Annotated in this window: 71 protein-coding genes and 2 other annotated features (2 of these 73 running past the window's edge); of the genes, 69 read left to right on the plus strand and 2 right to left on the minus strand. The window is 47.9% G+C overall.

Translation table 11 applies throughout. From position 1 onward, the window contains the following. From FO446_RS01200 to pssA, 8 genes are all read left to right on the plus strand, one after another. Positions 1–224, plus strand: partial view of an HAD hydrolase-like protein gene (locus tag FO446_RS01200; RefSeq protein WP_221869268.1) — the 3' end only. It extends 463 nt beyond the left edge of the window; 224 of the gene's 687 nt are visible here — the last part of the coding sequence; its start codon lies off the left edge, out of view; it ends in the stop codon at positions 222–224. A 187-nt stretch (positions 225–411) separates the two neighbouring features. Beyond that, positions 412–876: a CtsR family transcriptional regulator gene (locus FO446_RS01205; RefSeq protein WP_048035636.1), complete on the plus strand. Its 465-nt coding sequence runs from the start codon at positions 412–414 to the stop codon at positions 874–876. Between the two features lie 16 nt (positions 877–892). Then, positions 893–1,411, plus strand: a complete 519-nt coding sequence (locus FO446_RS01210; RefSeq protein ID WP_012683955.1) for a protein-arginine kinase activator protein McsA — start codon at positions 893–895, stop codon at positions 1,409–1,411. A 19-nt stretch (positions 1,412–1,430) separates the two neighbouring features. Then, positions 1,431–2,504, plus strand: a complete 1,074-nt coding sequence (locus FO446_RS01215) for a protein-arginine kinase McsB (RefSeq protein WP_232774669.1) — start codon at positions 1,431–1,433, stop codon at positions 2,502–2,504. 60 nt (positions 2,505–2,564) lie between these two features. After that, positions 2,565–5,015, plus strand: a complete 2,451-nt coding sequence (locus FO446_RS01220; protein WP_016742864.1) for an ATP-dependent Clp protease ATP-binding subunit — start codon at positions 2,565–2,567, stop codon at positions 5,013–5,015. Between the two features lie 105 nt (positions 5,016–5,120). Further along, positions 5,121–6,488 carry a DNA repair protein RadA gene (gene radA / locus FO446_RS01225; RefSeq protein ID WP_088910268.1) on the plus strand — a complete coding sequence of 456 codons (1,368 nt, stop codon included), beginning with the start codon at positions 5,121–5,123 and terminating at the stop codon, positions 6,486–6,488. An 8-nt stretch (positions 6,489–6,496) separates the two neighbouring features. After that, positions 6,497–7,573, plus strand: a complete 1,077-nt coding sequence (gene disA, locus FO446_RS01230) for a DNA integrity scanning diadenylate cyclase DisA (RefSeq protein WP_221869267.1) — start codon at positions 6,497–6,499, stop codon at positions 7,571–7,573. A gap of 114 nt (positions 7,574–7,687) precedes the next feature. Next, positions 7,688–8,416: a CDP-diacylglycerol--serine O-phosphatidyltransferase gene (gene pssA, locus FO446_RS01235; RefSeq protein ID WP_173612314.1), complete on the plus strand. Its 729-nt coding sequence runs from the start codon at positions 7,688–7,690 to the stop codon at positions 8,414–8,416. A gap of 95 nt (positions 8,417–8,511) precedes the next feature. On the opposite strand, the gene FO446_RS01240 is transcribed toward pssA, so the two are convergent. Next, the gene (locus FO446_RS01240; RefSeq protein ID WP_173612315.1) at positions 8,512–8,907 is read right to left on the minus strand and encodes a DUF1573 domain-containing protein; all 396 of its coding nucleotides are present in this window, start codon (positions 8,905–8,907) and stop codon (positions 8,512–8,514) included. Positions 8,908–9,193: 286 nt separating this feature from the next. On the opposite strand from FO446_RS01240, the gene FO446_RS01245 reads away from it, so the two are divergent. The 26 genes from FO446_RS01245 (at position 9,194) to FO446_RS01370 (ending at position 35,890) form a co-directional block, all read left to right on the plus strand. Continuing rightward, positions 9,194–10,282: a PIN/TRAM domain-containing protein gene (locus tag FO446_RS01245; RefSeq protein ID WP_173612316.1), complete on the plus strand. Its 1,089-nt coding sequence runs from the start codon at positions 9,194–9,196 to the stop codon at positions 10,280–10,282. A 27-nt stretch (positions 10,283–10,309) separates the two neighbouring features. After that, positions 10,310–10,996, plus strand: a complete 687-nt coding sequence (ispD, locus tag FO446_RS01250; RefSeq protein ID WP_232774670.1) for a 2-C-methyl-D-erythritol 4-phosphate cytidylyltransferase — start codon at positions 10,310–10,312, stop codon at positions 10,994–10,996. 3 nt (positions 10,997–10,999) lie between these two features. Then, entirely contained in the window at positions 11,000–11,473 is a 474-nt protein-coding gene (ispF, locus tag FO446_RS01255) for a 2-C-methyl-D-erythritol 2,4-cyclodiphosphate synthase (RefSeq protein ID WP_232774671.1), read from the plus strand. Positions 11,474–11,560: 87 nt separating this feature from the next. Next, positions 11,561–13,027: a glutamate--tRNA ligase gene (gltX, locus tag FO446_RS01260; RefSeq protein ID WP_173612319.1), complete on the plus strand. Its 1,467-nt coding sequence runs from the start codon at positions 11,561–11,563 to the stop codon at positions 13,025–13,027. Positions 13,028–13,054: 27 nt separating this feature from the next. Continuing rightward, positions 13,055–13,314: a binding site (T-box leader), on the plus strand. 89 nt (positions 13,315–13,403) lie between these two features. Next, complete coding sequence (cysE, locus tag FO446_RS01265; protein ID WP_064202937.1) at positions 13,404–14,069, plus strand: serine O-acetyltransferase; 666 nt, start codon at positions 13,404–13,406, stop codon at positions 14,067–14,069. Beyond that, complete coding sequence (gene cysS / locus FO446_RS01270; RefSeq protein ID WP_173612320.1) at positions 14,050–15,456, plus strand: cysteine--tRNA ligase; 1,407 nt, start codon at positions 14,050–14,052, stop codon at positions 15,454–15,456. The genes cysE and cysS overlap by 20 nt, the downstream gene beginning before the upstream one ends. Positions 15,457–15,473: 17 nt before the next feature. After that, positions 15,474–15,878, plus strand: a complete 405-nt coding sequence (locus FO446_RS01275) for a Mini-ribonuclease 3 (protein WP_007716204.1) — start codon at positions 15,474–15,476, stop codon at positions 15,876–15,878. A 1-nt stretch (position 15,879) separates the two neighbouring features. Then, positions 15,880–16,635: a 23S rRNA (guanosine(2251)-2'-O)-methyltransferase RlmB gene (gene rlmB / locus FO446_RS01280; protein WP_173612321.1), complete on the plus strand. Its 756-nt coding sequence runs from the start codon at positions 15,880–15,882 to the stop codon at positions 16,633–16,635. A 1-nt stretch (position 16,636) separates the two neighbouring features. Continuing rightward, entirely contained in the window at positions 16,637–17,161 is a 525-nt protein-coding gene (locus FO446_RS01285) for an NYN domain-containing protein (RefSeq protein WP_047074734.1), read from the plus strand. Positions 17,162–17,244: 83 nt separating this feature from the next. Further along, positions 17,245–17,895 (plus strand): RNA polymerase sporulation sigma factor SigH, encoded by a 651-nt coding sequence (gene sigH / locus FO446_RS01290; protein WP_005828894.1) that lies wholly within the window; start codon positions 17,245–17,247, stop codon positions 17,893–17,895. 237 nt (positions 17,896–18,132) lie between these two features. Beyond that, positions 18,133–18,282: a 50S ribosomal protein L33 gene (rpmG, locus tag FO446_RS01295; protein ID WP_003392018.1), complete on the plus strand. Its 150-nt coding sequence runs from the start codon at positions 18,133–18,135 to the stop codon at positions 18,280–18,282. After that, positions 18,282–18,530 carry a preprotein translocase subunit SecE gene (gene secE, locus FO446_RS01300; RefSeq protein ID WP_012683970.1) on the plus strand — a complete coding sequence of 83 codons (249 nt, stop codon included), beginning with the start codon at positions 18,282–18,284 and terminating at the stop codon, positions 18,528–18,530. Before rpmG ends, secE begins: the two co-directional genes overlap by 1 nt. A gap of 45 nt (positions 18,531–18,575) precedes the next feature. Further along, positions 18,576–19,112 carry a transcription termination/antitermination protein NusG gene (gene nusG, locus FO446_RS01305; protein WP_173612344.1) on the plus strand — a complete coding sequence of 179 codons (537 nt, stop codon included), beginning with the start codon at positions 18,576–18,578 and terminating at the stop codon, positions 19,110–19,112. A gap of 186 nt (positions 19,113–19,298) precedes the next feature. Beyond that, complete coding sequence (rplK, locus tag FO446_RS01310) at positions 19,299–19,724, plus strand: 50S ribosomal protein L11 (protein WP_005828886.1); 426 nt, start codon at positions 19,299–19,301, stop codon at positions 19,722–19,724. 89 nt (positions 19,725–19,813) lie between these two features. Then, positions 19,814–20,497, plus strand: coding sequence for a 50S ribosomal protein L1 (gene rplA / locus FO446_RS01315; protein ID WP_016742853.1), 684 nt, complete (start codon positions 19,814–19,816; stop codon positions 20,495–20,497). A gap of 42 nt (positions 20,498–20,539) precedes the next feature. Further along, positions 20,540–20,702, plus strand: a sequence feature (ribosomal protein L10 leader region). 25 nt (positions 20,703–20,727) lie between these two features. Then, complete coding sequence (rplJ, locus tag FO446_RS01320; RefSeq protein WP_173612322.1) at positions 20,728–21,243, plus strand: 50S ribosomal protein L10; 516 nt, start codon at positions 20,728–20,730, stop codon at positions 21,241–21,243. Between the two features lie 55 nt (positions 21,244–21,298). After that, the gene (gene rplL / locus FO446_RS01325; RefSeq protein WP_007716218.1) at positions 21,299–21,661 is read left to right on the plus strand and encodes a 50S ribosomal protein L7/L12; all 363 of its coding nucleotides are present in this window, start codon (positions 21,299–21,301) and stop codon (positions 21,659–21,661) included. A 102-nt stretch (positions 21,662–21,763) separates the two neighbouring features. After that, positions 21,764–22,360, plus strand: a complete 597-nt coding sequence (locus tag FO446_RS01330) for a class I SAM-dependent methyltransferase (RefSeq protein ID WP_173612323.1) — start codon at positions 21,764–21,766, stop codon at positions 22,358–22,360. A 309-nt stretch (positions 22,361–22,669) separates the two neighbouring features. Then, positions 22,670–26,209, plus strand: coding sequence for a DNA-directed RNA polymerase subunit beta (rpoB, locus tag FO446_RS01335; RefSeq protein ID WP_173612324.1), 3,540 nt, complete (start codon positions 22,670–22,672; stop codon positions 26,207–26,209). 29 nt (positions 26,210–26,238) lie between these two features. Then, a complete protein-coding gene (rpoC, locus tag FO446_RS01340; RefSeq protein ID WP_173612325.1) occupies positions 26,239–29,865 on the plus strand; it encodes a DNA-directed RNA polymerase subunit beta' in 3,627 nt (1,208 codons plus the stop codon). 137 nt (positions 29,866–30,002) lie between these two features. Then, positions 30,003–30,257, plus strand: a complete 255-nt coding sequence (locus tag FO446_RS01345; RefSeq protein WP_173612326.1) for a 50S ribosomal protein L7ae-like protein — start codon at positions 30,003–30,005, stop codon at positions 30,255–30,257. 123 nt (positions 30,258–30,380) lie between these two features. Further along, a complete protein-coding gene (gene rpsL, locus FO446_RS01350) occupies positions 30,381–30,815 on the plus strand; it encodes a 30S ribosomal protein S12 (RefSeq protein WP_012683978.1) in 435 nt (144 codons plus the stop codon). Between the two features lie 56 nt (positions 30,816–30,871). After that, positions 30,872–31,342 carry a 30S ribosomal protein S7 gene (gene rpsG, locus FO446_RS01355; RefSeq protein WP_007716226.1) on the plus strand — a complete coding sequence of 157 codons (471 nt, stop codon included), beginning with the start codon at positions 30,872–30,874 and terminating at the stop codon, positions 31,340–31,342. 69 nt (positions 31,343–31,411) lie between these two features. After that, a complete protein-coding gene (fusA, locus tag FO446_RS01360; RefSeq protein ID WP_088910283.1) occupies positions 31,412–33,490 on the plus strand; it encodes an elongation factor G in 2,079 nt (692 codons plus the stop codon). 120 nt (positions 33,491–33,610) lie between these two features. Then, positions 33,611–34,801: an elongation factor Tu gene (gene tuf / locus FO446_RS01365; RefSeq protein ID WP_012683980.1), complete on the plus strand. Its 1,191-nt coding sequence runs from the start codon at positions 33,611–33,613 to the stop codon at positions 34,799–34,801. Positions 34,802–34,954: 153 nt separating this feature from the next. Then, positions 34,955–35,890, plus strand: a complete 936-nt coding sequence (locus FO446_RS01370) for a DMT family transporter (RefSeq protein WP_173612327.1) — start codon at positions 34,955–34,957, stop codon at positions 35,888–35,890. Positions 35,891–35,916: 26 nt separating this feature from the next. On the opposite strand, the gene FO446_RS01375 is transcribed toward FO446_RS01370, so the two are convergent. Next, complete coding sequence (locus FO446_RS01375) at positions 35,917–36,303, minus strand: globin domain-containing protein (RefSeq protein WP_173612328.1); 387 nt, start codon at positions 36,301–36,303, stop codon at positions 35,917–35,919. A 356-nt stretch (positions 36,304–36,659) separates the two neighbouring features. Between FO446_RS01375 and rpsJ the strand changes: the two genes are divergently transcribed. From rpsJ to rplM, 35 genes are all read left to right on the plus strand, one after another. Then, a complete protein-coding gene (gene rpsJ / locus FO446_RS01380) occupies positions 36,660–36,968 on the plus strand; it encodes a 30S ribosomal protein S10 (protein WP_005828858.1) in 309 nt (102 codons plus the stop codon). Positions 36,969–37,118: 150 nt separating this feature from the next. Beyond that, the gene (rplC, locus tag FO446_RS01385) at positions 37,119–37,748 is read left to right on the plus strand and encodes a 50S ribosomal protein L3 (RefSeq protein ID WP_012683983.1); all 630 of its coding nucleotides are present in this window, start codon (positions 37,119–37,121) and stop codon (positions 37,746–37,748) included. A 20-nt stretch (positions 37,749–37,768) separates the two neighbouring features. Beyond that, positions 37,769–38,392 carry a 50S ribosomal protein L4 gene (rplD, locus tag FO446_RS01390; RefSeq protein ID WP_016742844.1) on the plus strand — a complete coding sequence of 208 codons (624 nt, stop codon included), beginning with the start codon at positions 37,769–37,771 and terminating at the stop codon, positions 38,390–38,392. Continuing rightward, on the plus strand, positions 38,392–38,682 hold the full coding sequence (rplW, locus tag FO446_RS01395; RefSeq protein WP_007716243.1) for a 50S ribosomal protein L23: 291 nt from the start codon (positions 38,392–38,394) through the stop codon (positions 38,680–38,682). Before rplD ends, rplW begins: the two co-directional genes overlap by 1 nt. Before the next feature lie 32 nt (positions 38,683–38,714). Further along, positions 38,715–39,545 (plus strand): 50S ribosomal protein L2, encoded by an 831-nt coding sequence (rplB, locus tag FO446_RS01400; protein WP_012683985.1) that lies wholly within the window; start codon positions 38,715–38,717, stop codon positions 39,543–39,545. 49 nt (positions 39,546–39,594) lie between these two features. Beyond that, entirely contained in the window at positions 39,595–39,876 is a 282-nt protein-coding gene (gene rpsS, locus FO446_RS01405; RefSeq protein WP_007716246.1) for a 30S ribosomal protein S19, read from the plus strand. Positions 39,877–39,905: 29 nt separating this feature from the next. Then, a complete protein-coding gene (rplV, locus tag FO446_RS01410) occupies positions 39,906–40,238 on the plus strand; it encodes a 50S ribosomal protein L22 (RefSeq protein ID WP_047074707.1) in 333 nt (110 codons plus the stop codon). 13 nt (positions 40,239–40,251) lie between these two features. Then, entirely contained in the window at positions 40,252–40,914 is a 663-nt protein-coding gene (gene rpsC / locus FO446_RS01415; RefSeq protein WP_012683987.1) for a 30S ribosomal protein S3, read from the plus strand. A 2-nt stretch (positions 40,915–40,916) separates the two neighbouring features. Then, positions 40,917–41,351 carry a 50S ribosomal protein L16 gene (rplP, locus tag FO446_RS01420; RefSeq protein WP_007716249.1) on the plus strand — a complete coding sequence of 145 codons (435 nt, stop codon included), beginning with the start codon at positions 40,917–40,919 and terminating at the stop codon, positions 41,349–41,351. Beyond that, entirely contained in the window at positions 41,341–41,538 is a 198-nt protein-coding gene (gene rpmC, locus FO446_RS01425) for a 50S ribosomal protein L29 (protein WP_012683988.1), read from the plus strand. Before rplP ends, rpmC begins: the two co-directional genes overlap by 11 nt. 22 nt (positions 41,539–41,560) lie before the next feature. Beyond that, entirely contained in the window at positions 41,561–41,827 is a 267-nt protein-coding gene (gene rpsQ, locus FO446_RS01430) for a 30S ribosomal protein S17 (RefSeq protein ID WP_012683989.1), read from the plus strand. A 41-nt stretch (positions 41,828–41,868) separates the two neighbouring features. Then, on the plus strand, positions 41,869–42,237 hold the full coding sequence (rplN, locus tag FO446_RS01435; protein ID WP_012683990.1) for a 50S ribosomal protein L14: 369 nt from the start codon (positions 41,869–41,871) through the stop codon (positions 42,235–42,237). 49 nt (positions 42,238–42,286) lie between these two features. Next, positions 42,287–42,601, plus strand: a complete 315-nt coding sequence (rplX, locus tag FO446_RS01440; protein ID WP_007716253.1) for a 50S ribosomal protein L24 — start codon at positions 42,287–42,289, stop codon at positions 42,599–42,601. 26 nt (positions 42,602–42,627) lie between these two features. Continuing rightward, the gene (gene rplE / locus FO446_RS01445) at positions 42,628–43,170 is read left to right on the plus strand and encodes a 50S ribosomal protein L5 (protein ID WP_047074703.1); all 543 of its coding nucleotides are present in this window, start codon (positions 42,628–42,630) and stop codon (positions 43,168–43,170) included. Positions 43,171–43,194: 24 nt separating this feature from the next. Continuing rightward, positions 43,195–43,380, plus strand: a complete 186-nt coding sequence (locus tag FO446_RS01450; protein ID WP_007716256.1) for a type Z 30S ribosomal protein S14 — start codon at positions 43,195–43,197, stop codon at positions 43,378–43,380. A 27-nt stretch (positions 43,381–43,407) separates the two neighbouring features. Further along, positions 43,408–43,806, plus strand: coding sequence for a 30S ribosomal protein S8 (gene rpsH, locus FO446_RS01455; RefSeq protein WP_012683992.1), 399 nt, complete (start codon positions 43,408–43,410; stop codon positions 43,804–43,806). 35 nt (positions 43,807–43,841) lie between these two features. Next, positions 43,842–44,378, plus strand: a complete 537-nt coding sequence (gene rplF, locus FO446_RS01460; protein ID WP_173612329.1) for a 50S ribosomal protein L6 — start codon at positions 43,842–43,844, stop codon at positions 44,376–44,378. 32 nt (positions 44,379–44,410) lie between these two features. Then, positions 44,411–44,773 (plus strand): 50S ribosomal protein L18, encoded by a 363-nt coding sequence (rplR, locus tag FO446_RS01465; protein ID WP_017247053.1) that lies wholly within the window; start codon positions 44,411–44,413, stop codon positions 44,771–44,773. 18 nt (positions 44,774–44,791) lie between these two features. Next, entirely contained in the window at positions 44,792–45,289 is a 498-nt protein-coding gene (gene rpsE / locus FO446_RS01470) for a 30S ribosomal protein S5 (RefSeq protein ID WP_007716268.1), read from the plus strand. Positions 45,290–45,305: 16 nt separating this feature from the next. Further along, complete coding sequence (rpmD, locus tag FO446_RS01475) at positions 45,306–45,491, plus strand: 50S ribosomal protein L30 (RefSeq protein WP_012683995.1); 186 nt, start codon at positions 45,306–45,308, stop codon at positions 45,489–45,491. Positions 45,492–45,524: 33 nt separating this feature from the next. Continuing rightward, positions 45,525–45,965: a 50S ribosomal protein L15 gene (gene rplO / locus FO446_RS01480; protein WP_007716272.1), complete on the plus strand. Its 441-nt coding sequence runs from the start codon at positions 45,525–45,527 to the stop codon at positions 45,963–45,965. Then, on the plus strand, positions 45,965–47,260 hold the full coding sequence (gene secY / locus FO446_RS01485; protein ID WP_173612330.1) for a preprotein translocase subunit SecY: 1,296 nt from the start codon (positions 45,965–45,967) through the stop codon (positions 47,258–47,260). Before rplO ends, secY begins: the two co-directional genes overlap by 1 nt. A gap of 60 nt (positions 47,261–47,320) precedes the next feature. Next, on the plus strand, positions 47,321–47,965 hold the full coding sequence (locus FO446_RS01490) for an adenylate kinase (protein ID WP_012683997.1): 645 nt from the start codon (positions 47,321–47,323) through the stop codon (positions 47,963–47,965). A 6-nt stretch (positions 47,966–47,971) separates the two neighbouring features. Next, entirely contained in the window at positions 47,972–48,718 is a 747-nt protein-coding gene (gene map / locus FO446_RS01495) for a type I methionyl aminopeptidase (RefSeq protein ID WP_173612331.1), read from the plus strand. A 118-nt stretch (positions 48,719–48,836) separates the two neighbouring features. Further along, positions 48,837–49,055, plus strand: coding sequence for a translation initiation factor IF-1 (gene infA, locus FO446_RS01500; RefSeq protein ID WP_003333772.1), 219 nt, complete (start codon positions 48,837–48,839; stop codon positions 49,053–49,055). Between the two features lie 34 nt (positions 49,056–49,089). Then, positions 49,090–49,203 carry a 50S ribosomal protein L36 gene (rpmJ, locus tag FO446_RS01505; RefSeq protein ID WP_003333770.1) on the plus strand — a complete coding sequence of 38 codons (114 nt, stop codon included), beginning with the start codon at positions 49,090–49,092 and terminating at the stop codon, positions 49,201–49,203. A gap of 21 nt (positions 49,204–49,224) precedes the next feature. Then, on the plus strand, positions 49,225–49,593 hold the full coding sequence (gene rpsM / locus FO446_RS01510) for a 30S ribosomal protein S13 (RefSeq protein ID WP_012683999.1): 369 nt from the start codon (positions 49,225–49,227) through the stop codon (positions 49,591–49,593). A 16-nt stretch (positions 49,594–49,609) separates the two neighbouring features. Next, a complete protein-coding gene (rpsK, locus tag FO446_RS01515) occupies positions 49,610–50,011 on the plus strand; it encodes a 30S ribosomal protein S11 (protein ID WP_005828803.1) in 402 nt (133 codons plus the stop codon). Positions 50,012–50,167: 156 nt separating this feature from the next. Further along, on the plus strand, positions 50,168–51,112 hold the full coding sequence (locus tag FO446_RS01520; protein WP_005828801.1) for a DNA-directed RNA polymerase subunit alpha: 945 nt from the start codon (positions 50,168–50,170) through the stop codon (positions 51,110–51,112). Between the two features lie 56 nt (positions 51,113–51,168). Further along, positions 51,169–51,528, plus strand: coding sequence for a 50S ribosomal protein L17 (gene rplQ / locus FO446_RS01525; RefSeq protein WP_012684000.1), 360 nt, complete (start codon positions 51,169–51,171; stop codon positions 51,526–51,528). Between the two features lie 168 nt (positions 51,529–51,696). After that, a complete protein-coding gene (locus tag FO446_RS01530) occupies positions 51,697–52,548 on the plus strand; it encodes an energy-coupling factor transporter ATPase (protein WP_221869260.1) in 852 nt (283 codons plus the stop codon). After that, positions 52,524–53,396 carry an energy-coupling factor transporter ATPase gene (locus FO446_RS01535; RefSeq protein WP_237899780.1) on the plus strand — a complete coding sequence of 291 codons (873 nt, stop codon included), beginning with the start codon at positions 52,524–52,526 and terminating at the stop codon, positions 53,394–53,396. The genes FO446_RS01530 and FO446_RS01535 overlap by 25 nt, the downstream gene beginning before the upstream one ends. 2 nt (positions 53,397–53,398) lie before the next feature. Beyond that, positions 53,399–54,196 (plus strand): energy-coupling factor transporter transmembrane component T family protein, encoded by a 798-nt coding sequence (locus FO446_RS01540; RefSeq protein ID WP_237899781.1) that lies wholly within the window; start codon positions 53,399–53,401, stop codon positions 54,194–54,196. Further along, complete coding sequence (gene truA, locus FO446_RS01545; protein ID WP_173612335.1) at positions 54,193–54,927, plus strand: tRNA pseudouridine(38-40) synthase TruA; 735 nt, start codon at positions 54,193–54,195, stop codon at positions 54,925–54,927. The genes FO446_RS01540 and truA overlap by 4 nt, the downstream gene beginning before the upstream one ends. 254 nt (positions 54,928–55,181) lie before the next feature. Continuing rightward, on the plus strand, positions 55,182–55,425 hold the 5' portion of the coding sequence (gene rplM, locus FO446_RS01550) for a 50S ribosomal protein L13 (RefSeq protein WP_012684005.1). 194 nt of this gene lie beyond the right edge of the window; 244 of the gene's 438 nt are visible here — the first part of the coding sequence; it begins with the start codon at positions 55,182–55,184; its stop codon lies beyond the right edge, outside the window.

Here is a 55,425-nt window from a genome sequence, read left to right on the forward strand (position 1 = left end):
TTGCAAAATTGTTGTCTGATTACAAAATTGGGCAAGCCATCATGGTAGGAGATCGTCACTCCGATGTGGAAGCAGGCAAAACAAACGGTTTATTTACCATTGGATGCGACTTTGGCTTTGCCAAACCAGGCGAGCTTGATGGGGCAGATATCATCATTACCAGCTTCTCACAGCTACTAAATCATTTGCCAGCAATCGACACCAATACGCAAAAACAGGCATAAACCATTCCTCAGGGAGTGGTTTTTTTGTTGATCATGTCCAAGTTTCAAGCGACCCTCTTTTGCCCACACTAGAATGTGTAAGGGACACTTGCGGGCACGCACTAAACCCATTATAATTAAAGTCAAAGATAGTCAAAGTCAATAGGTACCTCATAAGAACATACACAGAGGAATAGGAGGCGATGACTTGCGTAACATCTCGGACATCATTGAACATCACTTGAAAAGCATCATTACAAACAGTCCCAATGGATCGATCGAGATTCAGCGTAGTGAGCTTGCCGACCATTTTCAATGTGTGCCGTCTCAGATCAATTACGTCATCAATACGCGCTTTACCGTTCAAAAAGGCTACATCGTAGAGAGTAAGCGCGGGGGCGGCGGGTATATTCGCATACGCAAGGTGCAGATTGTCAGCAAAGCACGCTTGCAAGAATTGCTAACAGAAGAACTGATTGGTGAGAGCATCAGTCAAAGCGTGGGAAATGCGATCGTAGAAAGACTATTTGAGGAAGGATTAGTCAACATCAGAGAAGCCACCTTGATGAAAATCGCTACCTCGAGAAACGTATTGACCTTAGAAGCTGAATTGCGGGATCGTTTGCGGGCAAATATTTTAAAGCAGATGATCGCAGCAATCTTGTTGAAGTAAAAGGAGGTATGATGATATGAACTGTGAGGAATGCGGAAAACGACCGGCGACACTTCATTTGACGAAAATCGTCAATGGCGAAAAAACCGAATACCATATTTGCGAGCAGTGTGCTCATGAAAAAGGGGACGTCTTTACCGGCTTTCACAACTTCAGCATCAACAATCTCCTGTCAGGACTTTTAAAATTTGATCCCATGCAAAAGAATGGACGCGAAACGGCAACGAATAAGCCGCTTCAATGCGAAACATGTGGACTCACATATGCTCAATTTAGTAAAAGTGGCCGATTTGGCTGTAGTGATTGCTACACCTTTTTGGGAGATCGGCTGGACCCACTTTTCCGCCGGATTCATGGAAACACACAGCATAGTGGAAAAGTACCAGAGCGCACCGGTGGCAAACTGAAGATCCGTAAAGAGCTGGAGCAACTAAAGCAAGCGCTGCAAAGTCATGTCGCCAGTGAAGAGTTCGAGAAGGCAGCAGAAATGCGTGATCGAATTCGAGCATTGGAACAAAAAATGGCCCAATCGTAGCAAGGGAGGTTAGCTGGTTATGTCCCAAAAGCAGTTTATGCAAAACCCGTGGAGCAATTGGATGAAAGGAGAAGGTCCTGATTCCGACATTGTCATTAGTACACGGCTGCGTATCGCCCGTAACCTGCGCCAGCACCCCTTTCCGTTATTGGCAACGGACTCGCAGGGCGAGGAAGTCGTCAGAAAGGTAACGGAAGTAAGCGATTCGGAGGCAATGCGCAAACGGCATCAGCTCCAGGCTATCCATATGGATCAAATTAACCCGTTAGAAAAACGCGTGCTCGTAGAAAAGCATCTAATTAGCCCCCATCTGGCAGAGGAATCTCGCAAAGGTGCCGTATTACTTCGGGAAGATGAGTCTGTCAGCATTATGGTTAATGAAGAAGATCACATTCGAATACAGGTACTATTACCCGGGTTTCGTTTGAACGAGGCATGGGAAATAGGTACGAAGATAGACGACATTTTTGAGAAAAACTTGAACTACGCGTTCGACGAAACACGTGGATATCTTACAAGTTGCCCAACCAATGTGGGTACGGGAATTCGTGCATCCGTGATGCTGCACTTGCCCGCTCTGGTGATGACGCAGCAGATCAGCAGAATTTTACAGGCGATTAATCAAGTTGGTCTGGTCGTTAGAGGAATTTACGGAGAGGGCAGCGAAGCTCTAGGGAATCTTTTTCAGTTATCCAATCAGGTCACACTGGGGATGTCTGAGTCCGATATCCTTTCCAATCTCTACGGTGTAGCCAGACAGATTATTGAGCAAGAGCGTGTGGCACGTACGTACTTGCTGGAGCATACACGGGTTTCTTTGGAGGATCGGATTTTTCGGTCGTTTGGCATCTTGATGTATGCTCGCACGGTAGAGTCCAAAGAAGCGGCTCAGCGCCTGTCCGATGTCCGTCTGGGGATTGATCTTGGCATCATTCCAAACGTGTCTCCGCTGGTCCTAAACGAACTGTTGGTCACGACACAGCCAGGGTTTTTACAACACCACGCTGGTCAAAAGCTCACTCCGGACCAACGCGACGAAAGAAGGGCAAGGTTGATCCGCGAGCGTCTGCGCGTAGTAGAATCGCAAGAGTAATGGTATCACGCAATTGTTAACCATATAGAGAAAAAACACGGTTATACGGAGGTGTACGATATGATGTTTGGACGTTTTACAGAACGAGCACAAAAAGTACTGGCGCTTGCCCTGGAAGAGGCGGTTCGTCTCGGGCACAAAGATATTGGGACAGAGCATGTGCTACTGGGACTCATTCGAGAAGGCGAAGGGATTGCTGCAAAGGCACTGCAATCACTTGGGCTTGGCCTCGATAAAATCCAGAGTGAAGTGGAGTCGTTAATCGGGCGAGGAACAGAGCAGTCCGGTAGTAATTACACACCAAACTATACACCTCGCGCCAAAAAGGTCATTGAACTGTCGATGGACGAAGCTCGCAAACTGGGTCATACCTATGTGGGGACTGAACATATTCTGCTTGGCTTGATCCGTGAAGGAGAAGGCATTGCTGCAAGAATCATGAACAATTTGGGCGTTAGCCTGAACAAGGCACGTCAACAGGTGCTTCAGCTGCTTGGCAGCTCGGAAATGATGGCATCTCATCAACCGTCTGGAGGGAATCCAGCTGCGAATACGCCGACACTGGACGGCTTGGCTCGGGATCTGACTGCAATTGCTCGTGATGGCGGGCTGGACCCAGTCATCGGTCGCCAAAAAGAAATCGAGCGTGTGATCCAAGTACTTAGCAGACGCACCAAGAACAACCCTGTTTTGATTGGGGAGCCTGGCGTCGGGAAAACAGCTATCGCAGAAGGTCTTGCCCAAAAAATCGTGAACAACGAAATTCCGGAGACCCTTCGTGATAAGCGCGTCATGACCCTCGATATGGGAACTGTTGTTGCGGGAACCAAATATCGCGGTGAGTTCGAGGATCGTCTGAAAAAAATCATGGACGAAATTCGCCAAGCAGGAAACATCATCCTGTTTATTGATGAGCTGCACACCTTGATTGGTGCCGGTGGAGCAGAAGGCGCAATTGATGCCTCCAACATTTTGAAGCCTGCTCTGGCACGTGGCGAGCTACAGTGCGTAGGTGCTACTACGCTGGATGAATATCGCAAGTACATCGAAAAAGACGCAGCACTGGAGCGTCGTTTCCAACCGATTCAGGTTGATGAACCGACAGCGGAGGATGCTATTCGTATCCTGCATGGCCTACGTGATCGTTACGAAGCCCACCATCGCGTCAAAATTACCGATGAAGCAATTGAGCAGGCAGTAAAACTGTCTGACCGCTATATTACGGAACGCTTCCTGCCTGACAAGGCCATCGACTTGGTTGACGAGGCGGCATCCAAAGTTCGCTTGCAATCCTTTACGGTTCCACCCAACCTCAAAGAGCTGGAGGGACGTTTGGAAGAGGTACGCAAGGAAAAAGACGCTGCCGTACAATCACAAGAGTTCGAGGAAGCAGCAGCCCTTCGCGATCAGGAGCAAAAACTGCGTGAAGAGCTGGATAAAACGAAAAAAGACTGGAAAGAGCGCCAAGGCCAGCTGAACATGGAGGTTACGCCAGAAGACATCGCGCAAGTAGTGGCGAGCTGGACGGGTATTCCTGTGTTGAAGCTGAAGGAAGAAGAAACAGAGCGCTTGCTGAAGATGGAAGAGATTTTGCACGATCGTGTCATTGGCCAAGATGAAGCAGTCAAATCCATCTCGCGTGCGATCCGCCGTGCCCGTGCTGGCTTGAAAGACCCAAAACGCCCGATCGGCTCGTTTATCTTCCTGGGACCTACCGGTGTTGGTAAAACTGAATTGGCTCGTGCTGTGGCGGAGACACTTTTCGGTGACGAGGATGCCATGATCCGTGTGGATATGTCTGAGTACATGGAGAAGCATTCCACCGCTCGCTTGGTAGGTGCCCCTCCTGGCTACGTAGGCTTTGACGAAGGCGGCCAGCTAACCGAAAAAGTTCGTCGCAAGCCTTACTCCGTCATTTTGCTGGACGAAATCGAGAAAGCTCACCCAGACGTATTCAACATCCTCTTGCAAGTATTGGATGATGGCCGTCTGACAGACTCCAAGGGGCGTACCGTCGATTTCCGCAACACGGTTGTCATCATGACTTCCAACGTCGGAGCCAGCATGATCAAGAAAAATACAACGCTTGGCTTCACGACCAACGATTCGGAAAGAAAGTATCAGGACATGAAGGACAAAGTCATGGATGAGCTGAAGAAGAGCTTCCGTCCTGAGTTCCTGAACCGTATCGATGAAGTAATCGTGTTCCACTCTTTGGAGCAAGAGCACATCGAGCAAATCGTATCGCTCATGACAGAAGAGCTGCGTAAACGTTTGAAAGAGCAAGACATTGATTTCCAATTGACTGAAGAAGCCAAGAAAGTACTGGCAAAAGAAGGCTTTGATCCGGCCTATGGTGCACGCCCTCTGCGTCGTGCTATCCAGCGCCACATCGAGGATAATTTGTCTGAGGAATTGCTCAAGGGTACGATCAGTAAAGGCGATACCGTCAATATCGAAGCCGAAGAAGGCAAGCTGGTAGTCAAGCGCCTCGAAAAAACGAAATCGTAAGCTGTTGAAACGTAATAGAATGCCTCCTGATTCAGGAGGTATTCTTTTTTTGGGTGCGTAATTATGATAAAAGTAGAGAAATTAAATCCAAGTGAGGGTGCGATTATGTCAAAGTATAAAACGAAATACGCGTGTCAAGAATGTGGCTATGAATCGCCAAAATGGATGGGGAAATGTCCAGGATGCAGCAGCTGGAACACGTTGGTAGAGGAAGTGACGGTAAAAAATGCCCATCGTCACGAAGGGCTGAGCGGAGGCCAGCGCCAATCTGCGATTCCATTAACCCAGGTAGCCAGTGAAGAAGAGCCACGGATGGATACGACGATTGGAGAATTGAATCGTGTTCTAGGTGGAGGGCTTGTTCCGGGTTCACTCATTTTGGTGGGGGGAGATCCCGGAATCGGAAAGTCGACCTTGCTTTTGCAGACTTCTTTTGCCTTGGCTCATCAAGGGGCGAAGGTTCTCTATGTATCGGGAGAGGAGTCGGCAAAACAAATCAAAATTCGCGCGGATCGACTTCATTTGCAAACGCCGCCGATGTTTGTATTGGCAGAAAATGATTTGGATTTGATCGAACAGCATATTAATCAAGTAGACCCGGATGTGCTGATTATTGACTCGATCCAGACCGTGTTTCACCCGACGATCCAATCGGCTGCGGGGAGCGTCGCACAAGTGCGCGAGGCTACTGCTCAATTGATGCGAATTGCAAAAGGAAAAGGGATCGGTACCTTCATTGTCGGTCACGTAACCAAGGAAGGTTCTATCGCTGGTCCGCGTATGCTTGAGCACATGGTGGATGCTGTTCTCTATTTTGAAGGGGAGCGCCATAATACGTTTCGAATTTTGCGCGCCGTCAAAAACCGTTTTGGTTCGACAAACGAAATCGGTATTTTCGAAATGAAGGATCGCGGCTTGGAGGAAGTGGCGAATCCATCTGAGATATTTTTGGCAGAGCGTCCATTTGGCGTTGCGGGTTCCACGGTCGTAGCCAGTATGGAGGGCACACGTCCCGTTTTGGTTGAGCTGCAAGCTCTCGTTGCCCCGACCAGCTTTGTAACCCCACGGAGAACGGCAACAGGGGTCGACCATCAGCGTGTGGCGATGATTATGGCAGTGTTGGAAAAGCGCATGGGCATGATGCTGCAAAATCAGGATGCATATGTAAACGTAGCAGGTGGGGTCAGACTGGATGAGCCAGCAGTTGATTTGGCGATTGCCGTAAGCATTGCAAGCAGCTTCCGTGACCACGCTACCAATCCGCATGATGTTGTTATCGGAGAAATTGGCTTGACTGGTGAGGTGCGCGGTGTCTCTCGTATTGAGCAACGAGTACGAGAAGCACATAAATTGGGCTTTAAGCGTGTCATCATACCAGAGAAAAACATCCGCGGTCTGGATGCCCCAGCAGATATTCAAGTAATTGGTGTGAGCAATATTGCCGATGCGTTGAACGAGGTGATAAGGAGGTAGGAGTGGGCATGCAGGGGAACATCAAAAGAACTCCGCAAATCGGTGATGTGCTTCGTCTCGTGGCACCCGGTACACAGCTTCGTGAAGGGTTGGAAAATGTTTTACGGGCCAAAACCGGGGGTTTGATCGTTATTGGGTGCGGTCCGGAGATGAAGTCGATTGTCGATGGCGGTTTTTCCATCAATTGTGATTTTTCTCCTGCCCATTTGTATGAATTAGCGAAGATGGATGGGGCGATTATAGTAAGTGAAGACGCAAAACGCATCCTGTACGCAAATACGCAAATCTTCCCGCCCTCCTCAATCCCCACGAGCGAGACGGGGACACGGCATCGTACAGCACAACGCACGGCCATTCAAACGAATCATCTGGTCATTGCTATCTCCCAGCGTCGCAATGTAATCACGCTATACCAGGGGAATTTCCGGTATGTTTTAAGCGAAATTAGTGTCATTTTGGCCAAGGCGAATCAAGCTGTATCTACCCTTGAGAAATACAAGGCCGTGCTTGATCAAACTTTGACGAATCTCGGTGCGTTAGAATTCGAGGAGCTCGTTACTTTACACGAAGTTGCCTCGGTTTTGCAACGGATTGAGATGGTGTTACGTATTAAGACAGAGGTCTCCAAGTACATATGTGAGCTAGGAGTAGAAGGAAGGCTCGTCAGTATGCAGTTGGAGGAACTGGTTTCAAACATTGAGGAAGAGGCTCATATGCTTATCCGGGATTATTCCCGAGATGCATCCTATTCACCTGATCTTGTGCTGCGGGACATGAAAAAATTAAACTCAGAGGAAATGCTGGAGCTCACCTCTTTTTTGCGAACGCTGGGGTATTCCTCTAATGCCAGTATGCTGGATGAATCGGTTTCCCCTAGAGGTTATCGGATCCTGTACAAGATCAGGCGTCTGCCCGTTACGATCATCTCGAATCTGGTAGAACATTTTCATCATCTGCCTCGAATCATGATGGCAACGATTCAGGAATTAGACGAAGTGGAAGGCATTGGCGAGGTTCGAGCGAGAGCGATTAAAGAGGGACTGAAACGGATTCAAGAACAAGTGTTCATTGACAGGCACATTTAAAGTAGAATAGGATAAAGGCATTATTTGTATTCAGCATTTGCCTAAGGGACTTGGATAAAAACAAGGTCAACAGGATAACCTGCTCCTTACGCAAAAGAAATCAGGAGGTAGTCTATGTTCGTGAAATCGTTACCGAACATACTAACCGTAAGCAATTTGTTTCTGGGAGTTTTAGCAATTATTCTTGCGTTTCGAGGCGATCAATACGTCGAATATGCAGCGATCACAGTGATCATTGGTATGCTGGCAGACGGGCTGGATGGACGTGTAGCTCGTATGTTGAATGCCCAAAGTGAGTTCGGGAAGGAATTGGATTCCCTTTCTGACGTTATTACATTTGGGATTGCGCCAGCGTTCATCATGTATGTTGTCGTCTTGCAACACTTTGATTTGCTTGGGATTCTCATTACAGCCATTTTTCCGATCTGCGGTGCGCTACGTTTGGCGCGTTTTAACGTACAGGCCGGGGTTCCGGGGTATTTCATCGGCTTGCCGATTACGGCAGCGGGGGGCGTACTGGCTACGCTCGCACTCTATCACCAGGTATTCACTCCGGTATTGCTTGCCGTAAGTATGTTGTTGCTTGCCTTTTTGATGGTATCAAAGGTCAAGTATCCTAACTTTAAAAAAGTGGGGATTCCAAAGTCTGCTTACTGGATCACACCCATTATCATCGCGATTGTGGTTGTTGTAGCGATTAAGTACCCGCAGCAATTTCCAAAAATCGTTTTCCTGCCACTTGCTTTTTATGCACTGTACGGAATAAAAAAAAACGTTGACTTTCTCGTCAAAAAATTACGCAAGCGTAAAAACAAAGAGGAAGAAACCGTTCCGTTTGAATAGTTACGACCTAAAAAAACCCACACTTCAATGTGCGGGTTTTTCTTTTTTGTATGCAACTTTTTTTAGGGTTCATTCGTAATACGAGTAACGGACTTTTAAGACAGATTGAAGACACCCAAAGTATTCAGGCGGTTGGATTCTTTCTGAAGCACATCTTCTAGCTTAATGTCAGTAATATTGCACAAAGCAGTGAGGTAGAAGATGTTTTTGCCAAGCTCAGCAGTAACTACATCGCGACAATGCTCGCACAGCGGTCCGTTAAAGTGGGTGTCCAAATGGGACTTGTTGTCCTCCAGATTCTTGTTCGAATCGTACGTCTGTTTTTTGGCAACCACTTCGACACAGCCGCATTCGGTGATGGCTTTTGTCAGTGAACGGTTAATGCGGGATGCCGTTTCCTGAACTTTGGACATGACGTCCAGTACGCTACGATGTCTGATCAAAAGCTCCGATACTTGCGTTTGAAAGTCGTCTATGTTTCGATTGTCCATCTGGTTCACCTCTGCTTTAGGCTGTTGGTATCGTCATAATTTTCTCTCATTACGATACTGACATTATAAGAAGGGAGTCAGCTCCCTGTCAATTTATCATCAAAGGAAACGAGTGTTCCCGGGTTGACGAGAAAATGACAACTATGTTAAAATTTTTGGCTATTTGACATGGCAAAATCTTTTTTGCTATAGTGAGGGAAAGTAAAATGAAGCATTATAATGATTTGGAAAAAAATAGGGTTTTACTCTTAGGCTTCTGTCTATATTAGTAAAAGGAGGTGAAGGCATGTTACGCCGAGTAGGAAAATTCATTTTTGTTTTGATTGGTGGCGGATTGGGGTATCGATTTGGTGACGAATTGTTTTCGTTGCTCGATCCATTGTTAAACTTTGGTGTAGTAGCCGGATCGCAATATATTGGAGCTATACTGGGTGCCATCTTGTTTTTCTTTTTAGCGAATTGGGTTGTGGATTATGTTCTGCGCATCGTTCGATGGGGTGAAGAGGCACTCGTCAAAATGCCGGTTGTCGATGTGATGTTCGGAGCGATGGGGTTGATTAGTGGTCTTATTGTTGCATTCTTATTATTCCTGCCCATCAGTAAAATTCCGATTCCATTTGTAGGAGATCTTTTGCCGTTAATTGTTTCCGGGTTGCTCGGTTATTTGGGCTTCCAGGTAGGATTTCGCAAGCGGGACGAGATTATGTCGGTATTTTCGATTGGACGCAAGGACAGGAAAAAGGAAAGTGCGACAACTGCCGTTAACTTGGAAAATAAAATTCTCGATACCAGTGTCATCATTGATGGACGCATCGCAGATATTTGCCGTACCGGCTTTCTGGAAGGGGTACTGGTCATTCCGGGATTTGTGTTAGAGGAGCTGCAGCATATCGCCGATTCCTCCGATGTACTGAAGAGAAACCGCGGTCGTCGGGGTCTGGATATCTTGAATAAGATTCAAAAAGAAATGAAGGTAAAGGTTCAGATTTGGGAAGGCGATTTTGAAGAAGTATCCGAGGTGGACAGCAAGCTGATCAAGCTCGCAAAGCTCATTAACGGAAAGGTCGTAACAAACGACTTTAACCTGAATAAGGTATGTGAGCTGCAAGGTGTTGCGGTATTGAACATCAATGATTTGGCAAATGCAGTCAAGCCTGTAGTTTTACCTGGAGAAGAGATGAACGTTCAAGTCATCAAGGATGGAAAAGAGCACGGTCAGGGTGTCGCTTATCTGGATGATGGCACGATGATTGTTGTAGAGGGCGGACGAGAATACATCGGAAACGACGTTGATGTTCTCGTAACGAGTGTACTGCAAACTTCAGCAGGACGTATGATCTTCGCCAAACCAAAGTTACTGGAACGAGCATTATAGAAAAGCCAACAGGAGAGGGATGAATCAGTGAGCACGGGTGTCGTGATCGTTGCAGCCGGTTCGGGTAAACGAATGGGTGGACAACGAAACAAGTTGTGGTTACCGCTTGCGGGCGAGCCGATCTTGGCTCATACGGTACGTCTTTTTGCCACTCATCCCGACATTGATGAAGTCGTGCTGGTGGTGAGTGAAGCAGACCACGCAGAAGTTATGGCCTGGATCTCGGCTGAAAAGCTGGCGGTCGTGGTTACTCTGGGTGGAGCAGAGCGACAAGACAGTGTGAGAAACGGCTTGGCATCACTATCCGCAAATTGCGATTACGTACTGGTTCACGATGCTGCCCGTCCTTTCGTCACTCGCAAACAGATCAGTGACATGATCAAACAGGTGCAACAAGATCAGGCAACGATCATGGCAGTACCTGTCAAAGATACGATTAAAGTGGTGGGGGCAAATGGACTCGTAGAGTCAACTCCGGCACGGGAAAGCTTGTGGGCGGTTCAAACCCCACAAGCTTTTCGTATGTCTTTATTGCGAGAGGCACATCAGGCAGCTGAGGCAGCGGGGAAGCAGGGTACGGATGATGCGATGCTGGTTGAGTGGCTAGGTCATCCGGTATCGATTATGCAGGGAAGCTATGAGAACATTAAGATTACGACGCCAGACGATCTGTGGTTTGGTGAAGAGATATTGCGGAAACGAAAGGGAGAGTAGCTCATGCGTATTGGACAAGGTTTTGACGTGCATCAATTGGTAGAGGGACGTCCATGCATTATCGGAGGCGTCACCATCCCGTATGAAAAAGGTTTGCTAGGGCATTCTGACGCGGACGTTCTTCTCCATGCGATTAGTGACGCGATTCTTGGTGCGATTGGTGAGGGGGATATTGGTCGTCATTTCCCGGATACAGACCCGGCTTTCAAGGATGCCGATAGCGTAAAGCTGCTGGAGCATGTATGGAAGCTGGTTCTGGAGCGCGGTTACCGTTTAGGAAACGTGGATGCAACGATCATTGCCCAAGCACCGAAGATGGCGCCGTACATCCCGCAAATGTGTGCAGTCATTGCCCGCGTGTTGGAGGCAGACGATCTCTCGCAAGTGAATGTGAAGGCGACGACATCGGAGAAACTCGGTTTTACAGGCAGAGGAGAAGGAATCGCTGCTCAGGCGGTATGCTTGCTTGTCAAGTAGAGGGGCAAGGTGTAACATAAAGCCTTAGATACGTTTTTACTTAGGTCAAGGTTATAGCCTTTTACATTCATAAGGATGGTGCTACCAATGGCGAAAGAAATTCGCACTCGTTATGCGCCGAGTCCTACGGGGCATTTACACATCGGCGGTGCGCGAACAGCGCTCTTCAATTATCTTTTTGCGAAACATCACGGTGGTTCATTCATCGTTCGGATTGAAGATACGGACCAAACGCGCAATAAGGAAAATGCGGACGAAGAACAAATGAAAAACCTGAAATGGCTCGGCGTAACATGGGAAGAAGGTACAGACGTTGGTGGACCATATGGACCGTACCGTCAAACAGAGCGCCTGGACATTTATCGGAAATATATCGATCAACTGCTGGCAGAAGGCAAAGCGTACTACTGCTACGCGACAAAAGAAGAGTTGGATGCAGAGCGTGAAGAACAGCTCGCGCGTGGAGAAACGCCACGTATTCTGGAAAAGCATCGCCATGTAACGGACGAGCAGCGTGCTCAGTACGAAGCAGAAGGCCGAGTGCCATCCATTCACTTCCTCGTTCAGGATGATCGCGAGTATGTCGTGAACGACCTGATTCGTGGCCAGGTAACATTCAACTCCAACGAGATGGGCGATTTCGTTATTTGCCGTCCGGATGGGATTCCTACATACAACTTCGCCGTTGTAGTGGACGACTATTTGATGAAAATTAGCCACGTCATCCGTGGAGAAGAGCATCTGTCCAACACGCCTCGTCAATTGATGATTTATGAAGCGTTTGGGTGGGAAGCGCCTGACTTTGCTCACTTGGCACTGATCCTCAACCAAGACGGTAAAAAGATGTCCAAGCGCGACGAGAGCATTCTTCAGTTCATTGAACAGTATCGTGACCTCGGCTTCTTGCCAGAAGCAATCGTGAACTTCCTTGTTCTTTTGGGATGGTCTCCAGGTGGCGAGGAAGAGATTTTCTTAATGGAAGATCTGATCAAGCTGTTCTCTATGGACCGCGTGAACAAGTCGCCAGCTGTCTTTGATGCAACGAAGATGAACTGGATGAACAACTTCTATTTGAAGCGCCAACCGCTGGATATGATCACAGACATGTGTATCCCGCATCTGCAAAAGGCTGGCTTCATCGAAGAGAATTTGTCTGCCGAGAAGCGCGAATGGGTTCGCAGTATCGTAGGTCTGTACCAGGAACAAATGTCCTACTGTGCGCAAATCGTTCCGTTGGCAGCTCTTTTCTTCCTCGACGAAGTGGTGTACGATGAAGAAGCAACTCTGGTGCTGAAAGAACCGCAATTGCCGGAAGTACTGACTTCCTTTGTGAAACACCTTTCTGCCCAGGATGCATATAATGTGGATGTTATTAAAGCGGTACTCAAGGACGTGCAAAAGGAAACGGGTCACAAAGGCAAGGCGTTGTTTATGCCGGTTCGCGTAGGAGCAACTGGCCAGGCGCATGGTCGTGATTTGGCAGAGACGTTGTATCTGCTCGGCCGCGACAAGGTGATTGCACGCGCACAGCAAGTAATTGCAAACGGTCAGTAAGTATTGGCTGGTTTTCTTTTATAAATATGGAATGCGACGATCAGGAGAAGTACAACAGTCTGCACATCTACAGAGAGGATGGATAGGTGAGAGCCATCTGATGTGCCCTGTATGGAAATGCCCCTGTGAGCAATGAGCTGAACCTATCTTTTTGAAAAGATGTCAGTAGGCGCCATCGGCTTCCCGCCGTTATCGGGATAAGAGCGAGATCGTTCAAAGTTGTTTGTTAAGTCTTTGCAGCCAAGACGATCTAAGCAGAGTGGAACCACGGTAAACCCGTCTCTGTCCCTTCGTATTTGAGGGGATGGGGACGTTTTTTATTTTAGAGGAAGTTGAACACTCGGCAGGTAAATCAGGCAGGAGGTGCCACCCAAAAATGTTAGCACAGATGAGAGATGACATTCATGCTGTTTTTGAACGAGACCCGGCTGCGCGCAGTACGTTGGAAGTCGTCATGACCTATTCCGGTTTGCACGCGATATGGGGGCACCGGATTGCCCACAGGCTCTGGAAGGCTGAGCTGTGTACACTCGCCCGAATTGTTTCTCAACTATCCCGTTTTTTCACGGGAATTGAGATTCACCCGGGCGCAACTATTGGCCGCGGCCTGTTCATTGACCATGGCATGGGTGTTGTGATCGGAGAAACATGCGAAATCGGAGACAATGTAACGATTTATCAAGGGGTTACACTCGGGGGAACAGGTAAAGAAAAAGGGAAGCGTCACCCTACGATCGGCAATGATGTCATTATTGCGACGGGAGCAAAAGTGTTGGGCTCCTTCAAAATTGGCGATAATTCAAAGATAGGGGCTGGTGCTGTTGTCTTGCAGGAGGTACCGCCTAACTCGACCGTAGTAGGAATCAAGGGACGCATCGTCATTCAGGATGGCAAGCGGGTCAAAAACGATCTCGACCATGTAAACATGCCAGACCCGGTAGCGGATACGATTCGTATGATGCAAAAGGAAATTGATCAATTACGCAAAGAATTGGAGCTTTTGAGGGAGGATAAAAAGAACGATGGGCATTCAGCTAACTAACACGATGACACGGCGAAAGGAACCGTTTCACACATTGGAGCCAGGAAAGGTAAAAATGTACGTGTGCGGCCCGACCGTGTACAATTACATCCACATTGGAAATGCGCGCCCTGCCATTGTATTTGATACATTGCGCCGTTACTTGAAATATCGTGGCTACGAAGTGACATTCGTGCAAAATATTACGGACGTAGATGACAAACTGATTCGTGTGGCGAATCAGGAGGGTGTCACTGTCAAAGAAGTGGCGGATCGATACACAGATGCGTACAATGCTGATCTGAAATCACTGAACGTATCACCACCGGATATTCAACCGCGAGTGATGCAGACAATTCCAGAAATCATTGAATTCGTGCAAGGACTGATTGAAAAAGGCTTCGCCTATGAGAGTGAAGGTGACGTCTATTTCCGCACAGGACGTTTTCAGGAATACGGAAAGCTATCGCATCAACCGTTGGATGATTTGCAGGCAGGTGCTCGTGTGGAAATCAACGAGAAAAAGGAACATCCCCTGGACTTTGTACTTTGGAAAGCGGCTAAGACTGGAGAAGTTACCTGGAATAGTCCGTGGGGCGAAGGAAGACCGGGATGGCATATTGAGTGCTCGGCAATGGCCCTGAAGTTTTTGGGTGAGGAAATCGATATCCATGCGGGCGGAACAGACCTTGTGTTCCCGCATCACGAAAACGAAATTGCCCAGTCGGAGTGCTTTACGGGTAAAGTTTTTGCTCGCTACTGGCTACACAACGGGATGCTCAATATCGATAACGAAAAAATGTCCAAATCTCTCGGGAATTTCTTGCTTGCACGCGATCTTTCGGAAAAATTCGGTGGTCAATTAATTCGCTTCTTTATGCTTCAGGGACACTATCGCAACCCGATCAATTTTAGCGAAGAGTTGATCGAACAAGCGGCCAATGGTTTGGATAGAATCAAGACGGCGTATACGAATCTGTCCCATCGACTGGATACCGTGCGCGCAGAAGAGCCGAATGATCAGGCACAGGAGCAGGCACGAATCATTGGAGAGCTTCGCGAGCGCTTCATTGCTGAGATGGATGATGATATTAATACTGCGAATGCGATTACCGTTATTTTTGACGTCGTGAAGGAAGCCAACCTGTATTTGCGTCATCAAAATGTAGGCGAAACCGAAGTTCGTGCGTACATGGATTTGTTGGTGGAGTTGACGGAAGTTCTTGGTCTTGAAATTGCAGAAGGGCAGGAGCTGTTGGATAGTGAGATTGATGCGTTAATCGAAGAGCGCACAGAAGCTCGCAAAGCAAGAAACTTTGCGCGTTCTGACGAAATCCGCGATCTGCTCGCAGCAAAAGGAATCGTGCTGGAGGACACGCCACAAGGTGTTCGCTGGCGTCGAAAATAAGGGGCCGAAGAAAATAGATGCAAAAAGAAGAACTGACCCGAGATCCTAATCTGACAAATCCACTCGTGCTTGCCTTCCTCGGTGATGCTACCTATTCGCACTGTGTCAGGTATCATTTGATCGCCAAGGGGCTGGTTAAACCAAACCAGCTCCACAAGGCGGCAAACCGCTATGTTTCAGCGAAAGCACAGGCCAATGTGTTGTTGACGTTAATGCCCACATTGCCAGAGGAAGAATTGAATGTAGTGAAGCGGGGGCGGAATGCCAAATCCGGCTCCAGTGCCAAAAACGCCGATATTATCGACTACCGTCATGCAACGGCTTTTGAAGCATTGATCGGGTACCTGTACTTGAGTGGAAAAGAAGAGCGGATCGCTGAAATTGTGCAGCAGGCTTTTGCCATAGTGGAAGGAGAATCATGAAATGAGTGAAGAGTGGATTCTGGGGAAAAACCCCGTCATCGAGGCTTTGCGATCTGGCCGTACGATCAATAAGATTTGGATTGCAGAGGGAACGAATAAAAATCTGATGGGGCCTGTCTTTGCCTTGGCAAAAGAACAGGGTGTCATTGTGACGACAGCGAACCGCAAAAAGCTGGATCAGCTCGTGTCGACGGACAACCATCAGGGTGTTGTGGCTTCTGTTGCTGCTTACGATTACGTAGAAGTAGACGATATTTTGAAGCGGGCAGAGGAAAAAAACGAAGCGCCGTTCATTTTGCTGTTGGACGAGCTGGAAGATCCGCATAACCTAGGCTCCATCATGCGGACAGCCGATGCAGTTGGGGCTCATGGTGTCATCATTCCGAAACGGCGTTCTGTCAGTCTTACAGCAACAGTGGCAAAAGCTTCGGCTGGGGCAATCAACTACGTGCCAGTAGCGCGAGTGACGAATTTGGTTCGTACCATGGAAGAGCTCAAAGAACGCGGTGTTTGGATCGCAGGAACAGACGCGAGTGCCAAACAAGATTTCCGCGAGGGTGATTATACGATGCCGCTTGCGATTGTCATTGGCAGTGAAGGAAAAGGCATGAGTCGTCTCGTCCGGGAAAACTGTGATTTTCTGTACAGCCTTCCGATGGCGGGAAATGTTACCTCACTCAATGCTTCTGTAGCAGCTGCCTTGTTGATGTATGAAGTCTATCGCTCCAGGAGTCCAATTCCGACGCGGGTGAAATGACATGGCGAAACGAAAAGCCAAGCAGCTGTTGATCGTAGATGGATACAATATCATCGGCGCCTGGCCCGATCTGCGCCTGCTGAAGGATCAAGAGCGGATGGACGAGGCGCGTGATCAATTAATCGCAAAAATGGCTGAGTACCAGAGCTACACTGGTGTGAAGGTCATCATTGTCTTCGATGCGTACAACGTTCCTGGCATTGGCCGTCAAATGGAAGACTTCCAGGTTGAAGTTTATTTTACGAAGAAAAAGGAGACGGCAGACGAGAAAATTGAGCAGTTAGTCTCCCAATTTCACAATAAAAATCGACAAATTTATGTAGCAACTTCTGACTATACCTCTCAACGTGTCATATTTGGGCAGGGGGCTTTGCGCAAATCAGCGCGGGAGTTGTTGCTCGATATGGAAAATGCAGGCAAGGAAATCAAGAAACAAGTCGAAAAAACGCAAGAAGAACGTTTCTCCACGCGGATTACGCTGAATGATGAAATAGCGAAAATATTCGAAAAATGGAGAAGGGAATAACTTGGATTCGGTTGACGCTTTTTTACGGCATCATGTATAATAGCGCTATCTATTGGAGAAACCGGTTGGCGGAGGGATCATTTGTGAGTGTTGACCTCAAGGAGTTAAAACATGCCCAATATGAACTAATGACCGACGAAGAAGTAGTCGACCTGGTTCGCGATAATGACGCCGAAGCTTTGGAGTATTTGATCAACAAATACAAGAACTTCGTTCGTGCCAAAGCGAGATCCTATTTTCTTATTGGGGCTGACCGCGAAGACATCGTGCAGGAAGGGATGATCGGACTGTACAAGTCTATTCGCGACTTCCGAGGAGACAAGCTCACGTCGTTCAAAGCATTTGCCGAGCTGTGTATTACCCGTCAGATCATTACCGCGATCAAGACAGCGACACGCCAAAAGCACATCCCGCTCAATTCTTACGTTTCACTGGACAAGCCTATCTATGATGAAGATTCTGACCGCACACTTCTCGATGTGATCTCGGGAACAAAAGTGACCGATCCAGAGGAATTGTTTATCAATCGGGAAGAGTTCGATGATATCGAGGGCAAGATGAGTGAAATTTTGAGCGACTTAGAGCGCCAGGTTCTCATGCTCTATTTGGATGGACGATCCTATCAGCAGATTGCCGTCGAGCTGAAGCGTCACGTCAAGTCTATTGATAATGCATTGCAGCGAGTAAAGCGCAAGCTAGAGCGCTATTTGGAAGGAAGAGAGATTCATCTGTAGAGAATCTCTCTTTTTATTTTGGAAGCAAAAGGACTATCTCTTGTCAAGTCATTTTGTTTGACATGGGTATTTCGGTATGATAAATTTATTTAGGTAGCCATAGACTCTTATCTCTCTGTTCTATGGTTACTTAGGTGAATGAAATGGTCTGGAAAAAGTAGCGGTTTTCCCGTACTATTTATCATCGGGGTACTTTTAACTAATAGCAGGTTTGAAATGAGATGGAGGTGGCAATAAATGCGAGTAAACATCACGTTGGCGTGCACCGAGTGTGGCGAGCGTAACTATATCTCCACAAAGAACAAGCGCACCACTACTGAACGTGTTGAACTGAAAAAGTATTGCTCCCGTGACAAGAAGCAAACCCTTCATCGCGAGACGAAGTAATGGTTGATGCGACGAAGTCAGGGGGTGGCAAAGTGGGTTTTTTATCACGAATCGGAGCCAGTTTTCGCCGTACCGGTGGTTTTTTTAGTGACGTAATGTCCGAGCTAAAGAAAGTCCGTTGGCCCAACCGTAAAGAGTTAACAACCTATACGCTTGTTGTACTCGTTACGGTCGTGCTCCTTGCAATATTCTTCTTCGTCGTTGATTTGGGTATCTCGCGCTTGATCGATTTGATTCTAGGAACGTAATTATGCAAGTCTTAGGAGGGACGGACGGTTATCGTCCTGTTGGATATGGAAAAAGCATGGTATGTACTTCATACGTACTCAGGTTACGAAAACAAGGTAAAAGCAAATCTGGAGAAGCGACTCGAGTCGATGGGCATGGAAGACAAGATCTTTCGCGTTCTTGTTCCCACTGAAGAAGAGGTGGAAACCAAGGATGGTAAAAAGCGCACCGTCACGAAAAAAGTGTTTCCTGGATACGTCCTTGTTGAAATGGTGATGACGGACGACTCTTGGTATGTCGTGCGCAACACCCCTGGGGTTACCGGCTTTGTCGGATCCACGGGTGCTGGCTCTAAACCGACAGCGCTGCGTCCTGAAGAGGCCGATACGATTCTCAAGCAAATGGGAATCGAAATTCCCAAGATCAAAGTCGATTTTGCTCTCCGCGATATGGTGCGCGTCACAGATGGTCCGTTTTCCAATCGCACCGGGGAGATTATCGAGATTTACCCGGACAGGCAGAAGGTTCGCGTGTTGGTGGACATCTTCGGTCGCGAAACACCGGTAGAGCTAGACTTTACACAAGTTCAACAATTGGATTAGGATTCAACTTGAAAAGTATCGCGCTATGTGGTACATTTCATTTTGTTTTAACAATCCCACAACACTATTTGGGGTTTCTTGCACTCTCACTATAGATCGAAAGTCTTTTACATACAGACTTTCAAAAAACGGTGGGAGGGGGCATTCCCCCGTAATAACCACATGTGAAGTAAGGAGGTGTGTTACGTGGCTAAGAAGGTTATCCGCGTAATTAAATTACAAATCCCAGCAGGTAAAGCGAATCCTGCACCTCCAGTAGGTCCGGCTCTCGGTCAAGCTGGTGTAAACATCATGGGATTCTGTAAAGAATTCAATGCTCGCACTGAAAGCGAAGTAGGTATGATCATTCCGGTGGAAATCACCGTGTTTGAAGACCGTTCTTTCACTTTTATCACAAAAACTCCTCCAGCTGCAGTTCTGTTGAAGAAAGCTGCTGGTATCGAGTCCGGTTCTGGCGTACCAAACAAAACAAAGGTTGCTACGCTGAAGCGTGATAAAGTTCGTGAAATCGCAGAACTGAAGCGTCCTGACCTGAATGCTGCATCCGTAGAAGCGGCTATGCGCATGGTAGAAGGTACAGCTCGTTCTATGGGTATCGTAATCGAAGACTAATTGTCTTGAGTGCAAGGGGGCACAGACGTTGTGCCCCCCTGTCTGTGGGAGGATCAACCGCTACGACCACATTGAAGGGAGATTTAATCATGGCGAAAAAAGGTAAGAAATATCAAGAGGCTGTAAAGCTCGTTGATAAAAACAAAGTTTACGAAGTAGTTGAAGGCGTTGAGCTGGTTAAAAAAGCAGCTACAGCTAAATTCGATGAAACTGTTGAAGCAGCTTTCCGTTTGGGCGTAGATCCTAAGCGTGCTGACCAACAAATTCGTGGCGCAGTTGTATTGCCACATGGTACTGGTAAAGTACAACGTGTTCTCGTATTCGCAAAAGGCGAAAAAGCGAAAGATGCAGAAGCAGCTGGCGCAGACTTCGTAGGCGATGCAGACATGATCGCGAAAATTCAAGGTGGCTGGTTCGACTTTGACGTTGTAGTAGCTACTCCTGATATGATGGGTGAAGTAGGTAAATTGGGTCGTGTACTCGGTCCAAAAGGCCTGATGCCAAACCCTAAGACCGGTACAGTTACTTTCGATGTAACCAAAGCGGTTAACGAAATCAAAGCAGGTAAAATTGAGTACCGTGTAGACAAAGCGGGTAACATCCACGCTCCTATCGGAAAAGCATCCTTCGATGCTGACAAACTGGTAGAAAACCTGGCTGCTCTGACTGAAGCACTGAACCGTGCGAAACCAGCTGCTGCTAAAGGTGTTTACATGAGAAACGTAACCCTGAGCTCCACTATGGGCCCTGGCGTACGCGTAGCTGTAAAATAATGACACTTGACTTCCTTTATGGGAGTTGTTAAGATAGTCCCTGTTGATGAAAAGAATATGCCGTAGACAGAAGGTGCGGTGCTTGTGAGAGTAACGCTTAATATCCCTCCGAGGCGTGTAATGTACGAATGAGGAAACGCTGTTTTCCTTTGACGATATAGCATTATGCCCTCGTGAGTCTGCGAGGGCATTCTTCATTTTCTAGGATTAGAGCACGGGAGGTGTAATCAATGGCAGAAATTCGTCCAACCGTTATTCGTGAAGAAAAGGTACAAGCGATCAACGAAATCGCAACTAAACTTCGCGAAAGCCAAACTACAGTGGTAGCTGACTACCGCGGTCTGACAGTAGCACAAGTAACTGAGCTCCGTAAGCAATTGCGTGAAGCTGGTGTTGAGTTCCAGGTGTTGAAAAACTCCCTGACTCGTTTGGCTACTGAGAAGGAAAGCCTGACTGAACTGGATCAATATCTGACTGGACCAAACGCTCTGGCGTTCTCCAAAGAGGATATCATCGCTCCAGCGAAAGTTATCGCTGAATTCGCTAAGAAAAACGACAAGCTGGAAATCAAGGGTGGCGTTATCGAGGGTAAAGTAGTTGATGCTGAGCAAATTAAAGCTCTGGCTTCCCTGCCGAACCGCGAAGGTCTCTTGTCCATGCTTCTTTCCGTCCTGCAAGCTCCAATGCGCAACGTTGCACTGGCAGTCAAAGCAGTGGCAGAACAAAAAGAAGGTCAAGGCGCGTAATCGTCTGATCGGTTAATGTTTTACAAATACTATTCCTTGAATGGAGGATTTACAAATGTCTAAAGACCAAATCTTGGAAGCCATTAAAGGCATGTCCGTTCTCGAACTGAACGATCTGGTAAAAGCAATTGAAGAAGAATTCGGCGTAACTGCTGCTGCTCCTGTAGCTGTAGTTGCTGGTGGCGGAGCAGAAGCTGCTGCTGAGCAAACTGAGTTCACTGTAAACCTGGTAAGCGGCGGCGCTTCCAAAATCAACGTAATCAAAGTTGTTCGCGAGCTGACTGGCTTGGGTCTGAAAGAAGCAAAAGACCTGGTAGACAACGCTCCAAAAACACTCAAAGAGGGCGTTTCCAAAGACGAAGCAGAAGCCCTCAAAGCAAAACTCGAAGAAGCTGGCGCTCAAGTAGAAGTAAAGTAAGTTAGCTTCCTTTAGGATATCCCCTTGCCTGCGGCAGGGGGATTTTCTATAAACTTTTGATGATAAAGGTTTATTTAAACGATGAGGAAGGGTGAATCACACGTGGCAGACCATTACTATACCAATCAACCGGGCGCTGCACATGATGAACAGCAATTTACGTTCAAGCTCCGTGGTAATGAATTTCGTTTCATAACGGATGCTGGCGTTTTTTCCCGAGACCGGATTGACTTTGGAAGTGTATTGCTCATCGAGAACATGGAGATCGACAGTCATGCGCGTGTGCTTGATGTGGGATGCGGGTATGGTCCGATGGGATTGACGGCTGCCAAGCTTGCTGATCATGGTCGGGTGACGATGATCGACGTGAACGAGCGTGCGGTTAACCTGGCTCGTCGTAATGCAGAAGCAAATGGTATTAAAAATGTTGAGGTTCGAGTGAGTGATGTCTACAACGGCGTACAAGGCGAGCAGTTTGATGTCATTCTGACCAATCCGCCTATTCGTGCGGGTAAGGAAATCGTTCATCGCATTTTTGTAGAAGGATACGACCTGTTAGTAGAAGGTGGAGAAATGTGGGTTGTCATTCAGAAGAAGCAAGGCGCCCCATCCGCATTGAAGAAGCTACAGGAAACGTACCGGGAAGTAATAGAGGTAGATCGGGAAAAAGGCTATCACATATTCAGGGCAATCAAATAAGCAAGAAGAAATCATTAGAAAAGTTTTCTTGACGCGAATAATTGAATGTGGTAGCATTATAAAATGTCAATATGGGATAAATGTCTATTTTTCAGCAATTCCCTGTCTGTCAAGCGTTTCTACTTTTTTCCTGAGATAGGAATGTTTGCGTGAAAACATGGGAATTCTTTTAAAATAGAGTTTCTCTGGGTTAAAAATGGTTGAAGCTGCTTTAACCCATTTTTATTTTTAGGCATTCGAATGCGACTGAAAGAAGTTGCCGAATGCCGAGTTTCTATGTGTGAAAACACAACCTGAGGGGTGAATAAGTTGGCAGGTAAAGTGATTCAAAGTGGCCGACACCGCCAGCGTCGTACGTATTCACGTATTAACGAAGTGCTGGGCCTTCCAAATCTCATCGAGATTCAACAAAAGTCCTACCAGTGGTTCCTTGATGAGGGGCTCCGTGAGATGTTCCAAGACATTTCGCCAATCCAGGACTTCACAGGTAATCTCGTGCTGGAGTTTATCGACTACAGCTTGGGAGAGCCGAAGTACGATGTTGACGAGTCGAAAGAACGTGACGTCACCTATGCGGCGCCTCTGCGTGTGAAGGTACGTTTGTTGAACAAAGAGACGGGAGAAGTGAAGGAACAAGAAGTATTCATGGGGGACTTCCCGCTCATGACCGAAACGGGAACCTTCATTATTAATGGTGCTGAGCGCGTTATTGTCAGCCAGCTTGTTCGTTCCCCCAGTGTATATTACAACACCAAAGTGGACAAAAACGGCAAGCAGACGTTTACAGCTACAGTAATCCCGAACCGGGGTGCTTGGCTGGAGCTGGAGACCGATGCGAAGGACGTTATTTATGTCCGCATCGACCGTACGCGAAAAATCCCGGTAACGGTTCTTTTGCGTGCGTTGGGCTTTGGTTCCGACATTGAGATTCTCAACTTGCTGGGTGAAGATGAATACATCAAGAACACGCTGGAAAAAGACAATACCGATTCTACGGAAAAAGCGCTCATTGAAATCTACGAGCGTCTTCGTCCGGGTGAGCCACCAACAGTCGAAAATGCGAAGAGCCTCTTGATCTCTCGTTTCTTCGACCCTAAGCGCTATGATTTGGCTTCTGTTGGTCGTTACAAAATGAACAAAAAGCTTCATTTGAAAAACCGTCTGTACAACCAACGTTTGGCTGAGACGCTGGTCGATACGACAACAGGTGAAATTTTTGCCGAAGCAGGTCAAATGATTGACCGTCGTGTCCTTGATCGCATCGTGCCAGCGCTGGAAGGAAACATCGGCTTTATCGATGTTCGTACGCATGGCGGTGTATTGGAAGATGAAGCGATTCATTTGCAATCTATCAATATTTTCTCTCCGATTGAGGATGGCAAGATCATCAAAGTAATCGGAAACGGAAATGTAGATAAGTCCTTCAAACATATTACGCCGGCGGATATCGTATCGGCGATCAACTATTTCATGAACCTCTTGCACGGTGTAGGTTCCACAGACGATATCGACCACTTGGGTAACCGTCGTCTGCGTTCCGTGGGTGAGCTTCTACAGAACCAATTCCGTATCGGTTTGTCCCGTATGGAACGTGTGGTTCGTGAGCGCATGTCCATCCAGGATCAAAACCAAATTACACCGCAAGCTCTCATTAACATCCGTCCAGTGATTGCATCACTGAAGGAGTTCTTTGGTAGCTCGCAGCTGTCTCAGTTCATGGATCAAACAAACCCATTGGCTGAGCTGACGCACAAACGCCGTCTGTCCGCACTCGGACCTGGTGGTTTGACGCGTGAGCGCGCGGGCTTCGAAGTGCGCGACGTTCACCATTCCCACTACGGTCGTATGTGTCCAATTGAGACGCCAGAGGGACCAAACATTGGTTTGATCAACTCCCTGTCGTCCTTTGCACGCATTAACGATTACGGATTCATTGAAACGCCTCGTCGTAAAGTAGATCCGGAAACGGGCTTCGTGTTGACTGATATCAGCTACTTGACTGCTGATGAGGAAGACGTGTTCAACGTGGCACAGGCGAATCAGCCACTTGATGAAGATGGTCGTTTCGTAAACGACATGGTAATCTGCCGTCGTAAAGGTGAGATCTTGAGCGTACCGCGCGACAAGGTAGACTTCATGGACGTATCTCCGAAGCAGGTTGTATCCGTAGCGACAGCGCTGATTCCGTTCCTCGAGAACGATGACGCCAACCGCGCACTGATGGGTTCAAACATGCAGCGGCAGGCCGTTCCGCTTTTGATTCCACAAGCACCGTTTGTCGGTACGGGTATGGAACATAAAGCAGCGCAAGACTCCGGCGTGGCGATCGTTGCCAAGCATCCGGGTCAAGTAGAGCGCGTAACGGCTCGCGAAATCTGGATTCGTCGTTACCAAGAAATCGACGGAAGAAAAGTTGCCGGCGATCTCGATAAATACAAAATGCACAAGTTTATCCGTTCCAACCAAGGTACCTGCATCAACCAGCGTCCAATTGTAAGCACTGGGGACTGGATTGAAAAAGGCGATATCATTGGGGACGGCCCATCCACTGAAAAAGGTGAATTGGCTCTCGGTCGTAACGTAATCGTTGCGTTTATGACGTGGGAAGGATACAACTACGAAGACGCGATTCTTCTGAGTGAAAAACTTGTAAAAGATGACGTGTATACGTCTATCCATATTGAAGAATACGAGTCCGAAGCTCGCGACACCAAGCTGGGTCCAGAGGAAATCACTCGCGATATTCCAAACGTTGGGGAAGATGCTCTGAAAAACCTGGACGAACGCGGTATCATCCGTGTTGGTGCGGAGATTCAGGACGGCGACATTCTCGTTGGTAAGGTTACACCTAAAGGGGTTACTGAGCTGACAGCAGAAGAACGCCTCCTGCATGCCATCTTCGGTGAAAAAGCTCGTGAAGTTCGTGATACATCCCTGCGCGTACCGCATGGTGGTTCCGGTATCATCGTAGACGTTAAAGTATTTACGCGTGAGAATGGCGACGAATTGCCACCAGGCGTAAACCAACTCGTTCGCGTTTACATCGCCCAAAAACGGAAAATCTCCGTGGGTGACAAAATGGCCGGTCGACATGGTAACAAAGGGGTTATCGCCCGCATCATGGCGGAAGAAGATATGCCGTTCCTGCCAGATGGCTCTCCAGTAGAGATCGTACTCAACCCGTTGGGCGTACCTTCGCGTATGAACATCGGTCAGGTATTGGAGACTCACTTGGGTATGGCGGCGAAGCTTCTGGGTATCCACGTAGCAACGCCGGTATTCGACGGTGCACGTCAGGCAGAAGTATTCGAAACGTTGGAAGAAGCAGGTCTGGATCGTGACGGAAAAACGATCTTGTTCGATGGTCGTACAGGTGAACCGTTTGACCGCCGTGTAACGGTAGGTTGCGTATACATGCTGAAACTGGCTCACTTGGTTGACGATAAAATCCATGCTCGTTCTACTGGTCCTTACTCTCTTGTTACGCAGCAGCCATTGGGTGGTAAAGCTCAATTCGGTGGACAGCGTTTCGGGGAGATGGAGGTTTGGGCATTGGAGGCATATGGTGCTGCCTACACCTTGCAAGAAATTCTCACTGTCAAGTCGGATGACGTCGTGGGCCGCGTGAAGACGTACGAAGCGATCGTTAAGGGCGAAAACGTTCCAGAACCAGGTGTTCCAGAGTCCTTCAAGGTATTGATCAAGGAACTCCAGAGCTTGGGTATGGACGTGAAGATTCTGTCCGGAGACGAGCAGGAGATTGAAATGCGTGAAATGGAAGACGAGGATGAAGGCAACGGTGAAAAACTGAACCTCGTTCTCGAAGGCGGAAGCTTGAACGACGAGTAAGATTCCGGTACCAAGGGAGGTAACGCCCTGTGATTGACGTGAACAACTTCGAATATATGAAGATCGGCTTGGCTTCCCCCGATAAGATCCGTTCGTGGTCTTTCGGGGAAGTGAAGAAGCCAGAGACGATCAACTACCGCACACTGAAACCGGAAAAAGACGGCTTGTTCTGTGAACGCATCTTTGGACCGACCAAGGACTGGGAATGCCATTGCGGTAAATACAAGCGTGTTCGTTATAAAGGTGTAGTGTGCGACCGTTGTGGCGTGGAAGTGACCCGCGCCAAAGTACGGCGTGAGCGCATGGGGCACATTGAACTGGCTGCCCCAGTTTCTCACATCTGGTACTTCAAAGGGATTCCGAGCCGTATGGGCTTGGTGCTCGACATGTCCCCTCGTTCCCTGGAGGAAGTAATCTACTTTGCTTCTTACGTAGTAACCGATCCAGGTGACACTCCTCTCGATAAAAAGCAATTGCTCTCCGAAAAAGAGTATCGCAACTATCGTGAGAAATACGGCCACTCCTTCCAAGCGATGATGGGAGCAGAAGCGATCAAGCGCCTGCTTGCTGAAATCGATCTGGATAAAGACGTGGAAACGTTAAAAGAAGATTTGAAAACGGCACAAGGCCAGCGTCGCAACCGTGCGATCAAGCGTCTGGAAGTGCTCGAGGCATTCCGCAACTCCGGTAACCACCCGGATTGGATGGTTCTCGACGTACTGCCGGTTATCCCGCCAGAGCTTCGTCCAATGGTTCAGTTGGATGGTGGACGTTTTGCCACTTCCGACCTGAATGACCTGTACCGCCGTGTAATCAACCGTAATAACCGTCTGAAGCGCCTGCTCGAACTGGGTGCTCCTGACATTATCGTACAAAACGAGAAACGCATGCTGCAGGAAGCAGTAGACGCGCTCATCGACAACGGTCGTCGTGGACGTCCGGTAACAGGACCAGGTAACCGTCCTTTGAAATCTCTCAGCCACATGCTGAAAGGTAAACAAGGTCGTTTCCGTCAAAACCTGCTCGGTAAGCGTGTTGACTACTCCGGTCGTTCCGTTATCGTTGTAGGACCTAACCTGAAGATGTATCAGTGCGGTTTGCCTAAAGAAATGGCACTAGAGCTCTTCAAACCGTTCGTGATGAAAGAGCTGGTTTCCAAAGGCCTCGCTCACAACATCAAGAGCGCAAAGCGCAAGGTTGAGCGCGTTCAGCCAGAGGTATGGGACGTTCTCGAGGACGTTATTCGCGAGCATCCGGTACTGTTGAACCGTGCCCCCACCTTGCACCGTCTGGGTATCCAGGCGTTCGAACCAGTTCTGGTTGAAGGCCGTGCGATCCGTCTGCATCCACTCGTTTGTACAGCGTACAACGCGGACTTTGACGGTGACCAAATGGCGGTTCACGTTCCGTTGTCTGCTGAGGCACAAGCAGAAGCACGTATCCTCATGCTGGCAGCGCAGAACATCTTGAACCCGAAAGACGGTAAACCGGTAGTAACACCATCCCAGGACATGGTGCTTGGTTCCTACTACCTGACACTGGAACGTGAGGGCGACAAAGGCGAGGGTACGATCTATCGCGATCCTCACGATGCGATTGCCGCTTATCAGCAAGGCTTTATCAGCCTGCATACGCGCATTGCTCTGCCAGCGAAACGCCTGAACAAAACCAGCTTTACTGAACGTCAAGAGAACGCGCTTCTCGTAACGACAGTAGGGAAAGTGATCTTCAACGAGATATTCCCTGCAGATCTGCCGTTCATCAATGCACCCACCAAGGCTAACCTGCAATTTATGGTTCCAGACGAGTGCTTTATCTTTGATAAAGGTACAAATGTTTCAGAGTTCATCAAGAACCTGCCTGACCCGGGTGCAGTAAAGAAAGGCTTCTTGGGAACGATCATTTCCGAGTGCTTCCGTCGCTTCGGTACGATGAAAACGTCCATGATTCTTGACAGAATCAAGGAACTGGGCTTCACGTACTCGACAAAAGCAGGTATCACGATTGCCGTAGCGGACATTGCGGTACCAGGAAAGAAAAAAGACATCCTCGACGCAGCGGATGAAAAGGTTGCAACTGTCATGACGCAGTTCCGTCGCGGTTTGATCACCGAAGACGAGCGCTATGACCGCGTAATCTCCATCTGGTCCAAAGCGAAGGATGAAGTAACAGACGTTTTGATGAAGTCCATGGATAAGTTCAATGCGATCTTCATGATGGCGAACTCCGGTGCCCGTGGTAACGTATCCCAGATCACTCAGCTGGCTGGTATGCGCGGTCTGATGGCAAACCCATCCGGTCGAATCATCGAGTTGCCGATTAAATCCAACTTCCGTGAAGGTCTGACGGTTTTGGAGTACTTTATCTCCACGCACGGTGCGCGTAAAGGTCTCGCCGATACAGCCTTGCGTACAGCGGACTCGGGTTACCTGACTCGTCGTCTGGTAGACGTTGCCCAAGACGTGATTGTACGCGAAACCGATTGCGGAACAGATAAAGGTATCCGTGTAACAGCGATCAAGGATGGTAAAGAAGAAATCGAGAAGCTGTCTGACCGTCTGGTAGGACGTACTTGCTTCGAGACTTTGCGCCACCCTGAGACAAAAGAAATTATCGTGCACCGCAATGAGGAGATCTCTGAAGAGGTTGCCGAGTATATCGAAAAAGTTGGAATCACTGACGTTTACATCCGTAACGTACTTGCTTGCCGCACCAGCCATGGTGTTTGCAAACTGTGCTACGGACGCAACCTGGCAACAGGAGCCGAGGTGGAAGTGGGAGAAGCAGTTGGTATTATCGCTGCTCAGTCCATTGGTGAGCCGGGTACCCAGCTGACCATGCGTACCTTCCATACCGGTGGGGTTGCGGGAGACGATATTACCCAAGGTTTGCCGCGTATTCAGGAGTTGTTCGAAGCGCGTAATCCGAAAGGGCAAGCAGTCATCTCCGAAATTGATGGTGAAGTTGTTGATATTCGCGAAGGGAAAGATCGTCGCGAGATCGAAGTACGTGGAGAAGCGGAGAACAAAGTGTATGCAGCACCGTATGGCTCACGCATCAAGGTTTCTGTTGGTGTCAAGCTGAATGCTGGTGACGAGCTCACGGAAGGTTCCGTAGACCCGAAAGAAATGCTCAAAGTTCGTGGTATGCGCGGCGTTTCCAACTACATCTTGCAAGAGGTACAAAAAGTTTACCGTATGCAAGGGGTAGAAATTAACGACAAGCACGTAGAGGTAATGATTCGTCAGATGCTGCGCAAATTGCGCGTTATCGACAGCGGAGATACAGACCTCTTGCCAGGTTCCTATGTAGAGGTTCCTGAATTTGAGCAAGCGAACGCTAAAGTTCTCATGGAAGGCAGAAATCCAGCAGTGGGCCGTCCGGTTCTTCTGGGGATCACCAAAGCATCCCTCGAAACCGACTCCTTCCTGTCGGCAGCATCCTTCCAGGAAACGACTCGCGTTCTTACCGATGCAGCGATCAAAGGAAAAGTGGACCGCTTGCTAGGTTTGAAAGAGAACGTTATTATCGGGAAGCTGGTTCCAGCAGGTACCGGTATGTCACGTTACCGCAATGTAAAAGTTGCTAGTCAAGTAGATTACGAAGCAGAGCTGGAAGCAGCGAAAGCTGAGCAAGAAGCAGTTTCTGTAGAGTAATGGCGGGAAAAGCGCCCATCACCGATTGGTGGGCGCTTTCCTAAATAAAAATATCAAATGGGCGTTGACAACAACTAGCCCACCTGATATTATATTCAAGTGTGCCTGACATCTGTACTTTGGAGGATATGAGAATCATGTCTTATGAAAAAGTAGAGCGGGCCAAGGACTTGACAATCGGCATTAAGCAGACGATCAAAGCTGTGGAAAACCAACAGGTAGAAGCGGTGTATATCGCTGTTGATGCAGATAAGCGTTTGACCCAAAAAGTCGAGCTCCTTTGCAAAGAGAAGGGTGTTCCAGTCATTCATGTAGATTCCATGTATCGCTTAGGCAAAGCGTGCGGAATTGAAGTGGGAGCGGCTACTGCTGCGATTAAAAAAAGTGGTTAACGATGTTTTTGTCAGCGGCTTACACGTTGCGTAATGCTGGACAAGGACTTTCTATTTGACCTAAAAATGACTCACCTGGATCTGTGGTCTTGAAGATTGGGTATTAAGAAGGGAGGTAACATCATGCCTACAATTAACCAATTGGTGCGTAAAGGTCGCGAGGATAAGGTTGTGAAGTCGAAGTCCCCAGCTCTTCAAAAGGGGTACAACAGCTTCAAGAAAAGCCAAACTAACCAAAGCTCTCCTCAAAAACGTGGTGTTTGCACTCGTGTAGGTACCATGACTCCGAAAAAACCGAACTCCGCGTTGCGTAAATACGCTCGTGTGCGTTTGACTAACGGAATCGAGGTAACAGCTTACATCGGTGGTATTGGCCACAACCTGCAAGAGCATAGCGTCGTGCTGGTGCGCGGCGGTCGTGTAAAAGACTTGCCAGGGGTACGCTACCATATCGTTCGTGGTGCTCTTGACACTGCTGGTGTGAACAACCGTAAACAAGGTCGTTCCAAATACGGTACTAAGCGTCCGAAGCCAGGTCAAGCAGCAGCGAAGAAGTAATAAAAAAACGCCTGTGAAGTGGCGTGAATTTATAACGAAAAGAAGGAGGGAATACGATGCCTCGTAAAGGTCCTGTAACCCGTCGTGACGTGCTGCCTGATCCTATTCACAACAGCAAGTTGGTTACTCGCTTGATTAACCGCCTGATGTTGGATGGTAAGCGTGGTGTAGCTCAGAACATTCTCTACAACGCATTTGACATCATCCAGGAGCGCACAGGTCGCAACCCGATGGAAGTGTTTGAAGAAGCACTGAAAAACGTAATGCCAGTACTGGAAGTTAAAGCTCGCCGTGTAGGTGGTGCTAACTACCAAGTACCAATCGAAGTAAAACCGGAGCGCCGTACCACTCTTGGCCTGCGTTGGATGGTTAACTACTCCCGTAACCGTGGAGAGAAAACCATGGAACAACGTCTTGCTAACGAGATCATGGACGCTGCTAACAACACCGGTGCAGCAGTTAAAAAGCGTGAAGACACGCACAAGATGGCTGAAGCGAACAAAGCGTTTGCTCACTATCGCTGGTAGGAATTGAATCGGGTGTCCGTATTGGATACCCGTTTATTCTCAAACTCGAGTATGGAAGGAGCATACCTAATGGCTCGCGAGTTCTCTTTGCCGAATACGCGTAATATCGGTATCATGGCTCACATCGATGCTGGTAAGACGACGACTACTGAGCGTATTCTGTTCTACACTGGTCGCGTTCATAAAATTGGTGAGGTGCACGAAGGTGCAGCTACCATGGACTGGATGGAACAAGAGCAAGAGCGTGGTATCACGATCACTTCGGCTGCTACTACTGCTCAATGGAATGGCCATCGAATCAACATTATCGATACGCCAGGCCACGTAGACTTCACTGTAGAAGTTGAGCGCTCCCTCCGCGTTCTTGACGGTGCTGTAACCGTTTTTGACGCAAAAGGTGGCGTTGAGCCGCAAACCGAAACCGTATGGCGCCAAGCTGACCGTTATGGCGTACCACGCATGTGCTACATCAACAAAATGGATATCATGGGTGCTAACTTTGATATGTGCTTGGGTCAGATCAAATCTCGCCTGGGTGCAAATCCAGTAGCGATCCAATATCCAATCGGTGCAGAAGATCAATTCAAAGGTATGGTTGACCTGATTGAAATGAAGGCAATCGTATATACTGATGACTTGGGTAAAACTTCTGACTCCGCTGAAATTCCTGCTGACATCCTGGCACGTTGCGAAGAACTTCGCATGGCTATGGTTGAAGCAGCTGCTGAACAAGACGAAGAGCTCATGATGAAGTACTTGGAAGGCGAAGAGCTGACCAACGACGAAATCCGTGCTGCTCTGCGTAAGGGTACTATCGAGTGCAAACTGACGCCGGTAATGTGCGGTTCTTCTTACAAGAACAAAGGTGTTCAGCCTATGCTGGACAACGTAGTTGCTTACCTGCCGTCTCCGGTAGATATCCCTGCAATTAAAGGTACATTGCCAGATACTGAAGATGAAGTTGATCGTCCAGCTGACGACAACGGTCCGTTCTCTGCTCTTGCGTTCAAGATCATGACTGACCCGTATGTTGGTCGTTTGACTTTCTTCCGCGTATACTCCGGTGTACTGAACTCCGGTTCTTACGTTCTCAACTCTACCAAGGGTAAACGTGAGCGCGTTGGCCGTATCCTGCAAATGCACGCAAACCACCGTGAAGAGATCACAACGGTTTACTCCGGTGACATTGCAGCAGCTGTAGGTTTGAAAGATACAACAACTGGTGATACTCTGTGTGATGAAAAGGCTCCAGTAATCCTTGAGTCTATGGACTTCCCAGAGCCAGTTATTTCTGTTGCGATCGAACCAAAATCCAAAGCAGACCAAGATAAGATGGGTATCGGCCTGTCCAAGCTTGCTGAAGAGGATCCAACGTTCAGAACTCGTACAGATGAAGAGACTGGTCAAACAATCATCTCTGGTATGGGTGAGCTTCACCTGGAGATTATCGTAGACCGTCTGAAACGCGAATTTAAAGTTGAGTCGAACGTTGGTGCTCCACAGGTTGCTTACCGTGAAACATTCCGTAACGCAGCGAAAGTGGAAGGTAAATTCGTTCGTCAGTCCGGTGGTCGTGGTCAATACGGTCACGTTTGGGTGGAATTCGCTCCACTCGAAGCTGGTCAAGGCTTCCAATTCGAAAACAAAATCGTTGGTGGTGTAGTACCACGCGAATACATCCCTGCTGTTCAAGCGGGTATCGAAGAGTCCATGAAAAATGGTGTTATCGCCGGTTTCCCGCTGGTTGATATCAAAGCTACTATCGTAGACGGTAGCTACCATGATGTTGACTCCAACGAGATGGCATTTAAAGTAGCGGGTTCCCTCGCATTGAAGGAAGCTGCGAAAAAATGTGGCGCTGTACTACTCGAGCCAATCATGAAAGTAGAAGTTACAATGCCAGAAGAGTACATGGGCGACGTTATGGGCGACCTGAACTCCCGCCGCGGTCGTATCGAAGGTATGGAAGCTCGTGCAAATGCACAAGTAATCCGTGCAATGGTACCACTGTCCGAGATGTTTGGTTACTCCACAATTCTTCGTTCCCGTACCCAAGGCCGTGGCGTTTACTCCATGGTGATCGACCACTACGAAGAAGTACCTAAATTTATCGCTGAAGAGATCATCAAGAAATCTAAAGGCGAATAATTACAGGTTACAGCTTTATCTTGCAATCAGAAAGGTTTACAATATGGAAGGGACAACCATTCGTAAGGTAAACCTTTCTTCAAACCATAAAACCCTTATCTATAAGGAGGCTTTTCTCTCATGGCTAAAGCGAAATTTGAGCGTAATAAACCACACGTTAACATTGGTACCATCGGTCACGTTGACCATGGTAAAACTACCCTGACTGCTGCTATCACAACTGTTTTGGCACAAACAGGTCAAGCACAAGCAATGAACTATGCATCTATCGACGCTGCTCCAGAAGAAAAAGAGCGCGGTATCACTATCAACACTGCTCACGTTGAGTATGAAACTGAAAACCGTCACTATGCTCACGTTGACTGCCCTGGTCACGCGGACTATGTGAAAAACATGATTACTGGTGCTGCTCAAATGGACGGCGCGATCCTGGTTGTATCCGCAGCTGATGGCCCTATGCCACAAACTCGCGAGCACATCCTGCTCTCCAAACAAGTAGGCGTACCTTACATCGTAGTATTCATGAACAAATGCGACATGGTAGACGATGAAGAGTTGTTGGAACTGGTTGAAATGGAAATCCGTGACCTGTTGTCTCAATATGAGTTCCCAGGTGACGACACTCCAGTAATCAAAGGTTCTGCTAAAGAAGCTTTGGACAACCCAACTGGTGAGTGGGCTAAGAAAATTGGCGAACTGATGGAAGCTGTTGACAGCTACATCCCAACTCCTGAGCGTGCAACTGACAAGCCGTTCCTGATGCCTGTAGAGGACGTGTTCACGATCACTGGTCGTGGTACTGTTGCTACTGGTCGTGTAGAGCGCGGTATCGTTAAAGTTGGTGACCAAGTAGAAATCATTGGTCTGGCTGAAGAAACTAAAAACACAACTGTAACTGGTGTTGAGATGTTCCGCAAATTGCTGGATCAAGCTCAAGCTGGTGACAACATCGGTGCTCTGCTGCGCGGTGTAGACCGTAACGACATCGAGCGTGGACAATGCTTGGCGAAACCAGGTTCCGTTAAGCCTTACACTAAGTTCAAAGCAGAAGTTTACGTTCTGTCCAAAGAAGAGGGCGGACGTCACACTCCTTTCTTTGCTAACTACCGTCCACAATTCTACTTCCGTACAACTGACGTAACAGGTATCATCCAACTGCCAGAAGGCGTTGAAATGATCATGCCTGGCGACAACACTGAGTTCACTGTAGAACTGATCGCTCCAGTAGCGATGGAACAAGGTACTCGCTTCGCGATCCGCGAAGGTGGCCGTACAGTAGGCGCTGGCGTTGTAGCTTCTATCGACGCGTAAGATATACGGATATACAAAACCCGACAACTTTGGTTGTCGGGTTTTTTTATGTGCATTTATCGAACTTTTAAATAACTCCCATCAAAATCATTCAATTTGCCTCTCGAAGCAATATGCTACAATACCATCAGGATTGGATGGGGGATATCAGAGATGAAAAATAATGAGCGATTATTGTTTCTTATGCTTGCAGGTGTTGTCACACTATGGGGCTTGAATGTCGTTATGGTCAAGTATTTAACAACGTTTCCTCCATTATATGTCGCGGCTATACGCATGACTGTCGGTGGAATCTGTTTATCGCCACTCATCTTCTTATACCGAAAGAGTTTGCGATTCAGCAAAACAGATTGGTTCTTATTGGCCGGAGTCGGTGCTAGTTCTATCGCACTTCATCAAATAACGCTTGCGGCCGGTGTTCAATACACGACAGCAGGAAATGCTTCGCTTATTCTTGGATTAAATCCGTTGGCAACGGCACTCTTGGCGATGCTTTTCTTAGGGGAAGGCATGTCGTTGAAAAAAGGACTTGGGATTGGAATGGGTTTTGCAGGAGTGTTGATTGTCGTCATCTCTCAGCACGGCGGCCTTCATATGAATGGTTGGGGAGATGCCATAATGTTTTTCTCCATGCTCATGTATGTGACAGGTGGTTTACTCATTCGGAAATTGGTTGTAAGAGGTGTACCGGTACTTTTAATTACGGCTTTATCGCAAATGTTTGGGGTCATCTTCTTGTGGGGAGTCGCATTGACTGTTCAACCAGCTTCCTATTATCTTTCTTTGGACGTTTCATCCTTCCAATGGCTTGTAATTTTTGCTTCAGGTGCGCTATCAACTGCGCTTGGCTCGATCGGCTGGAATTACGGGATACGTCAGCTGGGAGCGAGTCGAACAGCTGTTTTCTTAAATGGAATGCCGATGGCCAGTTTGGTATTTGCAGCGATATTTCTGGGAGAAAGCCTTCAACTCGTACACTTACTAGCATTGTGTATGATCGTAGGCGGTGTATATTTAGGATCGCGTAGCTTGGTGAGACCCAAAACTACTCGTGCAGCAGCAACCTCTGATATAACAACAAAAGCGTAGGACACTCAATTGTCCTACGCTTTTTCTTATTGATCCCACTTATTGACCATATGGTGAGCAGTTAAACGCAAGCGATCAAAGATTTGCTTCCGAATTTCGCCATCTAGTCCTGTCAGATCCATGGCTCTATCCATACAAGAGAGCCAAGCCTCTGCCTGTACAGGTCCAATAGGGAACGGCATGTGTCGCGCTCGCAGCATCGGATGACCGTGTGCGTCTGAATACAGGCTTGGACCACCGAGAAACTGTGTCAAAAACTGATACTGACGTTCCTTCACGTGGGTTAAATCTTCCGGAAAGAGGTCGGTAATGTCGGGATGCTGCTTTACCAGATCATAAAAGGTATCGACAAGACGGGCCAAAGTATCTGCACCGCCAATGATTTCATAAGGGGTTTGATTCACATCAGACATTGAGGTAAACCTCCATTTCATAACGATTACAACCATAAGTATAACGTCTTCCTTCTATTATAGATAGATGACCCGACGAGTTGGCAGGTAATCCCGCTTGCCTTCTTTCACGGAAATCTGTAATATTGTCAAGGTGAGCCATTCAGTAGGCACACCATGTACAAAAAATTATGCGGAAACCCAAGAAAAAACTTGCGTTGCCCAAATCTTTTTAGTACAATATTGAATGTTGGTCATGGACTTGCGATGATGTGGGAGGTTGCTGACACACCCGGCCCCTTTGCCATGACCGGGGTGCAGGATATTTCCACGGAGAAATGTCTGTTTAAAAAATGGGCGAAAAAGGAGGGACTTCAATGGCAAAGCAAAAGATTCGTATTCGTTTGAAAGCGTATGATCACAAAATCCTGGATCAGTCCGCAGAAAAAATTGTGGACACTGCGAAGCGTTCCGGTGCTAACGTATCCGGTCCGATTCCACTCCCTACGGAGAAAGCAGTTTACACGATCCTGCGTGCGGTTCATAAGTACAAAGATTCTCGCGAGCAATTCGAGATGCGTACACACAAACGTTTGATCGACATCTTGAACCCAACACCACAAACAGTAGATGCTTTGATGCGTCTGGATCTGCCATCTGGTGTGGACATCGAGATTAAACTGTAAGGTCCCAAAAAGCGATACACGCGCAGACGTTGTCTTGATAAGCGTGTTATACCAAGCAACAAACCCTTAAAATGGCACCCCTGCGCATCGATGGGGACTTGATACAACATAAAAAGCGTTTTACTGAAATAAGCACAGGAGGTGGCACAAATGACCAAAGGAATCTTAGGGAAAAAACTTGGCATGACTCAAGTTTTTGGTCCAAACGGAACAGCGACTGCTGTAACGGTTATCGAAGTAGGTTCCAACGTAGTTCTCCAGAAGAAAGACGTTGAGACTGACGGTTATGAAGCAATTCAAATCGGTTTCGAAGACAAAAAAGAACAGCGCGCTAACAAGCCGGAAAAAGGACATGCAGCGAAAGCTAATACTGCTCCTAAGCGCTTCATTCGCGAAATTCGCGGAGTTAACCTCGCTGATTACGAGGTTGGTCAAGAGTTGAAAGCTGACATTTTTGCCGAGGGAGAAATGGTGGACGTAGCTGGCGTATCCAAGGGTAAAGGTTTCCAAGGTGCGATCAAACGTCACAATCAATCCCGCGGTCCTATGGCTCACGGTTCGCGTTACCACCGCGGTCCAGGTTCCATGGGTGCTGTAGCTCCAAACCGCGTATTTAAAGGTCAAACCCTGCCAGGTCAAATGGGTGGCGACAATGTTACCATTCAAAACCTGGAAGTAATTAAAGTAGATACAGAACGTAACCTGGTTCTCGTAAAAGGCTCCGTGCCTGGTCCGAAAAACAGCTGCGTACTGGTATCCACGGCAGTCAAGAAGAACTAGTAAGGAAAGGAGGAACTGACATGCCGAAAGTAGCTCTTTATAACCAAACCGGTTCTCAAGTTGGCGAAATCGATCTGGCAGACAGCGTATTTGGTATCGAGCCTAACAGCGCAGTTCTGTACGATGCGATCGTGATGCAACAAGCATCCCAACGCCAAGGTACACATGATGTAAAGAACCGTTCTGAAGTACGTGGTGGTGGCCGCAAGCCATGGCGCCAAAAAGGTACAGGTCGTGCACGCCAAGGTTCCATTCGCTCTCCGCAATGGAAAGGTGGCGGTGTTGTATTCGGTCCAACTCCGCGCAAATACGGTTACAAACTGAACCGTAAAGTTCGCCGTTTGGCTCTGAAATCTGCACTTTCCACGAAAGTACAAAACAACGAACTCCTGGTATTGGAAGCTTTGAACTTCGCAGCTCCTAAAACTAAGGAAATGACAGCTGTTCTGAGCAGCTTGAAAGTAGATCGCAAAGTTCTGATCGTTACTTCCGAGTACGACCAAAACGTAGCGCTCGCTTCCCGTAACATCCCAGGTGCAAAAATCGTAGATGCTGCAGGCATTAACGTTCTTGATCTGGTAGCGCATGACAAAGTAATCGTGACGAAAGAAGCGGTTGCGAAAGTAGAGGAGGTGCTCGCATAATGAAGAGCCTTCATGATGTCCTTAAACGCCCTGTCATTACCGAGCGCACCACTGATATGATGGCTGAGAAGAAGTACGTTTTCGAAGTACCTCTGAAAGCTAACAAAACAGAAATCAAACAAGCTGTTGAAAAAGTATTTGGCGTAAAAGTAGAAGCAGTTAACACAGTTCGTGTACCTGCGAAACCAAAACGCTACGGAAAATACTCCGGTTACACGTCCGAGTGGAAGAAAGCAATCGTTAAGCTGACTGATGACAGCAAAGAATTGGCCTTCTACGAGGGAGTATAACCTCGACGACTACCGAAAAGGAGGGTATTAACATGGGTATCAAAAAGTTTAAACCGACTTCTCCTGGTCGTCGCCAAATGACGGTTTCTACTTTCGAGGAGATCACCACGTCGACTCCCGAAAAATCCTTGTTGGCGCCTCTCAGCAAAAAAGCTGGTCGCAACAACCAAGGTAGAATTACCGTTCGTCATCAAGGTGGCGGTCATAAACGTAAATACCGTATTATTGACTTCAAACGTAACAAAGATGGTATCATTGGTCGCGTAGCAACCATTGAATACGATCCAAACCGTTCCGCTAACATCGCGCTGATCAACTATGCAGACGGTGAAAAGCGTTACATTATCGCTCCACACAACCTGAAAGTGGGCGACCAGATCGTATCCGGAGCAGATGCCGACATCAAAATCGGTAACGCACTGCCAATGGAGAAAATCCCGGTAGGTACTACCATCCACAACATCGAGCTGAAACCTGGTAAAGGCGGCCAATTGGTGCGCGCTGCTGGTACATCTGCTCAATTGCTTGGTCGTGATGGTGAGTTCGTAATCGTTCGCCTGTCTTCCGGTGAAACTCGCCGCATTCACAACGTATGCCGCGCTACTATCGGTCAAGTAGGTAACCTGGATCACGAACTGCTGAACATCGGTAAAGCAGGACGTTCCCGCTGGTTGGGTATCCGTCCAACTGTTCGCGGTAGCGTAATGAACCCGAACGATCACCCACACGGTGGTGGTGAAGGTCGCGCTCCAATCGGTCGTAAGGCTCCTGTTACTCCTTGGGGTAAACCAACCCTGGGTCTCAAGACTCGCAAGAAGAAGAACAAGTCCGACCAATACATCATCCGCCGCCGCAAGAAATAAGGTAGGCTGATACTATAACCGAACGCCTTTGGCGAAGGGAGGTTCACTAATGGGACGTAGCTTAAAAAAGGGTCCTTTCGTGGATGACCACTTGATGAAAAAAGTTGACGAGCAAAATGAAAAGAACGAGAAACGCGTGATCAAAACTTGGTCTCGCCGTTCCACCATCTTCCCTGATTTCGTAGGACATACGTTTGCAGTTTACGATGGCCGCAAACATGTACCAGTATACGTATCGGAAGACATGGTTGGTCATAAATTGGGTGAATTCGCACCAACTCGTACCTTCAAGGGTCACGTCGACAACGACAAGAAGTCCAAGAAGCGCTAATTTTCTCTTGACAGAGAGGAGGTACAAAGATGGAAGCAAAAGCAGTTGCACGCAACATTCGCATCGCGTCTCGTAAAGTCCGCCTGGTGGTAGACTTGATCAGAGGCAAGCAAGTAGGTGAAGCTTTGGCGATCTTGAAACACACGCCAAAGGCAGCTTCTCCAGTTGTTGAAAAACTCCTGAAGTCGGCTATTGCAAACGCTGAGCACAACTACGAGATGGATCCAAACAGCCTCGTAGTGGGTAAAATCTTCGTAGACCAAGGTCCTACGTTGAAGCGTTTCCGTCCGCGCGCTATGGGTCGCGCTAGCCGCATCCATAAACGCACGAGCCACATCACAGTGGTACTAAACGAGAAATAAGGAGGGATTACGTGTGGGTCAAAAGGTAAGCCCGGTAGGTCTTCGGATCGGTGTCATTCGTGACTGGGAGTCCAAATGGTACGCTGACAAGGACTTCGCAACTCTGTTGCACGAAGACTTGAAAATCCGCAAGTATGTAAAAGGGCGTCTGAAAGATGCTGCTGTATCCACGATCGAAATCGAACGCGCAGCTAATCGCGTGAACGTTACGATTCACACCGCTAAGCCTGGTATGGTAATTGGTAAAGGTGGTTCAGAGGTTGAAACTCTGCGCAAAACCCTGACTGATCTGACTGGCAAACGCGTTCATATCAATATCAACGAAATCAAACGTCCGGATCTGGATGCTACTCTGGTAGCTGAAAATATTGCACGCCAATTGGAAAACCGCATTTCTTTCCGCCGTGCGCAAAAGCAATCGATCACTCGTACGCTGCGCTCTGGTGCTAAAGGTATCAAAACCTTGGTAAGCGGTCGTCTTGGCGGCGCGGACATCGCACGTTCTGAAGGTTACAGCGAAGGTACTGTTCCACTTCACACATTGCGCGCTGACATCGACTACGGTACTGCTGAAGCACATACCACTTATGGTCGCATCGGTGTTAAAGTGTGGATCTATCGTGGAGAAGTCCTTCCAGCGAGAAAGAACGTCGCTACTGAGGAAGGAGGCAAGTAATCATGTTGACGCCAAAACGCGTGAAACACCGTAAACAACACCGCGGGAAAATGGCTGGTAACGCAAAAGGCGGTACTACTGTTGCGTTCGGTGAATACGGATTGCAAGCAATGGAACCATCTTGGGTAACTAACCGTCAGATCGAGGCAGCTCGTATCGCGATGACTCGTTACATCAAACGTGGTGGTAAAGTTTGGATCAAAATTTTCCCTGATAAACCAGTAACACAAAAACCGCTCGAAGTCCGCATGGGTTCCGGTAAAGGTTCTCCTGAGAAATGGGTAGCGGTAGTGAAACCAGGCAAGATCATGTTCGAACTTGCTGGTGTTCCTGAAGAAGTCGCTCGCGAAGCTATGCGTCTGGCTATGCACAAACTGCCAATCAAGTGCAAGTTCGTGAAGCGTGAAGAAGTGGGTGGTGACGCACATGAAGGCTAATGAGTACCGTAATTTGACCACTGCCGAGATCGAACAAAACGTTACTTCTTTGAAAGAAGAGTTGTTCAACCTTCGTTTCCAGCTGGCTACGGGTCAACTCGAAACCACATCTCGTATCAAACAAGTGCGTAAGGATATTGCTCGTGCGAAAACCGTCCTGCGCCAGAGAGAATTGGGAATCGGTTAATTATAGGAAGGAGGTTTGAACGATGACCGCAGATCGCAATATGCGTCGAACAGTTGTAGGTCGCGTTGTTTCCGACAAGATGGATAAAACCATTGTTGTTCTTGTTGAAACTTACAAGACACATCCTTTGTACGGCAAACGCATGAAATTCTCGAAAAAGTTCAAGGCTCACGACGAGAACAACACGGCAAAAGTGGGCGACATCGTAGAAATCATGGAAACTCGTCCATTGTCCAAAGACAAGCGTTTCCGTTTGGTACGTATCGTCGAAGAGGCAGTAATCGTATAAGTCAGATTTTCGGATATTAATTCCGAAAGGAGGAACAGTAAATGATCCAAACTCAGACGAGATTGGCTGTTGCTGACAACTCCGGTGCAAAGGAACTCATGTGCATCAAGGTTCTGGGTGGTTCCGGTCGTAAAACGGCGAACATCGGTGATGTTATCGTGTGCTCCGTAAAATCCGCTACACCCGGCGGCGTTGTCAAGAAAGGTCAAGTAGTTAAAGCGGTAGTAGTACGCACAGTAAGTGGCGTTCGTCGTAACGATGGTTCTTACATCCGTTTCGATGAAAATGCAGCTGTAGTTATCAAAGACGATCAATCCCCACGTGGTACTCGTATCTTTGGACCTGTGGCTCGTGAGCTCCGCGATAAGGATTTCATGAAGATCATCTCTCTGGCTCCAGAGGTTATCTAATTGAACGGCAAAACTCAGGCAGTTTGTTCGATAGGAGGTGCACCAAGCGATGCACGTTAAAAAAGGCGACACTGTTATCGTAAATGCGGGCAAAGATAAAGGCAAAAAAGGTCGCGTTCTCGCTGCTTATCCAAAGAAAGAACGCGTTCTGGTTGAAGGTATCAACCTCGTGAAGAAACATAGCCGTCCGTCCCAAGCTAACCCGCAAGGTGGCATTGTGACTCAAGAAGCAGCTATTCACGTATCCAACGTATCTTTGATCGATCCGAAGTCCGGAAAAGCTACTCGCATCGGTTACAAAGTTTTGGATAACGGCAAGAAAGTTCGGTACGCGAAAAAGTCTGGCGAAGTACTCGACAAGTAGTCAGGTTGGAAAGGAGGATATCCTAGATGGCAACAAGATTGAAAGAAAAGTATACGAGCGAAATCGTGCCTAGCTTGATGAGCAAGTTCAACTACACTTCCATCATGCAAGTGCCGAAAGTAGAAAAGATCATCATCAATATGGGTGTTGGCGAAGCGGTAGCGAACGCTAAGTCCTTGGATACTGCAATTGAAGACCTGCAAATCATCGCTGGTCAAAAGCCTGTAGTAACAAAGGCTAAGAAATCCATCGCGGGTTTCAAATTGCGTGAAGGTATGCCGATCGGTGCGAAGGTTACTCTGCGCGGCGAGCGTATGTACCACTTCCTCGACAAATTGATGAACGTATCTCTCCCGCGTGTTCGTGACTTCCGTGGAATTTCTTCCAAGGCTTTTGACGGTCGCGGTAACTACACACTTGGTCTGAAGGAACAACTGATCTTCCCTGAGATCGAGTACGATAAAATTGATAAAGTTCGTGGTATGGACATCGTTATTGTTACTTCCGCGAAAACGGATGAGGAAGCTCGTGAGTTGCTGACTCAAATGGGTATGCCATTCCGTAAATAAACCCACTCGTAAGGAGGGAAGAATGTGGCAAAGAAATCAATGATCATCAAGCAACAGCGGGAGCCGAAGTTTGCAGTACGCGCGTACACACGTTGCGAGCGTTGCGGACGTCCTCACTCCGTATTGCGCAAATTTAAACTCTGCCGTATTTGCTTCCGTGAACTTGCTTATAAAGGTCAAATTCCAGGCGTGAAAAAAGCAAGCTGGTAATTTGAAACGGGAAGGAGGTTTTCTCTCATGGTTATGACTGATCCAATCGCAGATATGTTGACACGAATTCGTAACGCCAACATGGTTCGCCACGAGAAAGTGGAAATCCCGGCGTCGACCATCAAGAAGGAAATCGCGCGCATTCTGAAAGAAGAAGGCTTCATCCGCGATGCGGAGTTTGTTGAAGACAACAAACAAGGAATCATCCGCGTATTCCTGAAATATGGTGCAGGCAACGAGCGTGTTATCACAGGTCTGAAACGTATCTCCAAGCCAGGACTTCGTGTTTATGCAAAGAACAATGAAGTACCTAAGGTTTTGGGTGGTCTCGGTTGCGCGATCATCTCTACATCCACTGGTGTAATGACTGACAAGCAAGCTCGTCAAGCTCACGTAGGTGGAGAGGTTCTCGCATACATTTGGTAATTAACAGATTGTAAATAGCACAGGAGGTGCACCACATGTCTCGTGTCGGTAGAAAACCGATCGTGGTCCCTGCAGGCGTTACCCTCACTCTGAACGGTACTGAGCTGACGGTAAAAGGCCCTAAGGGTCAACTCGTTCGTAGCTTCCATGAAGATATCAAAATCAACGTCGCTGAAAACGAAGTAATCATTGAGCGTCCAAGCGATAACAAACTTCACCGTTCCCTGCATGGTACGACTCGTGCGCTGGTATCCAACATGGTAACTGGCGTATCTGAAGGCTTCACTCGTACCCTGGAACTAGTCGGTGTAGGTTACCGTGCTGCTAAGTCCGGCAACGGTGTTACTCTCTCTCTTGGTTTCTCCCACCCAGTGGAAGTTACTCCAGAAGAGGGTATCGAAATTGATGTACCAAACCAAACCACTTTGGTGGTAAAAGGTATCAACAAAGAGCGCGTAGGCCAAGTTGCTGCTGAAATCCGTTCTCTGCGTAAACCTGAGCCATACAAAGGTAAAGGTATCAAGTACAGCAATGAAGTTGTTCGTCGTAAAGAAGGTAAAAAAGGTAAATAAGCTTCTAGCTTCATGAGAAAGGAGGCCGCTTAATGTTTACGAAAGCTGATAAAAACAAAGCTCGGAAAAAACGTCATCTGCGAATCCGCAAACGTGTGATTGGTTCTACCATTCGCCCACGTCTGAACGTATTCCGTTCTTCTAAGCACATCTACGCTCAATTGATCGACGATGCAACTGGCGTAACACTGGTATCTGCATCTTCTTTGGATAAAGAGCTGGGCCTGAATAATGGCGCTAACGTGGAAGCTGCTACAGCTGTTGGCACACTGATCGCTAAGCGTGCACAAGAAAAAGGTGCGACTGAAGTGATTTTTGACCGCGGTGGTTACATCTATCATGGACGTATTAAAGCACTGGCAGAAGCAGCTCGTGAAGCTGGTCTGCAATTCTAACAACAAGGAGGGTAAGGAATGCGTATCGACCCTAGCAAATTAGAGCTCGAAGAAAAAGTAGTCGCAGTTAACCGTGTAGCAAAAACGGTTAAAGGTGGACGTCGTATGAGCTTCAGCGCCTTGGTTGTTGTGGGAGACCGTAACGGCCACGTAGGTGCTGGTATGGGTAAAGCTCAAGAAGTTCCAGACGCCATTCGCAAAGCGATTGACGATGCTAAGAAAAAATTGATCCGTGTACCGATGAGAGGAACAACTGTTCCGCACCAAGTACTGTGCCAATTCGGCGCTGGTAAGGTTCTCATCAAGCCTGCTGCCCCTGGTACAGGTGTTATCGCTGGTGGACCTGTTCGTGCCGTACTCGAACTGGCTGGTGTAGGCGATATCTTGAGTAAATCTCTTGGTTCCAACAATCCTATCAACATGGTCAACGCTACGCTGGAAGGCCTCGGTCGTCTGAAAACAGCGGAAGATGTCGCGAAATTGCGCGGTAAGACTGTTGACGAGTTGTTGGGTTAATAAGGAGGGAATGAACATGGCAAAATTGCAAATCACCCTCAAACGCAGCCTGATCGGTCGTACAGTAGATCAGCAAGACACTGTAAAAGCTCTGGGTCTTCGCAAAATCAACTCCACTGTAGTGAAGGAAGATAATCCTGCAATCCGTGGAATGGTTTTCAAAGTGAAGCACTTGGTAGAAGTGAAAGAAGTAGAAGCTTAATTGAACATCTCAATTAGTTAGGAGGTGCAACGTATGAAATTGCATGAACTGCAACCTGCAGAAGGATCCCGTCACACTCGTAAGCGCATCGGTCGCGGTATTGGTAGCGGTACTGGCAAAACTGCTGGTAAAGGTCACAAAGGTCAAAACGCTCGTTCCGGTGGCGGCGTACGCCCAGGTTTCGAGGGTGGTCAAAACCCATTGTACCGTCGTCTGCCTAAGCGTGGTTTCACTAACATTAGCCGCAAAGAATTTGCGATTGTTAGCTTGGACGCGCTGAACCGTTTCGAAGAGGGCACTGTAGTAACACCTGAGCTGTTGAAAGAAACTGGTGTTATCAGCGCGCTGCGCGACGGTGTTAAGGTTCTTGCTAACGGTGAACTGACTGTGAAGCTGACTGTAAAAGCTCACAAGTTCTCCGGAGCTGCTGCTGAGAAGATCGCACAAGTCGGTGGAACAACCGAGGTGATCTAATGTTAGCGTCCTTAACTAACATTTTCAAAATTAGCGACCTTCGTCGCAAAATCCTTTTTACGCTTATGATGCTGGTCGTTTTCCGGATCGGAAGCTATGTGCCAGTTCCTAACGTAAATGTCGAGTTGTTTCAGCAGAATACAAACCAATTACTGGGCTTGTTAAACACCTTCTCAGGTGGAGCACTGCATAACTTCTCGATTTTTGCCATGGGTATCATGCCGTACATTACGGCATCGATTATCATGCAGCTGATGTCTATGGATGTTGTGCCTAAGCTTACGCAATGGGCTCGTGAAGGGGAAGTTGGCCGTCGCAAGATTGCCACCGTTACCCGTTACGCTACGATTATCCTTGGTTTGATTCAGTCTGTAGGGATGACGATTGGATTCAACAATATGGCGCCTGGTTTGCTGAACGACACTTCGGTTAGCAGCTATGCACTCATTGCGTTGACATTGACAGCTGGGACCGCATTCATGATGTGGATGGGGGAACAGATTACGGAGAAGGGTATCGGTAACGGGATTTCGATCCTGATCGTTGGCGGGATCGTCGCTAACATTCCGCAAGGGATTACGACGATTTACACAACACAGTTCGCTGACCCATCTCAAAACGTATTCTTCAGCATCGTCAAAGTTCTGCTTATCCTATTGGTGATCCTCGCCATTATTGTCGGGGTTATCTTTATGCAGCAAGGCCTTCGTAAGATTCCAGTGCAATATGCGAAACGAGTGGTTGGACGCAAAATGTACGGTGGTCAATCTACCCACATTCCACTGAAAATCAACTCTGCTGGTGTTATTCCTGTTATCTTTGCGGTATCGCTGGTAATGTTCCCGTCAACGATTGCTCAGTTCTGGGTGGATGCATCCGGTCAAGGATTTGCTAACTGGATTTATCAGAACTTCCAAGTCAACCAACCATTAGGAATGACGCTTTACGCTATCTTGATTCTCGGATTCACCTACTTCTACACATTCGTACAGATCAACCCTGTACAAATGGCAGAAAACATGAGAAAAAATGGCGGTTACATTCCTGGTATCCGACCTGGTAAAAACACTGAGGTATTCATTACTCGTACATTAAACCGGTTAACATTGGCGGGCGCTTTGTTCTTGATGATTATTGCGATTTTGCCATTCTTCTTCGGCAGTCTTGCAAACTTGCCACAATCCATTTACATCGGTGGTACATCGCTGTTGATCGTGGTTGGGGTAAGCTTGGATACAATGAAGCAGATTGAAAGTCAAATGATCAAACGCCACTACCAAGGGTTTATCAAGTAATGACTTAGATGTTTACAGAAAAGCTTCTGTAGCTTTTTCGATGGGACGGAGGGAATGGACGTGAACATAATTCTGATGGGACTGCCTGGAGCCGGTAAAGGGACACAGGCAGAACGTATCGTAAAAGAGTTTGACATCCCGCACATTTCGACTGGCGACATGTTCCGAGCTGCGGTCAAAAACGAAACGCCGCTCGGACTAGAGGCTAAATCCTACATGGATAAAGGACATCTCGTCCCAGACGAGGTCGTCATTGGTATTGTGCGGGAGCGCCTTTCGATGGATGACTGCGCAAAGGGATTCCTCTTAGATGGTTTTCCGCGCACAGTTCCTCAGGCGGAAGCGTTGACAGCTACAGTAAAAGAGCTGGGACGCGAAATTGACCATGTAATTAACATCAACGTTCAACGCGAGCAATTGATTGAACGTCTGACCGGTCGCTGGATCTGCCCTGTTTGCGGTGCTAGCTATCACACGATGTTCAATCCTCCAAAAGAGGCTGGCGTATGTGATAAAGATGGTGGTAAGCTGTATCAGCGTGAAGACGACAAGATCGAAGTGGTAACACAACGCCTTGACGTGAATATCGCTCAAACACAGCCACTTATCGACTACTACTCCGCACAGGAACTTCTGCGAGATATCGATGGAGAACAAGATATCCAGGTAGTGTTTGCGGAAATTAAGTCATTGTTGCGAGGGTAATTGCGAATGATTATCCTAAAGTCGAAAGCAGAACTTGAGGTTATGCGCGAAGCTGGTCGTATCGTCGCACTCACCCATCAAGAACTGGCCAAGGCGATCAAGCCTGGTGTCACGACGAAGCAGCTAGACGAAATTGCCGAGACCTTTATTCGAAGCATGGGAGCAATTCCATCGTTTAAAGGCTATGGTGGCTTTCCAGGAAGTATCTGTGCTTCAGTCAATGAAGAACTCGTACACGGGATCCCAGGTAAACGGGCGTTACAAGAAGGAGACATTATCAGTATCGACATTGGTGCCCAGTTTCAGGGTTACCATGGCGACTCCGCTTGGACGTATCCGGTCGGTATGATTTCAACAGAAAACCAGATGCTGCTCAGAGTAACGGAAGAGTCGTTGTACAAGGGGCTTGAAAAAGCTGTTCCGGGTGGACGCTTATCCGACATCTCTCATGCGATTCAGGTTCATGCAGAAGCTGCCGGCTTCACACTCGTTCGCGAGTATGTGGGGCATGGGATCGGGCAAAACTTGCACGAAGATCCGCAGGTTCCTAATTACGGCCCTCCTGATCGAGGACCGCGGTTAAAACCAGGCATGGTGTTGGCAATTGAGCCAATGGTAAATGCCGGCGAACGTTATGTCCGCACATTGGAGGACAATTGGACGGTAGTAACAGTGGATCGGAAAACTTGTGCTCATTTTGAACACACCATCGCGATTACGGAAGATGGCTATGAGATTTTTACACGGACATAAAAACGGTAGTTCCGAACGGTTCGGGATTGTCGTCCAACGTGTCGACGATAAGTTCGTTGTGTGATCATTTCGCAAAACTCATGGTCCGACTGAAGAGCAGAAGAAAGGAGAGTTTACCATGGCAAAAGATGATGTAATTGAGGTGGAAGGTACGGTAATCGAACCTTTGCCAAATGCTATGTTTCGAGTAGAATTAGAGAATGGACATAAAGTCCTCGCTCACGTCTCTGGAAAAATCCGCATGCACTTTATCCGTATCCTGCCGGGGGATAAAGTAACTGTTGAACTGTCGCCGTACGACTTAACCCGCGGACGTATTACGTACCGCTATAAATAGTAAGCAAAACCCCTAGAAAAGGGAGGCAAGAACCATGAAAGTGAGACCTTCGGTTAAACCGATCTGCGAGAAATGCAAGGTTATCCGTCGCAAAGGTAACGTAATGGTTATTTGTGAAAATCCGAAGCATAAGCAAAAACAAGGGTAAACAAGGAGGTGCTTTTGACACATGGCACGTATTGCAGGCGTAGACTTGCCGCGCGAAAAACGCGTTGAAGTTGCTCTTACCTACATTTTTGGTATTGGCCGCCCCACGTCTCAAAAAATTCTGTCCGCTACTGGCGTAGACATGAACACTCGTGTTCGCGATCTGACAGAAGACGAAGTGAACAAACTTCGTGAGTACATCGACAAAACTGTGAAGGTGGAAGGTGACCTCCGTCGTGAGATCTCCCTCAACATCAAGCGTCTGATGGAAATCGGTTGCTTCCGTGGCATCCGTCATCGTCGTGGACTTCCAGTTCGCGGTCAACGTTCTAAAACAAATGCTCGTACGCGTAAAGGTCCACGCCGTACAGTAGCAAACAAGAAGAAGTAAAGGAGGGTAATCTGACATGGCGAAAAGAAAACAAGCTACAGCAACTCGTACCCGTCGTCGTGACCGTAAGAATGTTGAAGTCGGCGTAGCACACATTCGTTCTACTTTCAACAATACGATCGTCACTATCACGGATCCACACGGTAACGCGATCTCTTGGTCCAGTGCTGGTTCCCTCGGCTTCAAAGGCTCCCGTAAAAGCACTCCATTTGCTGCGCAAATGGCTGCTGAAGCGGCTGCACGCGTTGCTATGGAACACGGCATGCGTTCCCTTGAAGTATCGGTAAAAGGCCCAGGTGCAGGTCGTGAAGCTGCGATCCGTTCCCTGCAAGCAACTGGTCTTGAAGTGAACATGATTAAAGACGTGACGCCAATTCCGCACAACGGTTGCCGTCCACCAAAACGTCGCCGCGTGTAACTGGTTTATATCGTTCAGAACATGTCCATACTAGAATGGTAAATTCTGATTTATAGCTTGTCATGCACGCAAACGGTAAACCGCCGGGGAAATTCCTGAGTGGGCACGTATGCGGCCCACCCAAGGATTTCGACGTTTTGAAGGAGGGTTTGTTTAATGATAGAAATAGAAAAACCAAAAATCGAGGTTGTGGAAGTAAGCGACGACAACTCGTATGGAAAGTTTGTTGTAGAACCTCTAGAGCGCGGATACGGAACTACCCTTGGCAACTCGCTGAGACGAATTCTTCTTTCGTCCTTGCCAGGCGCGGCAGTTCGTACTGTTCAAATCGATGGGGTTCTTCACGAATTCTCTACGGTTGAAGGCGTCGTTGAAGATGTAACCGAGATCATCCTGAACATCAAAGGCTTGGCGCTGAAGATCCATTCCGATGAAGAAAAAGTAATCGAGATCGATGCAGAAGGCGAAGGCGTTGTCAAAGCGGGAGATATCCGTGCTGACAGTGATGTGGAGGTCTTAAACCCTGATCTTCATATTGCAACGTTGGCCAATGGCGGTCGTCTGCATATCCGCATGACAGCTGGACGTGGTCGTGGTTATGTTCAATCTGACGGAAACAAATCTGAGGATCTGCCTATTGGTGTGATTCCGATTGATTCGATCTACACGCCGATCAAGCGCGTTAACTATCAAGTGGAAAATACCCGTGTAGGGCAAATGACCAACTATGACAAGTTAACACTTGAGGTTTGGACTAACGGTAGCATCAGTCCGGAAGAAGCCGTGAGTCTCGGCGCAAAAATCATGACGGAGCACCTGAACCTGTTCGTTGGTCTGACTGACGAGGCAAAGGATGCAGAAATCATGGTAGAGAAGGAAGAGGACAAGAAAGAGAAAGTCTTGGAGATGACTATCGAAGAGCTCGATCTTTCCGTTCGTTCCTACAACTGCTTGAAGCGTGCCGGTATTAATACCGTGCAAGAGCTGACGCAGAAGACCGAAGAGGACATGATGAAAGTACGCAATCTGGGGCGCAAATCTCTTGAAGAAGTTCAAGAAAAGTTAGCTGAACTGGGCCTGTCCCTGCGCAGTGACGACTAGAGTAGCAAACCAAGAAGCAAACTTTTGTTCTCTCGATTAAGAGGGAGGTAAACCACATGGCACAACGTAAATTGGGTCGTCGTAGCTCAGCTCGTAAAGCGCTGTTCCGCGACTTGGTAACAGACCTGATCATCAACGAGCGCATCGAAACTACAGAGATGAAGGCGAAAGAACTGCGCCCAATCGCTGAAAAAATGATTACGCTCGCGAAACGTGGCGATCTGCATGCTCGCCGTCAAGTTGCTGCTTTCGTTCGCAAAGAAGTTGCGAATGCTGAAGGCCGCGATGCTGTTCAAAAACTGTTCGATGAAATCGCTCCTCGCTTCAAAGAGCGCAACGGTGGATACACTCGTATCCTGAAAGCCGGCCCTCGCCGTGGCGACGCTGCTCCAATGGCGTACATCGAATTCGTTTAATACATGTAAACTGGTCGTTTACTCAGGTTTTAAGCCTGGTAGATTACCGCGAAAAGGGTGGGGGCAGATCTGGTCATAGGCTGGACTCTGATTCAACCCTTTTTTCCTTTTACATCGAAATCCTGCTAGTCAGTTCCCTGTGAAGGCTGGGGAGGTTGTGAATGCCTCATGAATGAAGATAACCTGCTGGCATTGCGAGATGTTTCTTATACCTACGATGGTGAGGATGGCCAACGGGTTCCGGTATTACAAGGTGTTGACCTTACCATTCAAAAAGGTTCCTTTGTATCCGTATTGGGGCACAACGGTTCCGGCAAATCAACGATGGCAAAGCTGATGAATGCTCTATTGCTTCCTGAAGGCGGTGCAGTACTTATCAGTGGAATGGATACGAAAGATGGGGAGCAGCTTTGGGAAATTCGACGACATGTTGGCATGGTCTTTCAGAACCCGGACAATCAGATTGTGGGGGCTACTGTGGAAGATGATGTCGCCTTTGGCCTAGAAAACATGGGTGTGGACCCCAAAGAGATGCGAAATCGTATTAATGAGGCGCTCGTTTCTGTAGGGATGGAGTCTTATTTACAGGCACAACCACATCGTCTGTCTGGGGGTCAAAAGCAACGCGTGGCGATCGCCGGGATTATGGCGATGCGGCCTTCTGTCATCATCCTGGATGAAGCGACAGCGATGCTTGATCCACAAGGGAGAATGGAAGTGCTGAATCTGGCTCGTCAACTGAACCGTGATGAGGGACTCACGATCATTAACATTACCCATTTTCCGGAAGAAGCCATCTATTCGGATAAGGTCATCGTCATGAATGCGGGTGAAGTCCTGATGGAAGGTAAGCCGAGTGAAGTGTTTAATGAAGTAGATCGTTTGAAACAGGTGGGACTGGATGTGCCATTTGCCGTTCGACTGCGACACGCACTTCATTCCAAAGGGATTGAATTACCGTTTGTCCTGCATCAAGAGGAGCTGGTGGAGCACGTATGCAAATTACTTTTGACCAAGTAAGCCATATCTACGCAAAGGGAACACCGTTCGAACGAGTTGCCTTACACAATATTTCGGTGACGATTCCATCCGGTTCGTTTGTCGGAATTATAGGCCAGACGGGCTCAGGTAAGTCAACGCTGATTCAGCATTTGAACGGGTTGCTGATGCCTAGTTCAGGGCAGATTACCCTGGGTGATGCGGTCATTACTCCAAAGCGACGATTACCCCATGCTAAAAGGCGCGATATTGGGCTCGTCTTTCAATATCCTGAACATCAGTTGTTTGAAGAAACGGTTGCGAAGGATGTTGCTTTTGGACCGCTCAATTTTGACTTGCCAACGGAAATGGTGAAAGCCCGCGTAAAGGAGTCCCTTGAAATTGTTGGCCTGGATTATGCCACGATCAAGGATCGTTCGCCATTTCATTTAAGTGGCGGACAAATGCGACGTGTTGCTTTGGCTGGTGTTCTTGCCATGCAGCCGAAGGTTCTGGTATTGGATGAACCAACTGCGGGTCTTGATCCTGCGGGACGAGTCACGATTCTGGAAGGGATCTACCGGATTCATCAGGAACAAAACCTCACGACACTATTGGTTACACACAGCATGGAAGAGGCAGCCCGCTATGCAGACTATTTGCTTGTGATGGCAAAAGGTCAAGTAGCTTTGCAGGGGAAGCCAGAGGAAGTATTCATGCAAGTGGAGCGTCTCCGAGAACTGTCTTTGGATGTACCGGAAACGGTGGCTTTCGTATCGCAAATGAATCAAATGCTGCCGGACAAGGCTAGTCTGCCGAGCTCCCTTTATCGGGAGGAAGAGCTGATTGCCCATCTGCTGGAACGACTGTCCGTACCAAAGGAGGGCTAGGCATGCTCCAGAATATCGCAATTGGTCAATACGTACCAGGGCAATCTTTTTTACATCGTGCAGATCCGCGAAGCAAGCTTCTCTTCATCATCCTTTTTGCTACCTTGATTTTTCTGGCTAACAATGCGGTTACCTACGCTATACTCATTGGTTTTACCTTGTATGCTGCACTTCTTTCTAGGCTTTCATTGTCCTATATATTAAAAAGCTTAAAGCCTGTCTGGATCCTGATTTTGTTTACCGTTGTCTTGCATATTTTTATCACAAAAGGCGGGATGGTCTACTTTCAGTGGGGATGGTTTACAGTAGAAGAACAGGGAGTTCGCCAGGCGATCTTCATTTCTTTGCGCTTGGGACTTTTGATTCTCATTAGCTCCTTGCTAACACTGACTACCTCTCCTATCGATTTGACGGAGGGTTTGGAGCGTTTACTAGGACCACTAGGGAAGATCGGCATACCGGTTCATGATATAGCCCTGATGATGTCAATTGCACTCCGGTTCATTCCGACCCTGATGGAAGAAACGGATAAAATCATCAAGGCGCAGACCGCCAGAGGAGCCAATTTCACTAGTGGAAGTCTCGTACGCAGAGCCAAGAACCTGATTCCGATCGCTATTCCATTGTTCGTTAGTGCATTTCGGCGTGCGGAAGAGCTGGCTTTGGCGATGGAAGCACGTGGCTATCGCGGGGGAGTGGGGAGAACGCGGCTGAATAAGCTGACGTTCACTTGGCGTGATGGAATCGTAGCTGTTGTGAGTGTGATCCTGGTAATCGTGATTGGGTGGTGGCGTACATGAAGCGACTGCGATGTGTATTGGCGTATGACGGAACTGACTTCAGCGGTTTTCAGGTACAGCCAGATCAAGTAACGGTCCAGGGTGAAATTGAAGCCGCATTGAATCGGATTACCGGAGAAGATATCCAAGTCTTCGGATCAGGCCGGACAGACGCGGGTGTTCATGCACGCGGTCAAGTGATTCACTTTGACACGTCGAGCAACATTCCGATGGATAAATGGCGGTTTGTGTTGAATAATCAGTTGCCTGATTCTATTGTCATTCGGACAGTCGAAGAGGTCGATGCCTCTTTTCATGCGCGTTTTGACGTGCAAGTTAAAGAATATCGATATTGTATCGACAACAATCCGGTAGCAGATGTATTTCGACATCGTTACGCCGACCATGTCCGGTTCCCGTTAGATGTGGACGCGATGCAGCAGGCTGCTCATTACTTGGTGGGTGAACATGATTTTACTTCCTTTTGCTCGGCAAAAACATTCGTCGAGGACAAGGTTCGGACTGTGTACGGGCTCACCGTGGAAAAAATCGGAGACGAGGTATGGGTGACATGCCGAGGCAACGGTTTTTTGTACAACATGGTTCGAATTATTGTGGGGACTTTGGTTGAAGTAGGGCAAGGAAAAAGAAGCCCTGCTGAACTGAGGGAAATCCTCGCCGCATGTGATCGGGAAAAGGCAGGTAAGACAGCACCAGCCAAGGGTCTGACCATGTGGGAGGTTGTCTACTAGTTCTCAGATTTCCAACTATTAGACGAACGAGCAGCACTTGACTATAGGGCGTCTATGTAGTACGATATTCCTTGGTATTTTAACCCCGCCTAGCCCCACTCTAGCCCCGGGATTGAAAGACAAGAACGTGATTACATGGAACACCTGGAAGAGTTGCTCACCCGTAACAGCAATTATCTTCCATTGCAAGTTTCGGTTGTTTTGGTTATAAGTAGATGGATATGTGTTAGGTAAGATATTTAGGAGGGACAAAAATGCGTACCACATATATGGCGAAACCGCTCGAAGTTGAGCGCAAATGGTACATCGTTGACGCTGAAGGCCAAACGCTGGGTCGTCTGGCGAGCGAAGTAGCTTCTATCCTGCGCGGAAAATTGAAACCAGAATTCACTCCTCACGTTGACGCTGGCGATTTCGTAATCGTAATCAACGCTGACAAAGTGAAATTGACTGGTAACAAACTGAATGACAAAATTTACTACACTCACTCCCTGTATC

The organism is Brevibacillus brevis, from assembly GCF_022026395.1.
Taxonomy (GTDB): Bacteria; Bacillota; Bacilli; order Brevibacillales; family Brevibacillaceae; genus Brevibacillus.

Excerpts from the sequence above, each read along its gene's own strand:
- FO446_RS01210 (WP_012683955.1), top strand. The coding sequence starts at position 893 with ATGAACTGTGAGGAATGCGGAAAACGACCGGCGACACTTCATTTGACG.
- FO446_RS01215 (WP_232774669.1), top strand. The coding sequence starts at position 1,431 with ATGTCCCAAAAGCAGTTTATGCAAAACCCGTGGAGCAATTGGATGAAA.
- FO446_RS01220 (WP_016742864.1), top strand. The coding sequence starts at position 2,565 with ATGATGTTTGGACGTTTTACAGAACGAGCACAAAAAGTACTGGCGCTT.
- radA (WP_088910268.1), top strand. The coding sequence starts at position 5,121 with ATGTCAAAGTATAAAACGAAATACGCGTGTCAAGAATGTGGCTATGAA.
- disA (WP_221869267.1), top strand. The coding sequence starts at position 6,497 with ATGCAGGGGAACATCAAAAGAACTCCGCAAATCGGTGATGTGCTTCGT.
- pssA (WP_173612314.1), top strand. The coding sequence starts at position 7,688 with ATGTTCGTGAAATCGTTACCGAACATACTAACCGTAAGCAATTTGTTT.
- FO446_RS01240 (WP_173612315.1), bottom strand. The coding sequence starts at position 8,907 with ATGGACAATCGAAACATAGACGACTTTCAAACGCAAGTATCGGAGCTT.
- FO446_RS01245 (WP_173612316.1), top strand. The coding sequence starts at position 9,194 with ATGTTACGCCGAGTAGGAAAATTCATTTTTGTTTTGATTGGTGGCGGA.
- ispF (WP_232774671.1), top strand. The coding sequence starts at position 11,000 with ATGCGTATTGGACAAGGTTTTGACGTGCATCAATTGGTAGAGGGACGT.
- gltX (WP_173612319.1), top strand. The coding sequence starts at position 11,561 with ATGGCGAAAGAAATTCGCACTCGTTATGCGCCGAGTCCTACGGGGCAT.
- cysE (WP_064202937.1), top strand. The coding sequence starts at position 13,404 with ATGTTAGCACAGATGAGAGATGACATTCATGCTGTTTTTGAACGAGAC.
- cysS (WP_173612320.1), top strand. The coding sequence starts at position 14,050 with ATGGGCATTCAGCTAACTAACACGATGACACGGCGAAAGGAACCGTTT.
- FO446_RS01275 (WP_007716204.1), top strand. The coding sequence starts at position 15,474 with ATGCAAAAAGAAGAACTGACCCGAGATCCTAATCTGACAAATCCACTC.
- rlmB (WP_173612321.1), top strand. The coding sequence starts at position 15,880 with ATGAGTGAAGAGTGGATTCTGGGGAAAAACCCCGTCATCGAGGCTTTG.
- FO446_RS01285 (WP_047074734.1), top strand. The coding sequence starts at position 16,637 with ATGGCGAAACGAAAAGCCAAGCAGCTGTTGATCGTAGATGGATACAAT.
- rpmG (WP_003392018.1), top strand. The coding sequence starts at position 18,133 with ATGCGAGTAAACATCACGTTGGCGTGCACCGAGTGTGGCGAGCGTAAC.
- secE (WP_012683970.1), top strand. The coding sequence starts at position 18,282 with ATGGTTGATGCGACGAAGTCAGGGGGTGGCAAAGTGGGTTTTTTATCA.
- nusG (WP_173612344.1), top strand. The coding sequence starts at position 18,576 with ATGGAAAAAGCATGGTATGTACTTCATACGTACTCAGGTTACGAAAAC.
- rplA (WP_016742853.1), top strand. The coding sequence starts at position 19,814 with ATGGCGAAAAAAGGTAAGAAATATCAAGAGGCTGTAAAGCTCGTTGAT.
- rplJ (WP_173612322.1), top strand. The coding sequence starts at position 20,728 with ATGGCAGAAATTCGTCCAACCGTTATTCGTGAAGAAAAGGTACAAGCG.
- rplL (WP_007716218.1), top strand. The coding sequence starts at position 21,299 with ATGTCTAAAGACCAAATCTTGGAAGCCATTAAAGGCATGTCCGTTCTC.
- FO446_RS01345 (WP_173612326.1), top strand. The coding sequence starts at position 30,003 with ATGTCTTATGAAAAAGTAGAGCGGGCCAAGGACTTGACAATCGGCATT.
- rpsL (WP_012683978.1), top strand. The coding sequence starts at position 30,381 with ATGCCTACAATTAACCAATTGGTGCGTAAAGGTCGCGAGGATAAGGTT.
- rpsG (WP_007716226.1), top strand. The coding sequence starts at position 30,872 with ATGCCTCGTAAAGGTCCTGTAACCCGTCGTGACGTGCTGCCTGATCCT.
- fusA (WP_088910283.1), top strand. The coding sequence starts at position 31,412 with ATGGCTCGCGAGTTCTCTTTGCCGAATACGCGTAATATCGGTATCATG.
- tuf (WP_012683980.1), top strand. The coding sequence starts at position 33,611 with ATGGCTAAAGCGAAATTTGAGCGTAATAAACCACACGTTAACATTGGT.
- FO446_RS01370 (WP_173612327.1), top strand. The coding sequence starts at position 34,955 with ATGAAAAATAATGAGCGATTATTGTTTCTTATGCTTGCAGGTGTTGTC.
- FO446_RS01375 (WP_173612328.1), bottom strand. The coding sequence starts at position 36,303 with ATGTCTGATGTGAATCAAACCCCTTATGAAATCATTGGCGGTGCAGAT.
- rpsJ (WP_005828858.1), top strand. The coding sequence starts at position 36,660 with ATGGCAAAGCAAAAGATTCGTATTCGTTTGAAAGCGTATGATCACAAA.
- rplC (WP_012683983.1), top strand. The coding sequence starts at position 37,119 with ATGACCAAAGGAATCTTAGGGAAAAAACTTGGCATGACTCAAGTTTTT.
- rplD (WP_016742844.1), top strand. The coding sequence starts at position 37,769 with ATGCCGAAAGTAGCTCTTTATAACCAAACCGGTTCTCAAGTTGGCGAA.
- rplW (WP_007716243.1), top strand. The coding sequence starts at position 38,392 with ATGAAGAGCCTTCATGATGTCCTTAAACGCCCTGTCATTACCGAGCGC.
- rplB (WP_012683985.1), top strand. The coding sequence starts at position 38,715 with ATGGGTATCAAAAAGTTTAAACCGACTTCTCCTGGTCGTCGCCAAATG.
- rpsS (WP_007716246.1), top strand. The coding sequence starts at position 39,595 with ATGGGACGTAGCTTAAAAAAGGGTCCTTTCGTGGATGACCACTTGATG.
- rplV (WP_047074707.1), top strand. The coding sequence starts at position 39,906 with ATGGAAGCAAAAGCAGTTGCACGCAACATTCGCATCGCGTCTCGTAAA.
- rplP (WP_007716249.1), top strand. The coding sequence starts at position 40,917 with ATGTTGACGCCAAAACGCGTGAAACACCGTAAACAACACCGCGGGAAA.
- rpmC (WP_012683988.1), top strand. The coding sequence starts at position 41,341 with ATGAAGGCTAATGAGTACCGTAATTTGACCACTGCCGAGATCGAACAA.
- rpsQ (WP_012683989.1), top strand. The coding sequence starts at position 41,561 with ATGACCGCAGATCGCAATATGCGTCGAACAGTTGTAGGTCGCGTTGTT.
- rplN (WP_012683990.1), top strand. The coding sequence starts at position 41,869 with ATGATCCAAACTCAGACGAGATTGGCTGTTGCTGACAACTCCGGTGCA.
- rplX (WP_007716253.1), top strand. The coding sequence starts at position 42,287 with ATGCACGTTAAAAAAGGCGACACTGTTATCGTAAATGCGGGCAAAGAT.
- rplE (WP_047074703.1), top strand. The coding sequence starts at position 42,628 with ATGGCAACAAGATTGAAAGAAAAGTATACGAGCGAAATCGTGCCTAGC.
- rpsH (WP_012683992.1), top strand. The coding sequence starts at position 43,408 with ATGGTTATGACTGATCCAATCGCAGATATGTTGACACGAATTCGTAAC.
- rplF (WP_173612329.1), top strand. The coding sequence starts at position 43,842 with ATGTCTCGTGTCGGTAGAAAACCGATCGTGGTCCCTGCAGGCGTTACC.
- rplR (WP_017247053.1), top strand. The coding sequence starts at position 44,411 with ATGTTTACGAAAGCTGATAAAAACAAAGCTCGGAAAAAACGTCATCTG.
- rpsE (WP_007716268.1), top strand. The coding sequence starts at position 44,792 with ATGCGTATCGACCCTAGCAAATTAGAGCTCGAAGAAAAAGTAGTCGCA.
- rpmD (WP_012683995.1), top strand. The coding sequence starts at position 45,306 with ATGGCAAAATTGCAAATCACCCTCAAACGCAGCCTGATCGGTCGTACA.
- rplO (WP_007716272.1), top strand. The coding sequence starts at position 45,525 with ATGAAATTGCATGAACTGCAACCTGCAGAAGGATCCCGTCACACTCGT.
- secY (WP_173612330.1), top strand. The coding sequence starts at position 45,965 with ATGTTAGCGTCCTTAACTAACATTTTCAAAATTAGCGACCTTCGTCGC.
- map (WP_173612331.1), top strand. The coding sequence starts at position 47,972 with ATGATTATCCTAAAGTCGAAAGCAGAACTTGAGGTTATGCGCGAAGCT.
- infA (WP_003333772.1), top strand. The coding sequence starts at position 48,837 with ATGGCAAAAGATGATGTAATTGAGGTGGAAGGTACGGTAATCGAACCT.
- rpmJ (WP_003333770.1), top strand. The coding sequence starts at position 49,090 with ATGAAAGTGAGACCTTCGGTTAAACCGATCTGCGAGAAATGCAAGGTT.
- rpsM (WP_012683999.1), top strand. The coding sequence starts at position 49,225 with ATGGCACGTATTGCAGGCGTAGACTTGCCGCGCGAAAAACGCGTTGAA.
- rpsK (WP_005828803.1), top strand. The coding sequence starts at position 49,610 with ATGGCGAAAAGAAAACAAGCTACAGCAACTCGTACCCGTCGTCGTGAC.
- FO446_RS01520 (WP_005828801.1), top strand. The coding sequence starts at position 50,168 with ATGATAGAAATAGAAAAACCAAAAATCGAGGTTGTGGAAGTAAGCGAC.
- rplQ (WP_012684000.1), top strand. The coding sequence starts at position 51,169 with ATGGCACAACGTAAATTGGGTCGTCGTAGCTCAGCTCGTAAAGCGCTG.
- FO446_RS01530 (WP_221869260.1), top strand. The coding sequence starts at position 51,697 with ATGAATGAAGATAACCTGCTGGCATTGCGAGATGTTTCTTATACCTAC.
- FO446_RS01535 (WP_237899780.1), top strand. The coding sequence starts at position 52,524 with ATGCAAATTACTTTTGACCAAGTAAGCCATATCTACGCAAAGGGAACA.
- FO446_RS01540 (WP_237899781.1), top strand. The coding sequence starts at position 53,399 with ATGCTCCAGAATATCGCAATTGGTCAATACGTACCAGGGCAATCTTTT.
- truA (WP_173612335.1), top strand. The coding sequence starts at position 54,193 with ATGAAGCGACTGCGATGTGTATTGGCGTATGACGGAACTGACTTCAGC.